The following is a 56328-nucleotide window of genomic DNA, read 5'->3' as shown; positions in this document are numbered from 1 at the left end:
GCAGGATGACAGGTGGCCGTCAGGCGGCGCCGGAGAGATGCGTCAGGTTGCGAACGCCAGTAATCACCGAGGCAACCATGGTTTCACGTCGGGTAATCACCTCAACCTGATAAAACCGGCTGCGGTAGGCGATGGAATAGATAACGGGATGGTACTTATTACCTTCTCCGTAGCGGGAGTAGTGCGCTTCAAGCGCACGGGTCGCTGCGAGAATATGGGAGGGTTCTTTATCACCGCGGATGATTTGCTTCATTCAGTTCCTCAAATGCTGTCCCTGGAGTCACGTCGCACGCATGGCGCGTAGCGCTGGCCTAAACACTGAACATCTGACTGCTAAACATTTAATCACTGACTGGGTAATGACTGACTCTGCCGCGGGAAGATGACAGAAAGATGATCCCCCGGGGCTGTTAATTATTTAGCAGCCGCCGGGTGATCCAGCAAGGCAGGAAATCGCAAATTCATCCAAATCGCAGAGGCGGTCAGATCAGCTCCGGCCAGGCTACGGCCGCAACGCCATTGAGTACAGGTTTTGAGAACAGAAAGCCCTGAAACTGGGTCACGCCTGCCGCTTCAAGCCACATCCACTCTTCCGGCTGTTCAATGCCCTCGGCGATAACACCGATCTCCAGCGAGGAGCAGCATTTCAGAATGGCATGAATGATCGCCTGCTTCGGCCCACTTTTATGCACATCAGCGATGATGGTTCGGTCGATTTTAATCTTGTCAGGCTGAATGCGCGTCAGCAGCGACAGGCCGGCAAAACCGGCACCGAAATCATCCAGCGCCAGGCTGATGCCGGCCGCCTTCAGCTGCCTGATGGCGGCTTCAAAGGCCTCAGGCTGCGAGATAATTTCATTCTCGGTGAATTCAACCATGATCTGCTCTGGCACCAGTCCCTGCGCAGCTATCTCATCCAGCAAAAACGGGACGGCGTCGGGCACTTCCACCAGCGTCATCGGCAGCAGATTGATCGACAGAGTCATGCCCTCAATCCCCAGCTGCTTCGCCTGGGCGAAGGCGATCTTTTTCGACCTCAGATCGAGCTGATAGAGCTGCTCACGTGACAGTCGGGCAAAATAGTCGAGCGGCGGTTCACCCTGCGGGCCGCGCAGCAGCGCTTCCAGCGAGACGATTTCGCAGGCGAAGGGGTCAACGATCGGCTGAAAAGCAAAGCTGACCTCATCCGCAGCCACCAGCGATGCGTTGCCTTCACGCTGTTCTGACTCGTCACGGATAAACGTCCAGCCGCTGGCGGCCGGGATCTCAAAATAGTTCTCTTTTTCCCGCGCTTCGACAAAAGTGCGCAGGAACTGCAGTGCGCGATCGGCATAGGTCAGCTGATACTTTGTGGTGCATTTTGCCAGCACCGCCTCCAGTACCGTCTCTTTATCATGCAGCCGCAGATCGAACAGCTCCATACCGACGTGGCCAAAACGGCGTGCCGGGGCGTAATCGCGCAGCAGTTCGACCAGATTATGGTGGCGTGGATCCTGGCAAATCCGGCTGTAAACTGCATTGACCGCCGCCTCCGGACCTTCCAGCAGCTGGAAAAAATGCGTGCCATTGAATAATAAAATTCCGGTGACGCTGGAGGATTTATTGATTTTATTCGCTTTCCGCGCCAAACCATTCAGGATCTCAAGCGGCACATGTTCAGTAATGTGGCTGCGATAGATGATTGTCGACAACATAAAGGTTTCCGGAATTTTTTATTTTTTGTTATGGCACCTTACCAGAAGCTTCTTCCGGGGAAAACGAGGGCCAGTACGTCTTTCTCACTCTGACTCTGTTTTAATCAACCGGCAGCGTGGTATCGCCCGTTCCCAGAGAGCGCTGCATAAAAACAGTATCCAGCCAGCGACCCTGTTTGAAATCCACCGAGCGCAGGATACCTGTCATCTCAAAGCCTGCGGCGCGATGTACGGCAATCGAGCCCTGGTTCTCGCTGTCGCCGACGTTGGCGATCAGCTGGCGGAACCCTGCCTGCTCAGCCCAGCGGATTGCATGGTTTAACAGGCGCGAACCGGCTCCGCGCTTCTGAAATCCGGGATCGATATAAATTGAGTCCTCCAGCGTATGCCGGTAGGCATGGCGCGGGCGATAAGGCGTCAGATAGCAGAACCCACGTACTTCTCCGTCGCTGACAGCGATAAACCACGGCAGGCCCGCCTGCTGAATCTTCCGCATCCGCTCGCCAATCTCTGCCGCGTCGGGCGGCACTGTCTCAAATGAGCCTGTGCCGTTAAGGACATGCCAGGCGTAGATCTGCTGAATCGCCATGATGTGGCGTTCATCTGCCTCAAAAATTTCCATTATGCGGTTTTGCCCCGAAAGTCTGCACCTGGTGGAAAAACAACGGTATAGCGGGCGATGTGAGGGCGCAATATAAATATTACGCGCTCATGAAATTTTATGAGTGCGTCATTCGCCAGGATTATTCCTGGCAGGAAACGGATAAAAATCATCCCTGTTTAGTGCCACTACTGAATGGTAATTAAGCCTATTCTGAAAACAGCGTCAGCCGGATGATCCGGGCCGGCATTAAGGCTATTATCTTCGCGGTTCTGATGGGGTTGATTTATTAACTGGAGGCGCAGCGTGATGCGATTTGTTGATTTTCTGAATAGTAAGCAGGGGCTGCGTGCAGCAAGAAATCACTGCTTTGAATTAAATGGTGTGGTACTGGGCCATTTTACTGCGTTATTCCTGCATGATAACCAGATTATTTTTACCAAAGATGGTAAGCAGTGTGCTGTGCCTTATTATCTGGGTCCCGAAGAAGATTTGCTTCAGCAGAAAATAAATCCACGCATTAAAAATATCCGCGCGATCTGAATGGCATCCGCGATGAGCTTATCGCTTCAGCCATAACACCTGCGTAATATTTCCTCATTCCCCGGGCGATAATATTGGCACTGTCTGGTAAATAGCATCGACGCTATTTTACCTTCCCTGTTTTCTGCCAACCCATTCGTTTACGCCTGCTTATTTACCCGACTCGCTGCTGTTCTGCGCGGGCGCAATAAACAGCAACAGCAGGGCGCTGACCGCAAACAGCGTCAATGCCGTACTGGCTCCCAAAGAGGCGTAGAGCTGACCAAACAGCAGCGATCCCGCTACCTGGCCCACCGCCAGCATAAAAAACAGGATGCCGACGCCGGTCGCCGGATCTTCAGCAGTGGCGCGTGCGCCCCACACCAGCAGCACGCCCGATAGCGTGACGTAACCTGCGCCACAGCAGGCAACCGCGATCGCTAAGCCGGTGGATTCGCCCCGACTCCAGGCCAGCACCAGCAGTGGCACTGCCATCCCGCACAGTGAGAGCCGGTATACACCCTTCAGCCCGATACGGGCAGCGACCGGCCCGGTTGCCGCACCCACGATGCCTGCGCCTCCGGCAATCAGCCAGAGTAAGCGGGCGGTCTCCTCATCAACACCGACATGCTGTCGCAGCAGCGCTGACCCAAAGCTCCACCAGGCTGCACTGACCAGACCCGAAATCAAGGCAATACTCATCAGCCGATGCATGGAGCGGCGATACAGCCGCTGGTGCCAGTGACGCACTCTGGTGGGGCGACTGGCGGCGTGACCCGATAACACGCGCATCACCGGCAGCACACAGGCCAGCGACAGCAGAGCGAACAGCAGACAGGCGGCACGCCAGCCGCCGGGCAGAACGCTCAGGATGACCACCGTCAGGATAATGCCCGCGCTGGTGCCGGCATTGATCAGGGTATTGATGCGCGGCTGACCCGCAGCAGGGATTCGATCGCTGACCGCCGCCGCCAGGGCAGGTGAAGCCAGACCGGCACTCAATCCGGCAATAAAGAGTCCGGCCGCCAGCAGCAGCGTTGATGAGGCACAGGCGAGCAGCAGCAGACCCGCCGTCGCACTGAGTGAGGCCAGCAGCGCCGTCAGCCGGGTGCCATAGCGATCCGCCAGCGCGGCTGCGGTAAGAATGGTGAGGCAATATGCCACAAAGCTGCAGGCTGACAGCATACCCGCCTGCTGCGGGTTGAAGGGGATCTCCGCTGAGATAGCGGGCAGCATCAATCCCCATGAGAAGCGCGCCATGCCATAGGTCACGGCGATCAGGCTGAAGCCGGTCAGCGCCAGCGCGATGGGCGATCTCATCCTGTCGCCCTGTTCTGAAGCAACTGACTGACGACCTGCGCCGCCTGTTGAGCAGCGGCGGGACCGGTAATCAGTGCCGTGGTAATGGCACCCTCAAAGAGTATCCAGATAGCATCGCTCAGCGACTTGTCTTCAGCACCGCGCAGATGCGTCACACAATGGGTGATATAAGCCCGCATCGTGGTCCGGAAGGCCAGCGCCTGAGCGGCCAGTTCGCTGTCCCGCTCGGCATACTCTCCCCAGGCTTTAAGAAAGAAGCAGCCACGGGCACCGTTCGCTGCCGTCCACTCGCCCAGCACCCTGAACAGATGCGCTATCGCATCAGGCTGTTGCGGTGGCAGCAGATCGGCCATAAAGCGCTGCTCGCGCGCGTCGAGTACCGCTGCGGTCAGCGCTTCGCGTGAGGCGAAGTGATGATAAAGCGTGCGGGTAGAGACGCCCGCTTCGCGACAGATATTGTCGGTGCTGGTGGCGTGGAAACCGTGGGTGTAGAAGAGCCGCTCGGCGGCCTGGATGATATCGTTTCTCTTTTTCATGCTTTAAAAGTAAACCGATCGTTTTACTTTTTCAAGCCGGTCGCTGTTAATTACGCCCGCTGGTATTGATAAATCCCTGATGCCAGGGGAGCTGGCGTTCCGCTTAAAGGCACGCTGTGCACCGCTTTCACTCTTATTCAGGTTCAGTTTATCAATACTCATAAATACCCCTGCGGGGGTGATATTTTTCAGCTTCTGCTCTAATCATATCTGAGTAGCGCGTCACCCCTGGTGCGCGGGTTTATTTTATAATCTGTTGTTTTTTAAGTTTTATTTTGTTTTTTGCTTTTTTAATGATGCATTAGCAGTATAAATGTAAGCGGGGCGACAGAGAGGGTGAGGGCGTTACAGCGCGTGGAATGCCTGAAGCGACATAAGCAATGAAAAAGGGCATATTCTCAAAGTCAGCCAGACTCACGCAATAAAGTGGTTTTAGGGATAATTCTCAGTTAGTTTAATAAAGCTTCAGATTACAAAAAAAACCTCTTACGAATTTTGGTTCGTTTTTTAAGATACATACAGCAACTATCAGGATGACTACCATGCTCAAAGCCAGCTACTATTATCTGTGCCCGCGTCCCATGGGTGGATGGATTTTACACAAAGAAGGTTGCGTTAATCTGTCAAAGAACGATAAACGCGTTTTTATTGGTTCGCTTTATACCCGCCAGCAGGCGCTGGCCGTGGCGAAAGTCCATCACGCTAATGCCATACTCTGTAATGCCTGCCTCAGCACTTTTATTTGCCCGACCAGCAGCAGCACGGCAATTAAACCGGCACGCGCGGCAACGCCAACCCGCCATACGCCAAAACATTAATTTGTATGCAGGCAGTTATTGTTCTGCTGTGGCAGAAGGATAATAAAGGGAATTAATGCTGCGGGCCGGTTAGAATAAAAAAAGGCAGCGTAAAGACGCTGCCCTGTTCTTTATTTAAGCCTGTTTAGGCTGGCCATTTGAAGCGGTAATTCCGCCATCGACCGGCAGATTAACGCCGGTAATATAACTGGCTTCATCGCTGGCAATAAAGAGAATGGCACGGGCGATATCATCCGCTTCACCGGCCCGGCGCAGTGGAATACGGTCGTAAAAGCGATCCAGCAGCGCCTGATCCTGTTTGGCATCTTCGGTCAGATCGGTAAAGGTAAAGCCGGGACAGATTGCATTGACCCGTACGCCATCTGCGCCGTAGTCCATCGCCAGCGCACGGGTGAAGTTGGTAATCGCCCCTTTAGCCGCGTTGTAGATGCTCATACCCCAGTCGCCGCCTAAGCCGGAAACGGAAGAGATGTTAACCACGTTGCCTTTGCTCTTTAACAGGGCAGGCATGAAATAGTGTACGCCGTGGAAGACCCCATCAAGGTCAGTTTTCATCAGGGTTTTCCATGCGTCGAGATCGACTTCATGAATGCGGCCCTGCACGATGACGCCGGCATTATTTACCAGCACGTCAACACGGCCATACTTCTTCAGCACGGTTTCTGACAGCTGTTTAACCTGTGCGGCTTCTGAGACGTCGCAGGCAGCCACCAGGTGATCGCCTGGCGTCATGTCGGCCAGCGTCTCTTCCAGTTTCTGCGCGGTACGGCCCACCAGCACCACTGATGCACCCTCTTCAGCGAAGCGTTTTGCGCTGGCTTCGCCAATGCCGGATCCGGCACCTGTCACAACCACAACTTTCTGCGTAAATCTGGACATTATGCCTCCTTTTCAGCATCAATTCTCACTGTTAACAACCGGTTAAGCCTGGCAGCGATCGCCAGAAACACAAGCGCAGCGCGAAATGCGCTGCGCCAGATGACTGCTTTTTAACCGGGTGAGCGGCTATGGACGTCTGAACAGGGCGAAGCTGCGTCCTTCCAGTTCAAAATCCTTCTCTTTGGTGATCACCAGACCGCGCTTCGCGGTGTCGCTGGTGGTCAGTTCCAGCACCCAGCCGCCTTCACCAAACTGCGGGATCTGGAACGGTACATTGCCTTCAAACGGATTGAACAGCATCAGGACGTCGTGCCAGATGCCTTCCTCGGTCTGGAGGTCCGGTCGGCCGATATAAACCCCCAGCGTTGAGCCTTCGTCCCACTGCTCAGCCTGCTGGAAGCCGCCACCGGCGTTAAACCATTTGATATCCATGCCATCACGCCAGTTTTCACGACGCAGCAACGGCTGCTGAGCACGTAACGTCAGGATCTGGCGGGTGAACTCGCGCAGCGCCTCGGCAGATTCCGGCAGGTTATCCCAATGTACCCAGGAGATTTCGCTGTCCTGGCAGTAGCCATTGTTGTTGCCCATCTGGCTGCGGCCAAACTCGTCGCCCGCCAGCAGCATTGGCGTACCGTGTGAGAAGATCAGCGTGGCGAGGAAGTTGCGCTTCTGACGCTCACGCACCGCGTTGATGCCTTCATCATCGGTCGGGCCTTCAACCCCGTAGTTGTAAGAGCGGTTGTCGTTGTGGCCGTCGTTGTTGTCTTCGCCATTCTCCTCGTTATGTTTGTCGTTGTACGACACCAGATCGTTGAGGGTGAAGCCATCGTGCGCGGTGATAAAGTTGACGCTGGCCCATGGACGACGACCGTGCTGATCGTAGAGATCGCCGGAACCCAGCAGGCGGGCAGCAAAGTCTGTGGAGACGTTGTTGCCTTTCCAGTAGTCACGCACCGTATCGCGATACTGATCGTTCCATTCTGCCCAGCCTGGCGGGAAGCTGCCCACCTGATAGCCGCCCGGACCGATATCCCAGGGTTCACCAATCAGCTTTTTCTGCGACAGGACCGGGTCCTGCATGATGGCATCGAAGAAGCCGCCGCGCGGGTCAAAACCATCAGGCTCGCGACCGAGAATGGTACCCAGATCGAAACGGAAGCCGTCGATATGCATTGATTCTGACCAGTAACGCAGCGAATCGAGCACCATCTGCAGCACACGCGGATGCGAGGTGTTGACGGTATTACCGGTACCAGTGTCGTTGATGTAATAGCGATGCTGGTCTGGCAACGTACGGTAATAGGAGAAGTTATCGATGCCTTTAAACGACAGCGTTGGCCCCAGCTCATTCCCCTCGGCAGTGTGGTTGTAGACCACGTCGAGGATCACCTCAATACCGGCATCATGGAAGGCTCGCACCATGTCACGGAAGCCCTGAATGCCGCGCGGCCCGAAGTAGCGGGTGGCGGGGGCAAAGAAGTTCAGCGTGTTATATCCCCAGAAGTTTTTCAGCCCTTTATCCAGCAGGTGCTGGTCATCCGGGAACCAGTGTACCGGCAGCAGTTCGACCGAGGTAATGCCCAGGCTTTTGATGTAGTCGACAGTCGATTTGTGGCTCATGCCGTCAAAGGTGCCACGCATTTCAGGTGGCAGGGCGGTGTTGAGCTGCGTGAAGCCCTTAACGTGGGTTTCATAGATGACGGTTTTCGGCCACGGCACATTCGGGCGGTTTTTATCCTGCCAGTCGAATTCGTTGGGATCGATCACCCGGCACTTTGGCGTAAACGGCGCGCTGTCGCGGCTGTCGAAGGTCAGATCTTTATCGTCATGATAGAGATCGTAAGCGAAGTGCGCCTCGTTCCACGCGATGTCTCCCGCCAGTTCACGGGCGTAGGGATCGAGCAGCAGCTTGTTCGGGTTAAAGCGATGACCATTTTCCGGGTCATAAGGGCCATAAACGCGATAGCCATAAAGCGCGCCGGGCTGCAGGCCCGGAATATAGCCGTGCCATACTTCATGGGTATATTCCGGTAGCTCGAGACGGGCAATTTCCGTTTTACCGCTGGGATCGTACAGACAGAGTTCAACCCGCTCGGCGTGGGCGCTGAACAGAGCGAAGTTCACGCCCTGACCATCAAAGTTGGCCCCCAGTAAATGGCTGTATCCCGCCGTAATTTCAAAACGCTGACTGTTTGACATTTATGCCTCGTTATTCAATGAACAGATTGACGCGTAATAAAAAAAGTTCTTTCCGGAATTCACTCTGCCACCAGCACGGCACACCACTGCGATGCCAGCCCGGTAAGCGGCAGATGGTCGCCCGCAGCCACCGTTTTACCGGTCAGCACATCCTGGTAGCGGCGCTGGCCCAGTGCGGTGGGCAGCGCAATGACCGTGTCAGCCCAGCGTGCAGCGGGCGGCTGGTCGAGATTCTCCGGCAGCTGGTTAAAGACCCGGCGTGACACAACCACTATCACCGCCTGATCCTGTCCGGTGCGGGCAAAGGCCAGCACATTATTCTGCTGCTCGCCCTCTGCCGACAGTGCCAGATAGTCACCGTGGCGGAACAGGGCAGGCTGCTGCTGACGCAGTGTCAGCAGCTTCACAATCGCCTGCTGATTGACCTGACCGCGCAGCCAGTGCGCCTCACTGCCGTCGTGCTGTGGCGCGTTAAGCATCGCCGCCAGCGCGTCGAAATCGGGTTCGCGGCGGTTATCCGGATCGACCAGGCTGAAGTCCAGCGCCTCGCTGCCCTGATAAATATCGGGTACGCCAGGCGCCGTAAGCTTCACCACAGTCTGGGTCAGACTGTTGACCAGACCGGCACGCATAAAGGGTTGCAGCGACTGGCAGAAGTCACTGAGGAAGGTGCTGCTGGCGGGCGCAAGCAGGTGACGGGCATAGCCCAGCACTGCCTCCTCATAGGCGTCGTTATTGTCGGCCCAGTCGGTACGCAGCTTGGCTTCACGCAGCGCTTTTTCCACATAAACCACAAAGCGTGCTTCCAGCGCCGCCAGACCTTCCGCATCCTGCGGCTGCAGGGTGGTTGGCCAGACGCCCGCCAGCGCTTCATACAGCATCCACTCCACGGCCGGTTCGGGTGCCGGACCATCTTTCAGACGTACGACCTGATCGTGGTTCATCTCCCGCCAGCGGTTGACGCATTCCGCCCAGCGTTGCGGCGCTTCGGTAAGGGTATAGAGTCGCGCACGCGCATCTTCACCGCGCTTGGTGTCGTGCGTAGAGGTGCCCGACAGCGCATCGGGCTGATGTTCGCGCCGCGCCTGCATTTCAGCGTGAAACTGATCCAGCGAGAAGTGGCGCGCCAGCGGTTCAGCGCCGACTTCATTCAGCGCCAGCGCCATGTGCTGACGGAAGAAGAGGGTATCTTCCACCGATTTCGCCATCAGCGGTCCGGTCAGCTGCTGGAAGCGGGTGCGGAATTGCGTGGCATCGTCGCGAGCGGAGTCGGCAACCTCTGCGCGCAGAATATGGGTCAGGAAATCAAGCGCCTGACTGTCGGGCGCATGGGCACTGGCTTTCACCTCGCTGACCACCTGTTGCAACAGCGCGGTGTCGGCTGGGGTCAGGCCCTGCGGCGTACCGTAGGTGCGATAGACCGGGAACGCCACCAGCAGTTCACGCAGCGCATTCTTCAGTTCCGCTTCCGGCTGTGGCGTGCCTTCTGCGTCGGCAATCTTCAGTGCCAGCTGCAGTAACCGGTTAAATTCACCGGCAAAATTGCGGTTTGCCATCAGCAGTTTGGCGGCGCGCAGCTCCGCTTTCATATCAACGGTTTTACCGATGACGGCCTGATACGCTTTGCGCAGTCCGCTCAGCTGATCGCTGTCGACCAGCAGATTGGCGAGTGCGGCCATAAATTCATATCCGGTGGTGCCGGAAACCGGCCATGCATCAGGCAGCTGTTCATTGTCACCCAGGATTTTCTCCACGGTGAGATAGCAGTCGGGACCGGCAGCCTGGCGTAACTGTTCCAGATAGCCGTGCGGATCGGCCAGGCCATCCACGTGGTCGACGCGTAAGCCCTGCACCGCACCGCTGTGAACCAGTTCCAGGATCAGCTGATGCGCGGCATCAAAGACCGTTTTGTCTTCCACGCGCACGCCTACCAGACCGGTCACTTCAAAGAAGCGGCGGTAGGAGAGATCGTTGGGCGCATCGCGCCACGACATCAGCCGCCACGGCTGCTGGTCATGCAGTTCAGCAATCTCTGCCGCGTCGCGCAAGGCGAGCACCGCTTCTTCCCGATCCTGCCAGGTATCAGGTGCCAGCGGATAGACATTGTCGAAGTAGGCCAGCGCCGGTTTGCCGGTCTGCGGATCGCGCTTCACGCTGATCTCGCCGTTGGCCAGCACCGCCTCAAAGGTGTCACCGAGGAACGGCAGCGTCAGGCGGCGTGACCAGTCGATATCGAAGTAATGCGCATAGCGGCTCTGTTCGCCATGCTCAATGACGTCGCGCCACCACGGGTTCTCCAGCGAGGCGGCCATATGGTTAGGCACGATGTCGAGGATCAGCCCCAGCCCGGCCGCTTTCAGCGCGGCAGCCATACGATCAAATCCTTCACGGCCGCCAATCGACGGCTCGATCTGGTTAACGTCGGTCACGTCGTAGCCGTGGGTCGATTCAGCGGTAGCGCTGAAGATCGGCGACGCGTAAAGATGGCTGATACCCAGCTGTTTCAGGTAGGGCACCAGCGCCGCCGCACGGTCAAACGTCATGCCATTGCGGAACTGGATGCGGTACGTTGCGGTTGGAATATTCATTCTGCTTCTCTCTTAGCCAGGCGCACCACGATAGCGTTGGGAATCAGTTCGCTGGCGGCCTGCGGCCAGGCAAACAGCGTTTCGCCTGGCAGATCGGGGATCGGCTGTGTGCTGTCACCGACGTTCAGCGCCAGTGACAGCGTGCCCTGCGGGAAGTCCCAGCGCACCGCGAGGAAACCTTCCGCCGTTTTCACCACCTGACCGGCATCGCCACCGGCAGTCTGCAGCAGCGGCACGATATGTTGCTGACGCAGGGCCAGCAGCTGACGCGTCAGCGCCAGCCACTGCTGACCTTCCGGCGTTTCTGTTCGCTGCCAGTTAAGCTTCGACTGTTCAAAGGTGGTGACATCGTTGGGATCCGGCACAGTTTCGCCGTGACCGGCATGGCCTTCAAACTCTCTGGCGCGACCTTCACGCACCGCTTTAGCCAGATCGCCGTGGAAATCGGTGAAGAACAGGAACGGCCGGGTTTCGCCATACTCTTCACCCATAAACAGCAGCGGAATATGAGGCGAGACCAGTAACATCGCCAGCAGCACCTGGGTGCGCTCTGCGCCGGCCAGGCTGATGAGCCTTTCGCCCTGCGCACGGTTGCCCGTCTGGTCATGGTTCTGGATGAAGTCGACAAAGGCGACCGGCGGCTGGCTGCTGCTTTTCACGCCGCGTGGCTCACCCGACTGCGGCGAGACTTCACCCTGATAGACAAAGCCTTCTGCCAGCGCCCGCGCTACCCGCTGTTCCGGCTGGTCGGCGAAATCCTGGTAATAGGCGTGGCTTTCACCGGTTGCCAGCACATGCACGGCGTTGTGGAAGTCATCGTTCCATTCGCCGGTAAACAGCGGAGCGTCCCCGTTTTCGTCACGCGGATGCAGGAAGGTAACGTTACGGCAATCTTCGGTGGTCAGATGAATAGGGCGGTCGGTAATCGAGGCGCGGATGCGCTCAGCAATGTCAATCAGCACATGCTTGTCGCTGGGATCGTCAATCTGATCGATGGCGTCAAAGCGCAGGCCATCCAGATTAAACTCCTGCAGCCAGTAGAGCGGCGCTTCCACGATATAGCGGCGCACCGCATCAACGTCATAGGCGATACCGGCGCCCCACGGCGTCTGGCGCGCTTTGTGGAAGAAGTCTGGTGAGAGCAGCGGCAGATAGTTGCCCTCCGGGCCGAAGTGGTTCAGCACGATATCCAGCACTACCGACAGACCGTGGCCGTGTGCTGCGTCAATAAAGGCTTTAAAATCATCGGGTGTACCGTAGGCGGCATGCGGTGCATAGAGCAGCACGCCATCGTAGCCCCAGCCGCGATTCCCGCCGAATTGCGACACCGGCAGCACTTCAATCATGGTAATGCCGGTTTCAGCCAGCGTTGGCAGCTTCTCAATCGCCGCCCGGAAGGTGCCCTCAGGCGTAAAGGTGCCGATGTGCAGTTCATAGACCACCGACTCCTGCCATGGACGACCCTTCCAGCTCGTGTTCTGCCACTGATAAGCGTCAGGATCGATCACCAGCGACGGGCCATTGACCTCTGCTTTCTGAGCGCGGGCGGCGGGATCGGGCACCGCTGTACCATCGGCCAGCACATAATCATATTCGGCATTGGCTGCCACACCAGCGACCTGAGTTTCAAACCAGCCGTCAGCCTGCGGCGTCATCTCAATGTCTTTACCGGAGAGCCGCAGCGTCACGCGTTGCTGACCGGTTGCCCAGAGGCGGAAACGCACCTCGTCGCTGGCAACCCGTTCAGCGCCCCAACTTTTAAAAAAAGATTTGGATTCCATTCAGTTGCCTCATTTAGCCTGGAAATGCGCGATGGTGGCCACCGCACGAAAAGGATGTCGATGACGCAAGCGTCAAAAAATCTTAAAGCTATCAGCGAGACCAGGAGGCCAGGTGGGCTGGCGCGTCTCTTCAGTCAGAAAGCCGGACTGGTATTCAGCGTGGTGTGGCGGAAAACGGGCCGTGAGACCGCTTCCACGCGGCATACAGAGAGTAATCATAGACTAAGATGTTGCAATCGCAGGGCGGCGGGAGGTGGAGAGGCATTAATTTGCGTTAATTGCTGTGAATCTGCATCCGGCGGGGCGAAAGCAGGAACCAGGCGCAGAAAAGCCTGCCGGATGGCGCCGATTCGCTATAAGCTTATGCGCGATGGCGCAGGTCGCTCCGGATGACCTGCGGCGCTGAACACTTCAGAAGGATGTTACGTGAGGAAAAGAGTTCTGTTAGCCGCGTTGTTGTTGCTGGTCTCCGCCTGTTCTAACCGGGTCGGACACAGGCTGGACAGCAGTAATCTGCAGCAAATTCATGCCGGTCAGACGACCAAAGCCCAGTTGATCGCGCTGTTTGGTCAGCCTGACAGTGAAACGCCTTACCCGGACGGGCAACGGTTGCTGAAGTGGACCTACAGCGAGGCGCGCACCCTGAATACCACCGAAGGGCAGACGCTGACCGTGCAGATGAAAAATGACAAAGTGCTGAACTATGCGCTGAGTAAAAGTTAATGCGCTGAGCAAACGTGAATCACGGCGGCGGCAGATCGCCACCGCGTATTCTGGTTACTGCCCGCCGCTCTGCTGTGCATCCCGGCTGTCGGGGCGCGGCTGAGCCAGACGGGCAAAATCGGATCCTGCCGGATGCTGATAAATCTGCAGCTCAAAGTGGCGGGCCATCGCGTAGATATACTCAAAGATCGCTGCCTGAGTATTTTCATAATCGGCCCAGAAAATAGAGGAGGTGAAGCAGTAGATCTCCACCGGCAATCCATCCGGCGACGGTTTCAGCGGTCGCACCACGATATACATCTCTTTCTGAATGTCGTCACGCTGCGCCAGCCAGGCGGTCAGGTATTTACGGAACACCATCAGATTGGTGATGCCGTTCTCCATAAACCAGCGGTCGCCCACGGCATTGATATCACGCCCATCCAGCAGCTCAGTGATCGATTCGCCAGCGAGGCGGATCTGGCTCATCGCCTGCAGCATCTCCTGATTCACAAAGGTGATCGACTTCTGGTCAAGATAAAAGCTGCGCATGATGCGGCGTGCGCCCGAGGAGAACATCGCCTGCCAGTTGGTGTAGGTCTCGGTCAGGAAGTTCTTGGTCGGGATGCGCGAAATGGTGTTGTCCCAGTTGCGGATGGTGATGGTATGCAGAGCAATATCGATCACTTCACCACTGATATTTCTGTCCGGCATCTCAATCCAGTCGCCCAGTTGCAGCACATCGTTAGAGGAGAGCTGAATATTCGCCACCAGCGACAGCAGCGTATGCTGGAAGATCAGCATCAGCACCGCGGCGACCGCACCCAGCGAGGAGATGATAATCGCCGGCGACTTGTTGGACATAATCGCCAGAATCATGATCGCGGCAATAATATGCACCAGAATTTTGCCGATCTGGATATAGCCTTTGATCGAGTGATTCTTGCGTTTTGATTTGCGCGAATAGGAGTTGTTAACAATCTCCAGCACTTCGTTGAAGAAGATCGACAGATAGACAAAAAACAGGATGCCGCAGATGGTCTGAATCGCCACTTTCAGATTTTCAGGCAGGCCCGGCATAAACTGCAGGAAATTGTAGACCACAATCACCGGCACAAAATTTGACAGCTTCTGAGAGAGGCGGACATCTTTATCCAGCGGCACGCCCTTTTTGTGGCTGCTGAAAAAGACCTTCCTGATCACTTTGACGATGAAAAATTTGCAGATCAGGTGAGTGACCATCCCGGCCATAATCAGCAGCAACAGGCTGAAGCTGATCGACAGTATCCTGTTTCCCTCAATAAAACTCATCAGACTCTGAATGTAATGCATGATAACCACGTGCAAAAAAGATAAGGGGCGAATTCAACCACAGCACGGGGACGGTTGTTAAGCGCCGAATGCGTTCAGGCTGAGCCGCACCGCTTTTTTTGCGTAATAGCGCGCTGACAGCACCCTCCATCCTGCGGATTGTTACCTTCTCTGGTGCAACACTCAGATAAACGCCGCGCTGGCCGATAACAGCTTTATCTCCTCTGATATGAGCCTGCGGACATGCTTAAAAATCTTAAAATCACTCACGGTATCGCTGCTGTTCTGGTGGTCTTTGTGGCGTTACTGACCCTGACCGGATTTCTGTTCTATAACGGCGTCTCAAAAGCCGACAAAAACTTCGTGGCGGCAGAGCAGCTTACGCTGCAGCAGCAGCACCTGAGTGACGCGGTAAAAACCCTGATCAAAACCCGCGTCACCATCAACCGAGTGGCAATCCGTTTCCTGAAAAATCAGCAGGATCCAAAATCACTGGCAGCCATGGCTGCGCTGCTGGAGCAGGCTGGAAAGTCTGCTGCTGCTGCCGATGCGGACTTCAAAGCCTGGCAGGCGCTGCCGCGCAAAGAGGGCCAGGGTGAAGCCCAGGCGACGCAGGTGCAGACCGCCTACCAGCAGATGCGTGACACCATGCTGGCCTCGATTACCTTTCTGAAGCAGGGCAACTATGCGGGCTATGGCAACCTTGAAGCGCAGGCGGCGCAGGACCAGCTCGACAGTGCTTATGAGGCCTGGCGGGCGGTGAATATCCAGCTGATGAAAGCGTCCTCGGAGCATAACCAGCGTAGCCTGACGGATGCGCTCTGGGCGCTGCTGACTATTGGCCTGATTACCGGTGTGATTGGGGTCGCGGTCTGGATTGGGCTGCAGAAATTGCTGATTGGCCCACTGGGCAGGCTGACCGGCCATATGCGCGCCATTTCGGGCGGTGATCTGACCTCCGATATTCAGCATGAAGGCCACAATGAGATGGGCCTGCTGATTCAGGAGCTGCAACAGATGCGCGATGCGCTGGTGGTGACCATTACCTCGGTCGATGACGCCACCCGCTCTATCTTTACCGGTGCAGCGGAAATCTCAGCGGGCAGCACCGATCTCTCTTCCCGTACCGAACAGCAGGCTGCCGCGCTGGAACAGACCGCAGCCAGTATGGAGCAGCTCACCTCAACGGTGAAACTCAATGCAGACAATGCGCAGCAGGCGACCACGGTAGCGAAAGAGGCTTCAGCCACGGCCATGCAGGGCGGTGAGACTGTCGCCCGGGTCATCGCCAATATGGATCAGATCAGCGAAAGCTCGAATCAGATCGCCGGTATCATCGCCATTATCGACAGTATTGCCTTCCAGACCAATATTCTGGCGCTGAACGCCGCCGTTGAAGCCGCGCGTGCCGGTGAACAGGGTCGTGGATTTGCAGTGGTAGCGGGTGAAGTGCGCTCGCTGGCCGGACGCAGCGCCAGCGCCGCGCAGGAGATCCGGGGACTGATCGACCGCTCAGTTGAGCGAATTAAAACCGGTGCCGGTCATGCTTCTCAGGCGGGCGTCGCGATGGAGAGCATCGTGACGTCGGTGAGTCGTGTCACCCAACTGATCGAAGAGATTGCGGCCTCCTCCACTGAACAGACCCGCGGCATTGAGCAGGTCTGCAAAGCGGTCTCGGAAATGGATGGTGTGACGCAGCAGAACGCCGCGCTGGTGGAGGAGTCCGCGACTGCCGCCGCCTCACTGGAAGAGCAGGCGAGCTACCTGCGTAAAACGGTATCGGTATTCAAAACCGGTACTCTGAAGGCGGCGTTCTCTGCTGCGCCGGTGGCGAAAGCCCTTGCCGTGCCAAAACTTCAGCCTGCCCGCCTGGCGGACAATGATAACTGGCAGACCTTCTGATAAAAAAAACCGCCCCGAAGGGCGGTTTTTTATTTTGTGACGCGGCATCATGCCGCTGACATCAGGCCGGGACGGACTGTGCCTTCTGGCTGCGTGACCAGACGCGGTGCGCTTTCATCGCCTGAGTGAACTCAGACATCAGCGCGCTTTCCGCCGAGTCGCCCTGCACAATACCTTCTTCCTGATCCGCATCTTCCAGACCAAACTGCGCTTTAAAGCGGCGCGCTTCGCCCACCAGACCAATCACCTTGAGGTGCTTGTAGGCTTCCAGCAGGAAGTAACGGGCATCGCCGCTCAGCAGCAGGGCATCGATATTGCCATCCGGCACCATCACCGCATCAAAGGTCAGAGAGGGCAGACCGGCGAACGTCGCATCGACCAGCAGCACTGAACCATCATCGGCGCGCACCTGGCCCATATGCGGAGCCAGCAGTTTGGCGTGAACACCCACCGCTTTCAGCGCCTGCAAAATCGCCAGCACATCAGCCGCCTTCACACCATCGCTGAGCAGCAGTGCGACCTGGCGACCTTTGATCTCGCCATCCGGAATGGCGTAGAGGCTCAGGCTGTCATCTTTAGTCAGGCCATTCACCGGCGCAGGCGGCTGAATGTTGAGCTGCTCATCCGTCAGAGCGAGTCCCAGGTTATCCGCCACGCCCTGCGCCAGTTTAGTATCGATGCGTGCCAGATGATCCACCACACGCTCACGGATATAAGCACGCGCCACTTTACTCAGTTCAAACGAGTAGGCGCCAATGATGTGCTGCTGCTCGACTTCAGTCTGGCTCAGCCAGAACAGGCGCGGCTGCGCATAGTACTCACCAAATGAGGGGCTGCGCTCGCGCACTTTATGGCCCTCAATCCGCTCCTGATAGCTCTCGAAGCCGCCGCCTTCTGCAGCAGGTGGGGTTTCACGCGGCCAGTTATCGTTGATCGAGTTCGGCTCGTAGTTCGCCGGATTGGTGTCGATATCCTGACGATGCATGCCCTGACGCTGGAAGTTATGGTACGGGCAGGTCGGACGGTTGATCGGGATCTCATGGAAGTTCGGTCCGCCCAGACGACTGATCTGCGTATCGGTATAGGAGAACAGACGACCCTGTAGCAGCGGATCGTTGGAGAAATCGAGGCCCGGCACGATATGGCCTGGGTGGAACGCCACCTGCTCGGTTTCAGCAAAGAAGTTGTCCGGGTTACGGTTAAGTACCATCTTGCCGACAATCTCAACCGGCACCAGCGCTTCCGGGATCAGCTTGGTGGCATCCAGAATATCGAAGTCAAATTTGAACTCATCCTCTTCCGGGATCAGCTGCAGGCCCAGTTCATATTCCGGGAAATCACCCGCTTCAATGGCTTCCCACAGATCGCGGCGATGGAAATCGGGATCGCGACCGGTCAGTTTCTGTGACTCGTCCCACAGCAGCGACGCTTTACCGGCCACCGGCTTCCAGTGGAAACGGACAAAGGTCGCTTTACCTTCTGCGTTAATCAGGCGGAAGGTGTGAATACCAAAGCCTTCCATGGTGCGATAGCTGCGCGGAATACCCCGGTCAGACATCGCCCAGATGACGTTGTGCATGGTTTCCGGCTGCAGAGAGACGTAATCCCAGAAGGTGTCATGGGCGCTCTGGCCCTGCGGGATTTCGTTATGCGGTTCCGGCTTAACGGCATGCACAAAGTCAGGGAATTTATGCGCATCCTGAATAAAGAACACCGGCGTGTTGTTGCCCACCAGGTCAAAGACACCCTCTTCGGTGTAGAACTTGGCGGCGAAACCGCGAATGTCACGCACGGTATCAGCCGATCCGGCACCGCCCTGAACTGTAGAGAAACGCACGAAAACCGGCGTGGTCTGCTCGGGATCGCTGAGGAACTGCGCTTTGGTCAGATCTTTCAGGGAGCGGTAAGGCTGAAAATAGCCGTGTGCGGCTGAGCCACGGGCATGAACAATACGTTCCGGGATACGCTCATGGTCAAAGTGCGTGATTTTCTCACGCATAATAAAGTCTTCCAGCAGCGTCGGACCGCGCGAACCGGCACGCAGTGAGTTTTGATCGTTGGCGATGCGTGTGCCCTGGTTGGTGGTGAGGGCGCGGTCGGTGCCGTTTTTGCGGCTGGCTTCAAGCTGGTCAAGTTTGGCGTTGTGCGTCTGAGGCGCTTTCAGGCTGCCTGGGGCGGTGGGCTGCTTGCCTGGCGGAGTCGGTTCGGCTGGGGGCTGATGCGAACCATCTTTTGGTGCCAGTGAACCCAGACCCGGCTCTGAGGATTCCGGACCGGTGGTGGGGGCGCGCTCGCTCAGGGGTTTCTTCTCTGTTTCTTTCGACATTAATTCATGCTCCAGCTGTTATTTTACTTTCGACGACACTAAATATAGAACAACCTGAACAATACTGAGGTTAAATCGGGCATTTAACTGTGACGACTGTGCCTTTTTTGTCCGCCAGAAAAGCGCACTTATCTCTCAATCCGGATTATCGCTTCGCTTATTCATGCCTTGTGCCGTCTGGCTTAACGGCGTTCCAGCCCGCGCCTGCTATACGGAAAGTGAGCTTTCAGAGGATGCAGAATCTGCCGCCGCAGGAGGCGCTCATTGCCTGATGCAGGGCATTAACCGATTAATAAAATTAATGCTGGCGTTTGCTGCTTTTGGTTGAAGTTAGAAATGTTATATCATAACATTTCATTTTGTAACGTTGACCGGGGTATCAGACTTTGATGAATCATGCAGGTAAATGGATTGGGCTACTGGGCGCACTGTTAGTCAGCCAGCCGTCGCTGGCACACGGCACGCATGCACATGGAAAACCGCTGTCAGCCCTGGAGCAGAAAGCGGCAGAAGGGGTTTTTGCTGACAGCGATGTGAAAGATCGTCCGCTCGCTGACTGGGATGGCCTGTGGCAGTCGGTTTATCCGCTGCTGCAAAACGGCGAACTGGACCCGGTCTGGCAGAAGAAAGCGCAGCAGGATCACAGCAAAACGGCAGAGGAGTATAAAGCGTATTACCGCAAAGGCTATGCCACCGACGTCGATACCATCGGTATTGAAAATGGCGTGATGGAGTTTCACATCGGCGACCAGGTCAGCGCCTGCCACTACCGGTATGCGGGCCACAAAATCCTGACCTATGCCTCAGGTAAAAAAGGGGTGCGCTACCTGTTTGAATGCCAGGACGCGGGCAGCAAAGCGCCGAAATATGTGCAGTTCAGCGACCACACCATCGGGCCGCGTAAATCTGCCCATTTCCATATCTTTATGGGCAACGATTCTCAGCAAGCCCTGCTGGCAGAGATGGATAACTGGCCGACCTATTATCCTTACCAGATGATGAACTCACAGGTCGTGGATGAGATGCTGCACCACTGAGTGCCGGGCCGGTGTCAGATGCCCCGCAGATCAGAGCTGTTTCGCAAGGATAGCGACTGGATTCATTTCCCCCGTTTGAGGAAATATAGATCCTTGAGTTAAGTTAACTCATGAGTTAACTTAACTCCAACGGAGGATCTATGTTTGAGATAACGATACACAAGGACGCGCTCACTGAAATTAAGGCAATGCCAGAGATGCTCCGGGCTAAGCTGGCCCGGCAAATAGATAAACTGGCTGCCCGTGGAACTGATTTGAGAGAGCCGGATACCAAACCGTTAGGGTCGGGTTTTTTTGAGCTCAGGGCGAAGGCCAATGAGATTGGGCGAGCGGTGTATGTTTACCAGAAAGGCAGACGTATTTTTATCCTGAAAGCTTTTGTGAAAGAGACAAAGAAAACGCCAGCAGCAGTCATGACGGCAGCGGCGCACCGTTTAGAGGAGATGTTAAACGATGAGTAAGAAATCAGTTGCGTGGACGACGGCCCGCAAAGAAATTTTATCTGATCCGGCTGTTCGCGAACATTACGAGGCAGAAGTTCGGGCAGAGCACCTGCGCGAGCAGTTAGCCAAATGGCGGGAAAGCGCCGGAATGACCAGCGCTCAGGTCGCGGAGGCGCTCGGTGTCAGCCCGTCGGCAGTGTCACGCACCGAGCGTCGCGCAGATAAAGCCACAGTTGAAACACTCGCCCGCTATGCCCGTGCCTGTGGCGTTGAAAATCCCCAGATCTCTCTTTGATTGAGAGATGACGGCAGGTGCCAGAATAATGCTGGCCCTGCTATTTATCTTGCCTGCTATCAAGCAAACTTTCTTTCCGATGCACACGTATCCCCTCCACGGGTTTTATCCCACCCAGGCCGGGCGGCGCGAGGCGGGTATACCCTTAACCACACGCTGATAGGAATCCTCTACCAGCTGCTGAATCAAGCCAGGCGAGAGGTCGTCACCGGGATAGACCGTGATCCAGTGACGTTTATTCATATGATAACCGGCGGTGATCGAGGGATAGATCACCCGGTGCAGCTCCGCCTGCTGCGGTTCGCATTTCAGGGTGATAATCGGCACACCCCGCAGTTCGGTCAGCAGTAAAAACACTTTTCCACACACTTTATAGACCTGATGTTCCGGCCCGAATGGATAGCTGCATTCAGCGGCGGGCAGCCGCTCAGCCGCTTCAATGGCGATGCGCTGGATCTCATGGCCCTGCATAGTGAGTCTCCCTGTAATTATTCAGCCTGAGTCTGCGGCCCGCGACTGGCTGGTCGCCAGGGGCCTGTTACACTTCTGATAAGCATAAATCAGGAGCAGACATGAAATTAGGCTTTGCATGTAAGTATCTCAACAGCGATGGCAAACAGTTTTTCCCGTTTCGCGCCACCACCCGTAAACGGTTTCTGAGTTTATCGCACGATGAACGCAATCAGCTGATCTATGAGATTACCGTCACCAACCTCAACAATCTCTACCTGACGCTTGAGCATCTGGCCACCTTACCTGAGCCACTCAGGATGATGCGTATTGGCAGCGATCTGTTACCGCTCTATACGGTTCCCGAGGCCACGCCACTGTTCACCGAATTTCTGCCCGAACTCTATCCGCTCTTTGCCCGCTGTGGCGAGCTGGCGCGGGCGCATCACATCCGTCTCTCATTCCATCCAGGACAATATACCGTGCTCGCCTCCGATAATCCCGATGTGGTGGTGCGCGCGCTGGAGGATGTGGAGTATCACACGCTCTGCGCCTGTCTGATGGGATATGGCAAGACCTTCCAGGATTTTAAAATCAACATTCATATGAACGGCAAGGCGGGATTCGACGGCTTCAAACGGTCGTTTAATCAGCTCAGCCCGGAAGCGCGGCGGATGCTGACGGTGGAGAATGATGAGATCTCCTGCTCGCTGGATGACGTGCTGCAGGCAGCACCGCTCTGTCCGGTGGTGCTGGATATTCACCATCACTGGGTAAAAGAGAGTGAGTTTATTCAGCCGGATGACGCGCGTGTTGCCAGAGTGATCGATTCGTGGCGCGGCGTGCGGCCGGTGCTGCACTATTCGATTTCGCAGGAGGGGATGATTCCGCAGGAGGGCTGGCCCGATCAGCAGCAGCTGGGCGTGAGCAAAAGCAAGCTGCGGGCGCACTCTGACTACTTCTTTAACCCGACGCTGAATGCATGGGCACTGTCGTTTCAGGATTTCGATATCATGTGCGAAGTGAAAATGAAGAATCTGGCGCGGGAACAACTCTACCAGTGGGGGATAACACAGAAGCTAATAGCTAATCCCCTGGCCGAAGCGACCAGGGAATCGGCGAACGTTAAATAATGGCCACACCGCCCGTCACGGCGATGGTCGCACCTGAAATGTAGCTGGCTTCGTCACTGGCCAGCATCACATAGGTTGGTGCCAGTTCAGCAGGCTGACCGGCACGCTGCAGCGGCACTTCGCTGCCAAAGTTCTTCACCTGTTCAACCGGCATGGTCGACGGGATCAGTGGCGTCCAGATAGGGCCGGGCGCGACCGCATTGGCACGGATACCTTTTTCAGCCAGTAAGGCTGCCAGGCCGCCAGAGAAATTAATAATGGCGGCTTTGGTGGCGGAGTAGGCGAGCAGCTTCGGTTTCGGCTGGTCAGCATTGATCGAGGCCGTATTAATGATCGATCCACCAGCAGGCATATGCCGTGTTGCCGCTTTAGTGATGTAAAACATCGCGTAAAGGTTGGTCTTCATGGTCCGGTCAAACTCTTCGTCGCTGATCTCATCCAGCGATTCGCGCGTCATCTGATACGCCGCGTTGTTCACCAGAATATTAATCTCACCAAAGGCTTCGACGGCTTTATCGACCAGGGCGTTGCAGTGTGACGCCTCAGTAATATCGCCAGGCACCAGAACCGCTTTCTGTCCCGCTTCTTCAACCAGCCGGGCGGTATCCTGCGCATCCTCATGTTCATCAAGATAGGAGATCAGGACATCGGCCCCTTCCCGGGCAAAGGCAATGGCGACAGCCCGGCCAATGCCGGAATCGCCACCGGTAATAATGGCTTTTTTCCCCGTGAGGCGGCCGGAGCCCTGATAACTCTGCTCGCCGTGATCGGGCTGAGGCTGCATCGCCGCGGTTTTACCCGGTGGCGTTTGTTGCTGTTCGGCAAAAGGGGGTTGCGGGCGTTGAGTCGATGACATGAATATTCCTCCATAAAAATCCGTTAGCGTAAAACAACCGGTCCGGGTCACACCGCGCGGTGTGGCCCGGACCGGCACGCCTGTGTCAGTTAAGGCTTCGGTAACGTAATGCCGTCAATCTGCTCTGACTGCGCACCAGAACCGGGACGCGCATTGCCGAGCAGCGGCTCATCACCCAGAATCTCTGGCTGCTGTTTCGCGCTGAACTGACCATGGCCATCGTAAGCCGGGCCACTGCTCCAGCGACCTTCCGGCAGCGGTTTATCCAGCGAAGTATTCAGACAGTAGTAAGAGTGCTCCTGCGCCTCATGCTCCTGCGGGAAGCTGTTCGGGATCGGCAGCGACGCGTTCAGTCCGCCCATCTCTTCGATCACCGCCAGCCACTGCTGCTGGTGCATAGTGTCACGGGCGATCAGGAAGGAGAGGAAGTCCTTCATGCCCTTGTCTTCCGTCATGTTATAGAGGCGGGTAGCCAGTACGCGGCCCGTGGCTTCTGCGGTGACGTTAGCCAGCATATCGGCCGCCACGTTGCCGGACGCATAGATATGACTCATATCAAAAGGCATGCCGTTGGCGTTAACCGGCATCGCTGCCAGACCGGAAGAGAGGATATGGCGCGGGTTCATTCCACCCAGAATTGCATTAACTACCGGATCTTTCGCTGACGCTTCCTGGTAAGAGAGCGGGGCGCCTTCAAGGTTAAGCGCCACGGCGTAGCCCAGCATTTCGATATGGCTCAGCTCTTCGGTAGCGGTCGAGATCAGCAGATCACGAATCCGCACATCACCGCGCGCGCCCATCGCCTGGAAAAAGTATTGCATCGCTACACGAATCTCACCTTCGACGCCGCCGATGGCCTGCTGGAGCAGCATGGCAAATTCTGGATCGGGTTTCTCTACACGAACCGGGAATTGAAGTTTTGATGAATGATGAAACATGATTATTTTCCTCGTCTGTGTTTGCAGTGGATGCAGAAAAAGCCTGGACACAGATATCGGATAAATAAAGCGAAACGACAGCAATTAACCGGAATTTCAGGTTGAATAAATGGCGAAAACGGTGTTTTCCGGAGCTATATCTGGTCCGGCGGGGCAGGCAATCTTAGCGGTGAGAAGGGGACAAGTGATTCAGAGCAGAAGAAATAAAAAAAGCCCCATAACAGGGGCTGATTCCGGACGGGAAAAGCATCCATGCTAATTCGCGTTCCCTCATAACAGACACAGGTTTTTAGCTGTCGCTGGTCGCCGAAGCGCGCTGCAGAACATGTTCAAGCGCCTGACGGTAAATATCCTGCTTAACCACGTCACGCTCACTCTCCAGGCGGTGAATCAGGCCCAGCACAATGTCTTTATCGGAGACATGGGTTTTCGCATGGGCAAGTTCGGCATGGACTGCGGCGATAACCTGTTTTTCAGTGGTCAGCGCTGTGCCAGAGTTCATGAAGTAATCAGAAATCTGAGACTCTGTATTCATCGTTGTTTGCATGTCAGGCCTCATAAGAAATGGGGGGAAGAACGCGTCGATTCAGATCCGGTCACCGGCTGACGCAAAAAAAAATGCATCTGAAGGTGGAAATCCACAACACCTTCAGATGCGGTGCAAAGCACCTTTCGTTACAAGTGATTTAACATCACGAGACAAAGTTATACAAGAATCGCAAAGTTGTACAATGAAATTTGACAAAATTTAACTGGTCGGTGGTGTATGTAAAAAGCATGTTTAAAGTGAAAAAAGAGGCTTTCGATGGTTAATTGAATAAATACAGTGAGTTGGTGAGGTTTTCAGAGGGGTGGCGATTTTCAGACCAGGAGGCTGGGGATTGTGCTGACGACACATCAATGCGTTAAAACCGCTTTTTTCCGCCGATTTCAGCCAAAGTTGTACAGGTTTCAGCGCTGGAAAAGTGGCGGGTGCGATTGTGCTGCTGCAATCCTGGCCGTCTGACAGGCCATGCCGCATAATTCACTTCCCACGCCTGATGCAGAAGGCTAAGGTTGACCCCTTATTTATCACAAGGAAATGATCATGGTTCACGACTATTTCGCAATTCCGCCTGCGGGCATGACTCAGGAACAACATAAACGTTCGGTCGCCGTGGCTGCTGCTCTGTCAGTGGCAAAGGAGTCCGTCAGCGCCTCCACCTCTGCAACCGGCTCAAAAACCGCCTGGGATCTGCAGGCCGTGGCGAATGAAGTTGCTAATCTGGCCGACGCGATTCAGGATGCGCTGGAGAGTGACAGCGAGGTGTAAATACTAACCGGTATCGTCTGAGGCTGCTGCGGAGGCGGTGCAGGACAGGGCGGTGGCAGCGTTCAGGAGCCGGTAAAGTCCGGCAATCGGACGCTGCCGGAAAATCCGCTTATTCCATTGCGGGTGGCTCATATTTAATATACTGACGCAGGGCATCATGGATAGCCTGATTATTGCCCTCTTCCAGACCGCGTTCGGCATACTCTTTCGCCAGCGCCGCCAGTACATCGTCAAACTTCCCTTTGTAATTGAGATTATTCAGCGCAATTTGCTGACCGAGTATCGCTTTTAATACCGTAGTCTCAACCCTTAACTGCGCAACTGCCTCTTCAAGATGTTTGATTCGATCGTCGTCTGCCATAATCCCTCCATGCTTAAAAAAGCAGAATAACCAGCCCGCCCGTAATATTCAAACCTCTCCGAATGCCAGAGAAGCGTTGTCAGATTTTCCTTAAGTAAAAATAATCAGCCGGTGAATTTATAAGATTCTTTACTGTAAGAAGAAATCGACGCTATTCCGGCGGTGCGGCGAAAGTAACCCGTTTCTGCTTACTCTGACGGCAATGCGAAAAAACGTTTAAAAAAAAGTGCATTACCATCAACCCTTTCGCTTAAAGATGTTCCATGTCACTTGATTAAAAGGGGGATTAGCTATTACTGTGTTTATATACAGTAATCTGAAAAAGGAGCGAAATTATGGAATTCATTAAACCTGCGGACATTCGTGCCGTTATGCCTTTACCGCTATATATCGAACGTGTGCCGTGCGGGTTTCCATCCCCGGCGCAGGATTATGTCGAACAACGTATTGATCTCAATGCGCTGATGGTTCAGCACCCCAGCGCCACCTATTTTGTCCGTGTCAGCGGCGAGTCAATGATTGAGGCGGGCATCAATGATGGTGACATGCTGGTGGTCGACAGTTCACTCACCGCCTCACACGGCGATATTGTGGTCGCCGCGGTGGAAGGTGAATTCACCGTTAAACGTCTCCAGCTTCATCCCTGCCTGCAACTGATGCCGATGAATACCAAATTTAAACCGATCGCTATCCAGACCGAAGATGCGCTGGAAGTGTTTGGCGTTGTGACCTTTGTTATTAAAGCGACCCACTGACCATGTTCGCGCTGGTCGATGTGAACTGCTTTTACGCGTCGTGTGAAACCGTTTTCCGGCCTGACCTTAAAGGTAAACCGGTAGTAGTGCTGTCGAACAACGACGGCTGCGTGATTGCGCGCAGCGCCGAGGCAAAGAAAGCCGGCATCAAAATGGGCGCGCCCTATTTTAAAATGCGTGAAGAACTAACGCGTCACGCGGTGCAGGTTTTCAGCTCAAATTATGCGCTCTACGCTGACATGAGCCATCGGGTGATGACCATACTGGAAGAGATGGCGCCGTCGGTGGAGATCTACTCGATCGACGAGGCCTTTATGGATCTCACCGGCGTGCAGAACTGTATGGCGCTGGAGACCTTTGGTCGCCAGGTCAGAGAACGAATAGGCAAAGAGACCCATCTGACCGTGGGCGTCGGCATTGCACAGACCAAAACGCTGGCCAAGCTGGCGAATTTTGCGGCCAAAAAGTGGAGCAAAACCGGCGGCATTGTCGACCTGTCGGACCCTGAACGACAAAAAAAGCTGCTGGCGCTGATTGATGTGGCGGAAGTCTGGGGCGTGGGTCATCGGATCGGCAAACGGCTCAACGCCATGGGCGTTATGACGGCAAAAGATCTGGCCGATCAAAGCACCGAGGCCATCCGCAAACAGTTCAGCGTCGTGCTGGAGCGCACTGTCAGAGAGCTGCGTGGCGAATCCTGTCTGGAGCTGGAGTCAGTGACGCCGGTAAAACAGCAAATCATGTGTTCGCGTTCGTTTGGCAGCCGTATCTCCGACTACGATCAGATGCGCGAGGCTGTCTGCGCGTATGCCGAGCGCGCGGCGGAGAAGCTGCGCCGTGAGAATCAATATTGCCGTCAGGTAGGGGTATTTGTGCGCACCAGTCCGCATGCGACTGACGAACCCTTTTATGGCAATCAGTCGATGGAGCAACTGCTGATTCCGACGCAGGACACACGCGACATCATCAGAGTTGCAATGGCGTGCCTGGATAACATCTGGATTGAGGGACATCGCTATATGAAGGCCGGCATCGTGCTGGGGGATTTTTTCAGCCAGGGCGTGGCTCAGTTTGATCTGTTTGACGAACATCAGCCACGCCGCAATAGCGAAGAGCTGATGAAGCTGATCGACACAGTCAACAAGCTCGGCAGCGGGAAGTTGTGGTTTGCCGGGCAGGGGATCAACAAAGCCTGGTCGATGAAACGCGAGATGCTGTCGCCTGCCTATACCACCCGGATAACCGATCTGCCTGTGGTTGCGCTTAAGTGAAGGCTGACCCGATGTTCCTCTGCTGCTGAAGCCGCGGCCTCTGCTAAAAGCTTTTTTTATCACGCGATTAAAGTGGCAGGAAGTTATGCTTTGCCTGACCCGGTGAGTAGTTTTTCATCGGGTAATTTAAGCAAATTACCAGGTAAATATAATGGATTTCAGGCAGTTTGAAGCCAGAGTGATGCTCTGGCCCGCAATACATTTCACAGCAATCATAAAATCCCGCCATCATGACGAATATGAGATTTATGCGATCGACGATAACAGCAATATAAAAAACCGACTCTTTGTATGTTTTGCTGACAATGAAAACCACGCCAGCCTGCTTATTAAGCAATTTACGTTATGGCTGATAAAAATAAACGCGCTGAAGCGCAGCCAGCAGCGGGAAAAAGGCCGCACAGAGACAACATCCTTATCTGAATGAACCGCGTCCGGCTTGCACCGCAGACCAGACGGCGGCTGGTCAGACAGCGGCGAATCATATTAATGCGTCCGGGAAATAACGGGCCGTCTGCGCGTGACGGGTGACGGGCGGCCTGGCTTGTTACCCGCGCCTGGGATAGAATCGCCATTGATTTTGACAGCAACACACCCCCAGGCCGGTAACAATGACCACGACAGCCACAACGTATAAAAACAAAGAGCGGGGACGCCCCAGAGAGTTCGGGATCGAACAGGCTCTGGATCACGCCATGATCGTTTTCCGGCAGAAAGGGTATCACGCGGCCTCAATGAACGATCTGGGTGAGGCGATGCATCTCTCCGCAGGCAGCATCTATAAGGCGTTTAAAGATAAGCGCTCGCTCTTCCTGCTGGTATTCGAACGCTATCTGTTGCTAAGAAATAGTGAGTTGCACCGTCGTCTGGCACCCTGTGCCAGCGGGCGGGGGAAAATAACCGAGCTACTGCAATTCTACCTGGATTCGGCGCGTGCCACAGAGGGGCGTTGCGGCTGTCTGGTCGTCTCCAGCGCGATTGCGCTGCAGACGATGGATCAGCCACTCGCGCAGCGCATTGATGAGGTCGTTCAGCGTAATCAGCGCTTCCTGGTCTCGCTGCTGGAGCTGGGGCAACAGGATGGATCTATTGATAACACGCTGGACAGCGAGGCGGCAGCCGGTTTAATTCTCTGTATTGCTTTTGGATTGCGGGTGGCAGGTAAGGTCAGCGATGTGACTAACGAAGAAAAGACGCTGGCGCTGGCATTGAAAGTACTGGGGTAACCAGGCAAGGCCGCTCAATCAGTAAACAGACTTCCCGGACCGACGCTTCCAGACAGAGAAATTCTGCACTTTCCTTTCCCCTCATCTGATTATGTGCCAGGCTTTCACGCTTTATCCTGTAGCGAAGAAAATTAAGGCGCGTTTCGTGAAAACCTCAATCTTACTGACACTTGTGGCAGCCATTGGCTGTTCTGTTTTTGCTGCCCGTGGTGGGTTTGAAACCCCTACAGCGAAACATCCAAAAACGCTGCAGGTGACTGAAAACGGGGAGCCGCTGACGCGCTGAGCGTGACGGCAGGTGGGGAGAAGCCGACGAAGGCCGGTTAACGACCAGATGGCCGGCCGATGAGTGCAGAGCAATAGCACTCATCAATCTGCGTGGAAGCCGTTTCAGGCCGACACGGGAGCCGGGTGCAGAGCGTTGCAATTCACGTTCTGGTCACGTTCTGGCCGACATGCACTATTCCACTGCCACGCTGTCCCTGCTTCTATGGCTGAGAGGCCAGGCGCGCGCCCGGCACCCAAAATAAACAGTAATGACCCGCACATGACTAACGATAATCTTTAAGATTAACCGGCGCCTGTCCGGTCTCGACCAGCCAGTTTAATTCGGCACGGTCGCGCGTTGAAGATTCGATAAAACCTTTGAGCCAGTTGCGCGCATCGGCAATCTGCGTGACCCGCTCATCGTTGCGCTCCTGTTCGGCCATTTCGCTCAGCTGGCGAATCAGTGCTACCAGCGTAATCTCCTGTTCGTCAAAAGCCAGATTAATTGCAGCTTCACCAAGAATCATATGACCCGTTGTTTTGTCGTGATAAACCATCTGCACCCTCCTGATTAAGTAGCGATATAAAGAGTCTAGTTAAAGGCGCTCTGGACTAAAAGGTGGGAAACAGCAGGGCGCTATGATTAAAATTTACCGAAAATAAAGTGAACCTTTAATCGAGGCGGTAAACCACTCATATCAAAGCATAAAAACAGGCTGAGGTTTTTTGTGAGAAATAAGCTGAGCTATTATGCTGGTTAAAAAAGCTGGGAGTTGCCGGAAATTCAGATAAGGGCGGAACGGCGCATTTCGTTATCAGATTATTATCTGCACCACTATCCGCACGGTTGCCTGCCATATTATGGCCACGCCGCAGCGGATATTTCTGATTTATAAACCACCGGGGAATAAAACCAGGACTGTGCACCACTTCGTGCCAGGCGCAGGCAAAAATAAAGCCGCCCATGGGCGGCTTTATTCATCGGGCAACAGCGATCGGATTATTTCTTCGGTACTTCAGAGACCGCTTTAACGTCCGCTTTATTAATCTGCTGCTTCACGCCATTTGCATCGGTATAAGCCAGCAGGCCGGCATCCGATTCAGAAGGCTTGCCATCACTAATAATGGTGCGTCCATCGTTAGTCTGAATCGCATAACTGGTACGGGTGCAGCCGGTTAATACGGTCATACCAATCAATGCGGCGAGAGGTAAAATCAGCGCTTTTTTCATCTTATTCACCTTATATTAGTTGTCGAGTTCACTCATATTACTGATCTCATTACGATTGATCTGCTCAGTTTTTCCTGTCTGAGCATCGCGGTAAGAAACCAGACCAGTATCTGAATCAATCTGCGGTTTGCCATCGGTGACAATCGTGCGGCCATCGGTGGTCTTAATCGACTGGTTTGAGGCACAACCTGCCAGCGTACCTAAAGAGAGAGCCAGCAACGCAATGGCTGACAGGGATTTCATTTTCATTTTTTCTGCTCCATGAAGTATATCCGAACGTTTACAGCATAGTCGGCTTTATCAGGTTTGCTGGCCCTGTCGCGTCTCGCTGCCTGTTTTTTAAACAAAACCGGAGTGTGTGGTGCTGATTAGGGGGTATGACGACGTGAAATAGCATTTATTGCAAATGTACCCAGCCGTTCTGTGCCATTTCAGCAGAGGATGCGCTGTACCGAAATAAGATCGATGCTGATGCGGGAAATAAGCACGGCAGCCAGAGCGGATATTTCCGTAAAAGCCAGAATAGCGGTGCGGAAATAGTGAGCATGTGGGGGAATGTCTGGCGGGATTCACGGGTCCGATACCCTGAAGGCTATCGGACCCGTGGAGAAGGGGATCAGAGGATGGAGTCTTCGCCCGCTTTGGCGGCCGCTTTTTCTGCTTTCATGGCGCTGACCGGGTCTGATGCGCTCAGCCAGCGGTCAAATTTCTGGTAGGTGTCGATAAAGGTTTTAAAGTAGCTGCTGGCGATGGTGGCATTCTCTTTGTGGTTCATAAACGCCACTGCCAGCTTAAATGCATCTTCGTTATCAAATTTCATGTTTGTCTTCCTCGCTTAAGATCTATAGAGCGTAGCCTGAGAACGCGGCCTGTGCATTCAGACAACCGTCTGAAAAGGCGCAATAATTCAGCCTGACTGACAGCATCTGCCAGATTGGCGTGGATTCCCACTTACTTCGCGCGCAATCCTTCTTATAATGCCAGCTTCACTCGTGAAGGAGACCCGCTTATGTTGAAAGGATTAACCGTTGCCGCCGTGCTACTGCTATCAGGCTGTAGCCTGATGCATAAACAGCCGCCGTCGCCGCAGACCCTGCACTATCGCTGCGGAACCATGCCCCTGACCGTGACGCTGGACGAGGCGCAGCAGCAGGTCAGTTTCATCATGGATGGGCAGCCTCTGACGCTGAAGCAGACGGTATCCGCGTCCGGCGCACGCTACAGCGATAACACCTATGTGTTCTGGTCCAAAGGAAACGGCGCATTTATCGAACGTAACGATAAAATTGTCGTGAATGATTGTGAGCTGCAACCTGCCAGCTGACTTGTTATCTGAATAGGCGAGCATTATGAGCGACAGCGAAACGCTACACACCATTGCCCATCTGCGGCGTGAATATACCCGCGGTGGATTGCGTCGTAAGGATCTGCCGGACGATCCGATCGCGCTATTTGAACAGTGGCTAAGCCAGGCCTGTGAGGCAAAACTGCCCGATCCTACCGCCATGACCGTGGCAACCGTGGATGAGCAGGGCCAGCCATGGCAGCGTATCGTGCTGCTGAAGCACTACGATGCGCAGGGCATGGTGTTTTACACCAACCTCGGCAGCCGTAAGGCGCTGCAGCTGGCGCACAATCCGCGCATCTCTCTGCACTTCCCGTGGCACTATCTGGAGCGTCAGGTGATGGTGCTGGGTGAAGTGGAAAAACTGTCGCCCCTCGAGGTGCTGAAATATTTCCACAGTCGTCCGCGCGACAGTCAGATTGGTGCCTGGGTGTCGAAGCAGTCAAGCCGTATTTCGGCACGCGGTATTCTGGAAGGAAAGTTCCTGGAGCTTAAACAGAAGTTCCAGCAGGGCGAAGTGCCGCTGCCCAGCTTCTGGGGTGGCTACCGGGTGAAATTTCACACGATGGAGTTCTGGCAGGGTGGCGAACATCGTCTGCACGATCGTTTCATCTATCAGCGCGATCACGACGGCTGGAAAATCGACCGTCTGGCACCCTGAATCTGCGCGATTCGCCCCTATCAGCGCTGGCACAGAAAGCGTCAGCGCTTTATGCTATAGCCCTGATTTTTTTCGATTCCGCAACTCAGCGGAAAGCTGTGTACCAGCATAGGTGCAGTCTGATCAATTTGGAGTCAGTAATGACCAGCAGTAACCTGATACAACAATTGCAGGAGAGGGGCCTAATCGCCCAGGTGACGGATGAAGACGCGTTAACAGAGAAACTGGCGCAGGGGCCAATTTCGCTCTATTGCGGCTTTGACCCCACTGCTGACAGCTTGCATTTGGGCCATCTGGTACCGCTGCTCTGCCTGAAGCGTTTTCAGGATGCCGGCCACAAGCCGGTGGCGCTGGTCGGTGGTGCAACCGGCCTGATTGGTGACCCGAGCTTCAAAGCCGCAGAGCGTAAACTTAATACCAGTGAAACCGTCAACGAATGGGTTGAAAAGATCCGCCAGCAGGTGGCGCCATTCCTCGACTTCGATTGCGGCAGCAACAGCGCCATCGCCGCCAACAACTACGACTGGTTTGGCGGCATGAACGTGCTGACCTTCCTGCGTGATATCGGCAAGCACTTCTCCGTTAACCAGATGATCAACAAAGAAGCGGTGAAGCAGCGTCTGAACCGTGACGATCAGGGCATCTCCTTTACCGAGTTCTCCTATAATCTGCTGCAGGGCTATGACTTCGCCTGTCTGAACGAGCTGCATGGTGTGTCCCTGCAGATTGGTGGTTCTGATCAGTGGGGCAACATCACCTCCGGTATCGATCTGACCCGTCGTCTGCATCAGAACCAGGTCTTTGGCCTGACCGTTCCGCTGATCACCAAGTCTGACGGCACCAAATTCGGTAAAACCGAAGGCGGCGCAGTCTGGCTGGATGCGAAGAAAACCAGCCCGTACAAGTTCTATCAGTTCTGGATCAACACCGCGGATGCTGACGTCTATCGCTTCCTGAAGTTCTTCACCTTCCTGAGCATGGAAGAGATCAACGCGCTGGAAGAAGAAGATAAAAACAGCGGCACCGCGCCACGTGCGCAGTACGTGCTGGCTGAGCAGGTGACGCGTCTGGTGCATGGCGAAGCCGGTCTGTCGGCGGCGAAACGCATTACTGCCAGCCTCTTCTCCGGATCCGTCAGCGAAATGACCGAAGCCGATTTTGAACAGCTGGCGCAGGATGGTATGCCAACTATCGTGCTGGGCGCTGACGATGATCTGCAGCAGGCGCTGGTGAAAGCAGAGCTGGTGCCGTCCCGTGGCCAGGCGCGCACTATGATCGGCTCCAATGCCGTTTCACTGAACGGTGAAAAGCAGTCCGATGCGGAGTACCGCTTCAGCGACAGTGACAAACTGTTTAACCGCTATACGCTGCTGCGTCGCGGCAAGAAACATTACTGCCTGATTAACTGGCAGTAAGATTTCAGGGCCGGTTTCCGGCCCTTTTTTATGGCAAGGCAGGACAGGGTAAACAAGTGAAAAATATTTTAGCGATTCAGTCGCACGTTGTTTTTGGTCACGCCGGTAACGCGGCGGCTGAGTTTCCGATGCGCCGTATGGGCGCAAACGTCTGGCCGCTGAATACCGTGCAGTTTTCCAACCATACACAATATGGCCACTGGACCGGCACGGTGATGCCTGCAACGCATTTAACCGACATTGTTAAAGGCATTGCTGACATCGACCGCCTGAAGACCTGTGACGCGGTCCTGAGCGGTTATCTGGGCTCGGCAGAGCAGGGCGAGCAGATTCTGCAGATTGTCCGTCAGGTCAAAGCGGCCAACCCGAATGCCTGGTACTTCTGCGATCCGGTCATGGGCCATCCGGAGAAAGGCTGCATCGTGGCGCCGGGTGTGGCGGAGTTTCACTGTAAAATGGCGATGCCTGCCAGCGACATTATCGCTCCGAACCTGCTTGAACTGGAGATGCTGAGCGAGCGCACCGTCACAGACGTCGACGCGGCGGTAGACGCTGCGCGGGCACTGATTGCCCAGGGACCACGCGTGGTGCTGGTGAAGCATCTGGCGCGTGCGGGTCGTCGCAGCGATCGCTTTGAAATGCTGCTGGTGACGGCTGAAGATGCCTGGCACATCAGCCGTCCGCTGGTCGATTTCGGTGTCCGTCAGCCGGTCGGCGTGGGCGATCTCACCAGCGGTCTGCTGCTGGTGAATCTGCTACACGGCAAATCATTGCAGGATGCGCTGGAGCATGTCACCGCAGCGGTATACGAGGTGATGCTGAAAACCCATCAGATGGGCGAATATGAACTGCAGCTGGTGGCGGCACAGGATGCCATCGCCACGCCGACGCAGCACTTCGCGGCAGAAAAACTGTAACGCATCAGGGCCGGATAACCGGCCCTGTTGACTCAGGCTAAGCCTTCCGCTTTAAGCGCCGCCTGCACCGCAGGACGTTCCGCGACACGATCAAACCACGCGCCCAGCGCCGTAAAGCCGGATAAATCCAGTCCCAGCGCTTTTGCCCAGCGCGTCACCACAAACAGATAGGCATCCGCCACGCTGAAATGCAGCCCCATCAGCCACTGTTTGTCGCGCAGTGACTCATCGACATAGCGGAATTTTGCTTCCAGCTGGCTGCGGGTCTGCGCTTTCACCTCATCGGAGTAACCGGGGCGAAACAGTGGCCCAAAGCTTTTATGCAGCTCACTGCCGATGTAGCTGAGCCACTCCACGGTGTGATAACGCGTCAGGCTGCCAACCGGTGCCAGCAGATGGCGATCGGGCTTCAGATCCGCCAGATACTGCACAATGGCGACGCCTTCCGTCAGCACAGAACCGTCGCTGAGCTGCAGCGCGGGCACCTGGCCTTTAGGATTGATTTGGCGGAAATCATCGCCCCGTTCAGTGATTTTTGTGGCCAGATCAACACTCACCTGAGTGAAGTCGAGTCCGCATTCACGCATAACAATATGGGGTGAGAGAGAGCAGGCACCCGCTTTGCAAAACAGTTTCATGACCAGGTACTCCTTGTTGCAATGGGATCCTTGCATAGTAAAGAGTCAAAGCGGGATTACCAGTGACAAAGATCAGGGATCTGCGAAGGGCGTTGCGGCAAGCCATAAAAAAAGCCGGGCAGAGCCCGGCTTAGCTGAAGTGCAGCGTGAATTACGCCTGCACGTTATTTTTTTTCGCGTCAGGATCCTGCGCCATGCGGTTCAGCATCGGCGCCGTAATCAGCATCAGCAGGGCGATCACCGCCGTCACGATACCAATCTGCTGGAATACGCGGCTGTAGGTCGCCAGCGAAATCAGTGGGTCGGTGACGTTTTCCGGCACGGCCATCAGGTTTGCCACTTTACCGGCAATCACCGCCGCGCCAGCGGTAGTCAGGAACCAGGAACCCATGATAAAGCCCATCAGACGCTGAGGCACCAGCTGTGCCACCATCGCCAGGCCGAGGCCAGAGATCATCAGCTCACCGATACTCTGCAGCGCATAGCTCAGGATCAGCCAGTTAACGGAAACGATACCGGCATCGCTGGCGAACTTCGCACCCACCGGCAGCACCAGGAACGCAGCGGAGCAGAGCACCATACCAAAGGCAAACTTGTGCGGCATCGGCAGTTTATCGCCCAGCTTGTTATAGAGCGCCGCCAGCAGCGGACTGGCCAGCATAATCCAGAACGGGTTCAGCGCCTGGAACTGCTCGGGGGCAAAAGTAATGCCGAGAATGGTGTGCTCAACGTTGCGGATAGCAAAGAAGTTGAGTGACGTTGGCATCTGCATATAAAGCACGAAGAACAGAATCGCTTCGACCATCAGCAGGAAGGCAACAATCATCTTACGACGTGCCGCTCCCTGCAGTGCAAAGGCCTCTTTGGCAAACACCAGCACGATACCCAGGGCAATCACGGCCAGCACCAGTCGTGCGATAGACTGGTGATGCAGCATCCAGTTGGCCAGTGCGATCAGTACGACGATGCCGACCAGCGTCATCAGCAGTTTTCCGATCTGCAACGGAGCGAAATCGGGTTTAGAACCGTAATCCTTAACCATGCGTTTGCAGAACAGGAAGTTAAACAGGGTGATGATCAGACCGATAACGCACAGTGAGAAGGCTACGCTATAACCATATTTCGCCGCTAACCACGGTGTCAGCATCATTGAGAAGAGTGAACCGATGTTGATCGACATATAGAACATGGTGAAAGCGCCGTCGAGACGCGGATCATCTTTGTCATAGCAGGTAGAGAGCAGCGAAGAGGGGTTTGCCTTAAACAGGCCGCTACCCACCGCGATGGTCGCCATACCGATGTAGACAATGCTGACGTTATGACCGGAGAACGCCACCAGCGCATAGCCCAGCGCCAGCACCAGGACACCCAGCACGATGACGCGTTTGGTACCCAGCACCTTATCACCGAGCCAGCCGCCAATCGCGACCAGACCATACACCAGCGCACTGAATGAAGAGAACAGGGTAATGGAGTCTGATTCAGACAACCCCAGTTGCTTCACCAGGTAAACCGCCATAATGGCCTGCAGGCCATAGAAGCCAAAACGTTCCCATAACTCAATCGAGAAGATTAAGTAGAACGCCTTCGGCTGTTTAAACGCATTGAGACTGACAGCCTCATCAGTGTGTTTGTTTGCAGTTGACACATGTACCTCAGTTTTTTCATACCCTGTTTCGGGACAGGAATTAAGTCCGCGTCATGTGAGTTTTCCATGCGCAAGATTGTTATTAGAAGGGAAAAGCGGCGACTAATTTGGCTGATTACGGGCGGCAGGGCAAGAATTTTCTGACAACCCGCCCGACCCTGGAATGTTGGGTTAAAAAACTTATAGCAAACTGTTAATTGGTTTTTAATTTTGAGTGTAGTGAAAATAGCAGCGCATAAACGCTGGATAAGCGCCTCGCACTGGAGAGTATTAACATTAACTGCTAATGCGCGGTTAACCAGATAAATAGTTTGCTGAATGATAATCAGGCAGCACTAACGGCAGGTTGCTGATTAATTCACAGTCAATCTGCCGAATTATCGGACATTACACGCCTGGCATTGCCGCAAAAACCGTCAAATGATGATCCTGTGCACAAACAGATGATTTATTTCAGAAAGGAAAAAAAGAAACCGGTTGCGTCGTCTCGTCTGACGCGGGAGCTGAGGGGGCTCGCAGGCGCAGGCAAGATAAAAATCAGCTCAGCCTGCCGGTGAAAAGCCGCCCGTGCGTGTTAAAAAACGTATCGCGATAATCCGCTTTCAGCTCGCCCTCGACAGAAAATTAACATTACTGTAACCTCTCAATTTCCCCGAGAAGGATCTGTTTATGTCGTCCCCCCTGCGTTTATCTCTGGTTGGTGACTACCGCGCCGATGCGGTTGCCCATCAGGCTATCCCCCTTGCTATTGAACGTGCTGCCCGCTGGCTGAATATCACCGCTGAAGCGGAGTGGATCGCCACTGACCGACTGGATGAGTCAGAACTGCAACTCAGCGACGCCGTCTGGGTGGTGCCCGGTAGCCCCTATCGAAATGATGCCGGCGTGTTTGAAACACTCCGCTGGGTGCGTGAAACCGGAAAGCCTTTTCTTGGCTCCTGCGGTGGATTTCAGTATGCGCTGATCGAGTATGCGCGCAACGTACTGGGCTGGCAGGATGCCAGTCATGCCGAGACAGACACCGAGGGGAGGATGGTGATTGCCCCGCTGAGCTGTTCGCTGGTGGAACAGCGCGGCGCGGTGAGGTTCGGACCCGGGTCACGCATTGCCAGAGCCTATGGCGCGCTGGAGAGTGATGAAGGTTATCACTGTAACTTTGGTGTTAACCCGGAATTCAGTGCAGCGCTGGGCGATAATACGCTGCGCATTACTGCCTGGGACAACGCGGGCGATGTGCGTGGCGTGGAGCTTCCGGATCACCCATTCTATGTCGCGACGCTGTTTCAGTCGGAACGCGCCGCACTGCAGGACAAAGATTCTCCGCTGGTGATTGCCTGGATGCAGGCGGCGCTGGCGCAACGCTAAACGCGATCGCCCTGTGACACTGTCACAGGGCGATGCTCGTCAGCGCAGCATGGCCGGGCGTTTTGCGTTAAAGGACCAGTTATCGATCAGAAACTGCATGCCCAGCGCATCGTTTCGGTTTTTATCCGGTAGCGAGTTGTAGAGTGCATGTGCCGCTTCAACCCGTTCCATATTCAGGGTAATCCCCAGCCCTGACCCCTCTGGCAGTTCCAGATAGCCATCCCGAATCTGCGGCGCATGCTGCGTCAGCTGCTGCCCATCCTGCCAGATCCAGTGGGTATCAAAGGCGGTCAGGCGATCACCGGGTGCGGCTGCCCCCAGATGCGCCACCATCGCCAGCGACACGTCAAAGTGGTTGTTTGAGTGGCAGCCGGTGGTCAGGCCCCACTCATGGCAGAGCTGCGCCACGGTGTGTGCGTTACGCATCGTCCAGAAGTGTGGGTCGGCCAGGGGAATGTCGATGGCATTGAGCTGCAGCGCATGCTGCAACTGTCGCCAGTCATTGGCGATCATATTCGTGGCAACCGGAATGCCGGTGGCCCGCCTGAATTCTGCCAGCGTTTCCCGACCGGAATAGCCATGCTCCGCGCCGCAGGGATCTTCCAGATAGGGAATGCGGCCCGCCAGCTGTTTGCCATAATAAATGGCCTCATCCAGCGACCAGCTGGCGTTAGGATCAACCGTTACCCGCGCCTGCGGGAAGCGCGCCAGCAGGGCATTGACCGTCTCCACTTCCACTTCGCCGTGATGGACTCCGCCCTTGAGTTTGAAATCGCGGAAACCATAGCGATCCGCTGCCGCCTCCGCCAGCCGCACCACGCCTTCCGCGTCCATCGCTTTCTCATGACGCAGTTGCAGCCAGGCATCACCACCCGCGTGGCCCGCCTGATAGTTCATGCTGGTCAGGTTACGGTCGGCGATATAGAACAGATAGCCGAGGACCGGCACCCGATCGCGCTGCTTGCCGCTGGCAAGTAACTCGGCCACCGGCAGATTCAGGTGCTGACCCAGCAGATCAAGCAGCGCCGCTTCAATCGCCGCGGTGGCGTTGTAAAACTTCTCCGGGTTCATCTGCGGAATATGAATGTCGTCGGTATGCGCGGTCTGCTGGTGTCGTGCGTCGCTGGCAAACAGCGTGGCGATAGTGGCATTCAGCCGCAGGAGTTCGCTGCCCTCAATCTGCGGACGAAAGCGCTCAAGCAGCGCCAGCGTTGAAGCGTGACAGGGACTTTCGCCGACGCCGGTACGGCCAGCCGAGTCAGTCAGGATCACCAGGATACGGGTAAAGTAGCAGTTGTGTGCGCCGCCAATGTTCAGCAGCATGCTGTCATATCCGGCGACCGGCACTACCCGCATTGTTTTAATGACTGGACTGTCTGACATGTTGATTCTCCATAGGATCAAGGGAAGGCGGGGATGGCTTGCGGCGCAGCAGCAGCCACAGCCCGGTCAGCAGCGAGACGCTGGTCAGGGCATAGAGACCGCCGGTAGTGGAGCCGGTCTTCATCTCCAGATAGCCAAACACCGTCGGTGCGAAGAAGCCGCCAAGGTTGCCAACGGAATTCACGAGCGCAATGCCCGGCGCGACAATCGAGGCGGGCAGCTCTCCCTGTGGCATCGGCCAGAAAAAGGTCGCGCTGACTTTCGAGCCGATACAGGCCACGATCATCGCCAGGAAGCCAAACCACGGGGAACCCAGCGTGGCCATAAAGGTACCGCAGGCCGCGACCAGCATGGCGACACCCAGCGCTTTATCGAGCTTGTCGCGGTGGCGGTCTGAAAAACGGCTCAGCAGATTAATGGCAATAATGGCGCACAGCCAGGGCACGGCGGTGAGAATGCCGATGCCAAAACTGCTGAAGCCCTGAATGCGCTGAATAATCTGCGGCAGCCAGAACACCAGCGTATAGCCGGTCATGGTCATAGTGAAAAAGATCGCGCAGAAGAACAGCAGGCTGCGATTACGTAGCAGCGACATTTTGCCTGGCTCGCGGTTAAGCTCGTCACGCTGCGCCTCTTCATTCTGCAGCTGCTGCACCAGCGCCTGTTTCTCCGCAGCACTCAGCCAGCGCGCCTCGCCAGGTCGTGACACCAGCACCCAGGCGGCGAGAATGCCGACCAGCACCGACGCACCGCCTTCGAGAAACATCACCCACTTCCAGCCTGCAATCCCCATGAAATTGTGCATCATCAGGATCGCGCCGGTGATGGGGCCGGAGAAGAGAAAGGCGCCAGCGGTGGCACTCAGCACCATCGCGGTGGCGCGGCCGCGCCAGGCATTGGGCACCCACTGACGAAAATAGAACAGCACGCCAGGAAAGAAGCCTGCTTCCGCTACGCCAAGTAAAAAACGCAGCAGGTAAAACTGGATCGGTGAGGTGACGAAACCGGTCAGGACCACCACCAGTCCCCAGGTTATCATGATGCGCGTCAGCCAGACGCGGGCGCCGAAGCGCTTCATCATCAGGTTGCTCGGCACCTCAAACAGCGCATAGCCGATAAAAAAGAGGCCCGCGCCCAGCCCAAAGGCCGCCGCGCTGATCCCGGCATCGGTTCGCAACTCCGCTTTGATAAAGCCAATATTGGCGCGGTCTATCTGGTTAATAATCAGCATCACCACCAGCATCGGGATGATATGGGTGAAGAACTTTTTGATGGCGGAGGCGATCAGCTCATCGTGCTGCGGGGACAAGGCGCTATCCATCGGTCTTCCTCGTGAGAAACGTAAAGAAGAGCAAAGTGTAGGGCGCTGAAAAGGCCAGCTCTATGGGCATCCGCCCAGGAGCCGATGGGCGTACGGCCTGGACGGTTGTGTTATCAGTATGTTACGGAGTGGCGTGGGCGAAGCGGCAGAGTAAAACTGTGGCAGCGATCAACTTCTCAGGACCAGGGTTCAGGGGAGACCTGAATGCCAGAAGTCGCGCCGACAGTGAAAGATGTAACAGTGCGGGCAGACAGGTTTCAGCCACTGAACTGACGGCGCTGGGCAATCTCTTCAGCACGCAGCAGCAGCGCCTGCAAATCATCCTCGTCAATATCCAGCAGTTCACCGTCCTGCAAAGCCTGATGCAGATCGGCGCGCGTCAGCGGCACCGGCATGGCTACCGGATCGGGTTTAACTTCTTCCGGGGCCAGCGGATGCGGATAGCGACGACCGGCCAGATTATTAAACAGCAGAGCCAGCAGGGCGAGGGTCAGTGAATTGAGCAGGATCGGCGTCAGGACAAAGTGATATCCAAGCTGCTGCACCGAAGGGCCGCCCAGAATAGCGGTCAGCGCAACGGCACCGCCGGGCGGATGCAGACAGCGCAGCTGGAACATTAACAGGATCGCCACACAGGCTGCGACGCCGCAGGCAAGGGCAGGATCAGGGATTAGCTGGCTGACGGTAACGCCCGCCAGCGCTGACAGGCTGTTGCCGCCGACGATTGCCCACGGCTGAGCCAGCGGACTGGCGGGCAGACCAAAGAGTAAAACCGCCGAGGCACCGACCGGCGCGACAAACCACAGGTTCAGCTCGCCCAGCACCCAGTGGCTCAGCAGGCTGGTCAGGATTAAACCGATACCGGCACCCAGTCCGGCGATCACCACATGCTTTTTACTCACTGCCAGCGGATGTGGCCAGAGGCGCGCCAGAAACAGGCGCAGAGGATGGCTTCCGGCAGAAGCGCTTTTGTTCATTACTTTACTCACTGTGTCATAACATTTTCTTATCGTCAGGGGCGGCGATTCTCCATCATCAACATCAATGTAACAACCCGACAAACTGTACCGTTATTCGTAGGAACAGGGAGAGCAGCAAAAGGGGGATCGGGCAGGAGACGCGTTAGCAGAGGTGATCGCCGGATAATAAAAAACCCGCCGCAGCGGGTCTTTCATCAGTGCAATCACTCGACTTTGTCGGGATACTCACAGAGATCTTCAATCAGGCAGGAGCCACAGCGGGGTTTACGCGCCACGCAGGTGTAGCGGCCGTGCAGAATCAGCCAGTGATGGCAATCAACCTTATACGCCGCCGGAACCACCTTCAGCAGCTTCTGCTCCACCTCTTCCACATTCTTACCCGGCGCAAATTTCGTCCGGTTGCTGACGCGAAAGATATGGGTATCGACGGCTATCGTCGGCCAGCCAAAGGCGGTGTTGAGCACCACATTGGCGGTTTTACGGCCGACACCGGGCAGGGCTTCCAGTGCCGCACGATCTTCCGGCACTTCGCCGTTGTGCTGCTCAAGCAGAATGCGGCAGGTTTTAATCACATTTTCCGCTTTGCTGTTAAACAGGCCGATGGTTTTAATGTACTCCTTCACGCCATCCACACCCAGCGCCAGCATCGCGGCAGGCGTGTTGGCCACCGGATAGAGCTTTGCGGTGGCTTTGTTCACGCTGACATCGGTCGCCTGCGCCGAGAGCAGCACCGCAATCAGCAACTCAAATGGCGTGCTGAAGTTGAGTTCGGTGGTCGGATGCGGATTATTCTGCTGCAGCCGACGGAGAATTTCGGTGCGTTTGGTCTGATTCACACCGGTTTCCCGACAGCGTCCTGAGGCGGCGCGGTTTCAGCCGCCTGAGCACGCAGTGCTGCCCGCTGTTTCATCTTCTGATCGATCAGATATTTACCCGCCAGCATCATGCCCAGGCCGATAAAGGCGCCTGGCGGCAGCATCGCCAGCAGCATTGGCGAGTCGAAATGGACCACTTCGATACGCAGCGACTTCGCCCAGGGACCGAGCAGCTGGTCGGCACCGTTAAACAGCGTGCCGCTGCCGATAATTTCGCGCAGCGATCCCAGCACCACCATAGCGCAGGTCGCGCCCATGCCGATGGCGAAGCCATCCAGCGCGGCAAGCGGAATGCTGCTTTTAGAGGCGACGGCTTCAGCACGACCGACCACGATGCAGTTGGTCACGATCAGCGGGATAAAAATCCCCAGCGACTGATAAAGACCATAGGCATAGGCGTTGATCAGCATCTGTACACAGCTCACTACCGAGGCGATGATCATCACATATATCGGGATACGAATTTCCGATGGCACCCAGCGGCGCGAGGCGGAAATAAAACTGTTAGTCAGGGTCAGCACCAGCGTGGTCGCCAGACCTAAACCCAGCGCGTTGGTGGCGGTTGCCGTGACCGCCAGCAGCGGACAGAGGCCCAGCAGCTGCACCAGCGCTGAGTTGTTCTTCCATAATCCACCGACCAGCAGGCTTTTAGCTTCACTCATTTGCGTCTCCACATACCGGTAACGAAGAGAGTCTCTCCGGAAGCGTTTTCATTAACAGCGCGGTGCGTTTGGTTGCATTGACCACCGCGCGTGGGGTAATGGTGGCACCGGTGAACTGATCGAATTCACCGCCATCTTTCTTAACCGCAAAAGCTTTATCCGCCGGACCATGAACCACTTTGCCATTAAAGCTGTTGATCCAGTCAGAGATACGCAGTTCGATCTTATCCCCCAGACCGGGCGTTTCGTGGTGTTCAATCACCCGCACGCCCAATACTTTACCCTGGAAATCGGCACCGACCAGCATCTGTATCGCACCAGAATAGCCGTCAGGTGCAGTCGTCTCCAGCGCAGCCGCGACCGGCTGGCCGCCTTTACGCGCCAGGAAGAGATGATGCGGCGCACTGTTGCCCAGCGCTGCATCCGTGACAACGTAACAGTCCTGCTGGATGTTGTTGTCATAAAGCTCAACAGGCACCACCTGGTCCAGCAGGTTTTTCTGCTGCAACAGGGTCTGATGTTCCACCGTCGGCTTGGTTACCGTATTTACCACTGCCGTGGCGGCGGTAGTGATCGCAGCAAAAATCGCCAGCGTAACCCCGTTTTTGCGAATCGTCTCCAGCATCGCTTAATCCTTCTGATGGCCGTAAACGCGCGGCTGGGTGTAGTAATCGATGAGCGGCACACAGATGTTCGCCAGCAGCACAGCAAACGCTACGCCATCGGGATAACCGCCAAAACTGCGGATCAGCCAGACCAGCAGTCCAATCAGCGCGCCATACACCAGGCGGCCACGGTTGGTGGTTGAAGCGGTCACCGGATCGGTGGCAATGAAGAACGCACCCAGCATGGTGGCACCGGAGAAAAGATGAATCAGCGGGCTGTTCAGCGATTCTGGTGAGAAGAACCAGCCCAGCGTCGCGCAGAAGGCCAGTGACAGCAGCATGGCGGCAGGGACATGCCAGCGGATAGCATTTTTCCAAAGCAGGAACAGGCCGCCGGCCAGATAACCCACGTTAACCCACTGCCAGCCGAGGCCCGCCAGCACGCCGCTGTAAATCGGCTGCGCCAGCAGATGTTCAGCACTGTGCCCCGCGCGTAAACCGGTTTTAAACGTATCAAGCGGCGTCGCCTGGCTGATGCCATCAACACCCATCTGTAACTGCTGCATGGTTTCACCCGCCAGCGTGTGGCCCTGGAACACCATGCTCAGGCTGTCCATCAGCCCGGGTTTGATCGCCTGAAGCGTATCGGGCGGCAACCAGCTGGTCATCTGCACCGGGAAGGAGATGAGCAGGACCACATAGCCGACCATCGCCGGGTTAAACGGATTCTGGCCCAGTCCGCCATAGAGCTGCTTCGCAATGACGACAGCAAACAGGGTACCGATCACCACCAGCCACCACGGCGCCAGCGGCGGCAGGCTGATACCGATCAGGACGGCGGTCAGCAGCGCCGAGTTATCTGCCAGCGTGCTGGCAACGGGCGCTTTGCGCAGTCGCAGAATCGCTGCCTCTGTCAGCCAGGCGGTCAGCGTCGCCAGTAAGACCTGTAAAAAGGTGCCGTAGCCAAAGAAATAACACTGTGCAGCAAAACCTGGCACCGCGGCCAGCACCACCAGCAGCATGATATTGCCGGTGCTGCGGCGATTATGGGTGTAAGGAGAACTTGCGATACGAAAAGCCATTTAATCCTCAAGCGTCGTAGACGACTGCGCTTTACGCGCTTTGGCACGGGCGATGGCGGCAGCAATAGCGGCCTTGCGCGCATCATCGGGTTGATTCAGTTCAGGTGCCTGTTCAGGTTCTGCATTGGCGTTGTTTGCCTGCTCCTGGGCCTGCTCCGCTTTATCCACCGCAAAATGCGCGGCGGTAGCCAGTGCTGCGGCATCACGTGAAGCGGCATCCGCCTCACTTTCCGCCTGAGCGGCTTTCTTCGCTTTGGCGCGGGCGATGGCGGCCTGAACTGCGGCTTTACGCGGATCGCTTTCAGCGGCGGCGTCTGCAGCGCTGTCGGTTGCGGCCTGCGGTGCCTCGGCAGCTTCAGCCTGTGCGGCTTTCTTCGCTTTGGCGCGGGCGATAGCGGCCTGAACCGCGGCTTTACGCGGATCGGTATCAGCGGCGGCGTCCGGCGCGGCGCCTGCAGCGCTGTCGGTTGCGGCCTGCGGTGCCTCGGCATTTTCAGCCTGTGCGGCTTTCTTCGCTTTGGCACGGGCGATGGCGGCCTGAACCGCGGCTTTACGCGGATCGCTTTCAGCGGCGGCGTCATGTGCGGCGTCTGCAGCGCTGTCGGTTGCGGCCTGTGGTGCCTCGGCGTTTTCCGCCTGAGCGGCTTTCTTCGCTTTGGCGCGGGCGATGGCGGCTTCTACTGCCGATTTACGCGGATCGACACTGGCCTCAGCCTGGTTATCCGCCGCCTCAACCGGCACTGTTTTCTTCGCTTTCGCCCGGGCAATAGCCGCTTCAACTGCCGCTTTACGCGGATCGACGGTCTGACGCGTCACCGGCTGGGTTTCAGCCTGCGCCTCGGCCTGACGCAGACGCGCCTGCGCATGGCGGGCTTCACGCTGGGCTTCAAGCGTTGCCTCATCCGGTTCGGCCGCCTGGCGGGCTTTCACCCGCGCTTTGGCCGCAGCCAGTTCGCTGGTATCGGTGCGGGCAACGCGTTGCTTCGCCTCTTCATGACGCGCTTCACGAGCCTGCTTTTCACGCTCCAGTCGCGCCTGACGGGCTTCGAAGCGTGCTTTGGCTTCCAGCGTGCGTTTCGCTTCCAGATCGATGGCGCGCAGTTCCGCTTTTTCCTGACGGTAATATTGCACCAGCGGAATGTTGCTCGGGCAGACATAGGCGCAGGCACCACATTCGATGCAGTCATCAATATGGTGAGCGCGCGCTTTATCGTGATCGCCGCCCTGGCTGTACCAGTAAAGCTGTTGCGGCAGCAGTTTGGCCGGACAGGCATCGGCACAGGCTGAACAGCGAATGCAGGACTGCTCTTCGTCGTTGTTGCCCATTTCACTGGCAGATGGAGCCAGAATACAGTTGGTGATCTTCACCACTGGCACATCCAGCGATGGCAGAGTAAAGCCCATCAGCGGACCGCCCATGATCACCATCTGACGCGGCGCAGGCGTGAACCCGACCTGGTGTAACAGATGGCTGATCGGGGTGCCGAGACGACTCCAGACGTTACGCGGCTGGGCAATCGCCTCGCCGGTCAGCGTCACAACGCGTTCGGTGATCGGTTCACCATTGATAATGGCCCGCTTAACCGCCCAGGCGGTGCCGACGTTCTGCATCAGCACGCCGATATCGGAGGAACGCCCGCCGTGCGGCACTTCCTTCCCGGTCAGGATGCGGGTCAACTGCTTGGCACCGCCGGAGGGATATTTGGTCGGGATGACCCGGATGTGCAGATCACGCTCGCTACCCAGCGCCTGCTTCAGTGCGGCAATGGCTTCAGGCTTGTTATCTTCAATGCCAATCAGCAGCTGTTCAGCCTGTAACACCCAGGCGAGAATACGGCTGCCTTCCAGGACTTCGGCAGCGTAGTCCTGCATCAGACGATCGTCAGCGGTGATATAAGGTTCACACTCCGCCGCGTTAATAATCAGGGTTTTAACCCCGCGCAGGCCGCCCTTCAGTTTGGTGGCGGTGGGGAAACCCGCGCCGCCGAGACCGGCGATGCCGGCGTCGTGAATGCGCTGAACAATGTCGGCGCGCGGATGCTGACGGTAGTCAGGCAGCGGATCCAGCGGCATCCAGCGGTCGTCGCCATCTGGCGTCAGGAAAATGCAAAGCTCAGAGAGACCTGAAGGGTGCGCGGTCATATGCTGACCGATATCTTCAATCACGCCGGAGGTGGGCGCGTGGACTGGCAGCATGCGGCCAGTGCCAAATGTCAGAGGCTGACCGCGCAGCACTTTGTCGCCAGGCGCAACGCAGATCTCACCTTCATGTCCGATATGCTGTTTCAGCGGGATAATAAAACGGTGCGGCAACGGCAGTTCGCTGAGCGGCGTGCCGTTGGACTGGGTTTTCATTTCAGGCGGATGAATACCGCCCTGAAAATCCCAGACCTTCTCTTTTTTCAGGAAGTTAAACAGATTAAGCATGAGTTTCTACCGGGATCACCCGTACAGGAATGGTATTTAAATCCCACTTCCAGTTAGCTGGCGTGGTGGCAACCGGACGCATTTCAATACAGTCAGTCGGGCAGGGCGCGACACAGAGATCGCAGCCGGTGCAGACATCGCTCAGCACGGTGTGCATGGCGCGGGTTGCCCCGACAATCGCATCCACCGGACAGGCCTGAATACATTTGGTGCAGCCAATGCAGTTGGCTTCATCAATAAACGCCACGGTGCGCACCGGCTCTTTCGCCGTTTCATCGCCATCAATTGGCTGCGGTTCAACGTTAAGCAGGGCTGCCAGCTTGAGCATGGTCTGCTCACCACCTGGCGCGCATTTATTGATCGCTTCACCATTGTTACCGACCGCATCCGCATAGGGACGACAACCCGGATAGCCACACTGACCGCACTGGCTCTGCGGCAGGATGGCATCAATCTGCTCAACGATAGGATCTTCTTCGACCTCAAAGCGGCGCGAGGCGTAACCCAGCAGCGCGCCGAACACCAGGCTCAGCGCACTTAATACGGCAACAGCAATCCAGATCGCGGTCATCAGAATTTCACCAGACCGCTGAAGCCCATAAACGCCAGCGCCATCAGGCCCGCGGTAATCAGGGCGATGGAGTTGCCTTTAAACGGGGCAGGAACATTAGCCAGCACCAGCCGCTCGCGCATACCGGCGAACAGCACCATCACCAGCGAGAAGCCGATAGAGGCACTGAAACCATACAGCGCGGCCTGCATAAAGGTGTGGTTAAGGTTGACGCTCAGCAGAGGTACGCCCAGCACCGCACAGTTGGTGGTGATCAGCGGCAGAAAGATACCCAGCAGACGATAGAGCGACGGGCTGGTTTTACGCACCACCATTTCGGTGAACTGCACCACGACGGCGATCACCAGGATATAGGCCATGGTACGCAGATAGACCAGATCCAGCGGCAGCAGGATCAGATGGTTGACCAGCCATGCGCAGATCGAGGCCAGGGTAATGACGAATGTCGTGGCGAGGCCCATGCCAATCGCCGTTTCCAGTTTTTTGGAAACGCCCATAAAAGGACACAGGCCGAGAAACTTCACTAATACGAAGTTATTCACCAGCACGGTGCCAACAAAGAGAAGCAGATAATCGGTCATTTTTTCGCCTGGGAGCCAGAAAGCGGCTTATTATCATTGATAGCGCGGCGTATCTCAACACCTGCGCCATCTGCTGAGCGGCAGACCGCACTCAGAATTAAATTCCTGACATAACTCACAGCGTTATGGCGCGATAAAGGTCGTTTTTACCCGTTTTGAGCGTTTGAAGTAGGGCGCAAACACCGCAGCGGCCAGCAGCGACAGCAGTAATGTCTGGAGGGCACGGCTATCGGTAACCGGCGTAAAGGCAAAGGTTTTCAGCGCCAGCAGCACGGTAATCAGCAGCCAGAGCAGGTAGTGACGCGGCAGGCGGCGGGAGCGCTTAAAGAACAGCCAGCTGATCCAGAGACTATAGGCCCAGACCGCCACGGCGGTGAGCAGGGAAATAGCCCAGTAAGAGAAGAGTGTGCTGCCGTGAGAAAACAGCGCCACACGCCATTCCGGATTAAACAGTGGTGTCAGATACATCGCCAGCACCAGAACGGTGGTTAACAGGGTCATTATCAGCCAGGCCAGCGGCAGCAAAAGCCAGCCACCAATACGCGGCGCAGCAACCTGTTCATTCATCGTGGTTATTCCTGTCTCGGGGAGTCGAAGCGCAGCAGAATAACATGTCCAGAGGGGCACGCCCATCCGGACAAGATCAGCGGGATAAACAGCGATAAATCAGCCGGAAATCAGACCACGTAGCGCCACACCGTTTTAGGGACACAGCCGAGATCATATAACCGTCCGCCAGAGACCAGTTCAGCACGTCGGTGATCGGCAGCCCGGTACATATTGATGATTTCCAGATCATTCGTCAGGGAGTAATTAAGATGATCGAAAAGCTTTTCCAGACTGTCTGAATTATTTACTTTGCGGAATTTAAGCAGGTAATCGTGCGCAGTCATCATTGCCATAACAGATAGAAGTAACAAAGGAGTGCTCAGTATAGGGGGCAAGCTTATGCTGTCCAGATCATGCGGCTTAAAAAAGGCGAAAATCAGATAAAAGCACCTTATTAGTCACTAAAACTCCATATCTGGCTTTTTTACTATTGTCTGAGCCAGCAACTCAGCGTCTCTATCTTAAACACCTCACTAACTTATTACGGACAGAGCCGGCATAAAGCGTTTAAAAGCAGAGGTTAAATATTATTTTTTTTCTTATTCAGCGCTGACAATGCATTAGTGGCTTCTTTCTCACCCTTTTAGCTCAGGAAAATTAACCATTCTGCACTTAGTGCCAGAGAAACGTTTCGCGCCTGACTCAGGCCAGCGATCTACTGTGCGGACTATCACAAATCCCATTTTTTGTTCATCGCAGGCCGGATAACCCGTTTTGTACGCCTGGCTGTAATCGTTTCCAGTGGAAGTAAGCATAAGCGATTCTGTTTATTACAATTATTTAACGAGCAGATTTTTTCTACTCAGCCGTTTTATCCATAACTCCCTCGTCAGCCAAACCGTGTGACTACACGTAACCCCTTTAAATTGCTCTGTTTTGTGAAGTGTGTCGCCATTATGCACGCTTTTTTAGTCCAGTCTAAGCAGGCTCTCTACCCTAAACAGCAAACGCCTTTCAGAGGATTAAAAACTATGTGGAAACGTTTACTTCTGACCACGCTGGTCAGCGCCGCGTTAACCGGCCCGGTACTCGCTGCAGATATGACGGTCGGCTTCTCGCAGGTAGGTTCGGAATCTGGCTGGCGTTCGGCGGAAACCAACGTAGCGAAAAGCGAAGCCAAAAAACGCGGAATCACCCTGAAAATCGCCGACGGACAGCAGAAACAAGAGAATCAGATCAAGGCAGTACGTTCGTTTATCGCTCAGGGCGTTGATGCCATCTTCATCGCACCGGTGGTGCAGACCGGCTGGGAGCCGGTACTGGAAGAAGCCAAAGATGCCAAAATCCCGGTTTACCTGCTGGACCGCGCCATTGTGGTAAAAGACAAATCGCTCTATCAGGCGGTGGTGACGGCTGACAACGTGCTGGAAGGCAAGCTGATTGGCGACTGGCTGGTGAAAACCGTGGGCGACAAGCAGTGTAACGTGGTGGAACTGCAGGGCACGGTGGGTGCCAGCGTGGCAATCGATCGTAAGAAAGGCTTTGCTGAAGCGATCAGCAACCATCCAAACATTAAAGTGATCCGCTCGCAGTCGGGTGACTTTACCCGCAGTAAGGGTAAAGAGGTGATGGAGAGCTTTATCAAGGCAGAGAACAACGGCAAAAACATCTGCATGGTTTACGCGCATAACGATGATATGGCGATCGGTGCCATTCAGGCGATTAAAGAAGCTGGCCTGAAACCGGGCAAAGATATTCTGTCCGGCTCGATTGATGGTGTACCGGATATCTATAAAGCGATGCTGGCGGGTGAGGCTAACGCCAACGTGGAGCTGACGCCAAACATGGCTGGCCCGGCGTTTGATGCGCTGGAAAAATTCAAGAAAGATGGCACGCTGCCGCCAAAAGTGATCAAGACCGAATCTAAGCTGTTCCTGCCTGCCGACGCGCAGAAGGAGCTGGATACCAAAAAAGGCATGGGTTACTGATTCACCGATCAGCCGCAGACCAGCCGCAGACCGCCCTACGGGGCGGTTTTTCATGACGTGAGGCGGAGTGAGCAGAATGACCACGCAAAATGAAACACCGCTGTTATCCATCAGCGGCGTCAGCAAAGGTTTTCCCGGCGTCAAAGCGCTGAATAATGTTTCCTTTGATATCCGTAAAGGGGAGATCATGGCGCTGCTGGGAGAGAACGGTGCCGGCAAGTCCACCCTGATTAAAGTGCTGACCGGTGTTTACAGCCGTGATGCAGGGACCATCACCCTGAATGGTGAGCCGATTACGCCGCATAATACGGCGCAGGCGCAGGAGATGGGCATCGGCACCGTTTATCAGGAAGTGAATATGCTGCCGAACATGTCGGTGGCAGATAACCTCTATATTGGCCGTGAACCGCGCCGCTTTGGCATGATCGACCGTCGCCGGATGGTGCGGGAGGCCGATGCGCTGATGCGGAATTATGGTTTTTCCCTCGATGTGACACGTCCGCTGGGCCACTACTCGGTGGCGATGCAGCAGATTATCGCCATCTGCCGCGCGGTCGATCTTTCCGCCCAGGTTTTGATCCTGGATGAGCCGACAGCCAGTCTGGATGCCAGCGAGGTTGAGATGCTGTTTACCCTGATGGCGCAGTTAAAAGCCAAAGGGATGAGCCTGATTTTTGTGACGCACTTTCTCGACCAGGTGTACCGCATTACTGACCGGATTACCGTGCTGCGTAACGGGCAGTTTATCGCCACCCGCGATACCGCCACGCTGCCGCAGATTGAGCTGATTAAGCTGATGCTGGGTCGCGAACTGCTGGAGACGGCGCTGCAGCGGCAGGGCAGCACGCTGCGCAGCAATCAGCCGGTGGTGTCGTTTGAGGATTACGGCAGGAAAGGCACCATCGAGCCCTTTAACCTGGAAGTTCGTCCAGGCGAAGTCGTGGGACTGGCGGGGCTGCTGGGTTCGGGCCGCACCGAAACCGCCGAGGTGTTGTTTGGTATTCGTCGTGCCGACCGAGGAACAGCGAAGATCAAAGGCAAGGTGCAGCGCATTACTAATCCGGCGAAAGCCTCGCAGCTGGGCATGGGTTTTTGCCCGGAAGACCGTAAGACAGACGGGATTATCGGCGCGGCCTCGGTGCGTGAAAATATTATTCTGGCGTTGCAGGCGCAGCGCGGCTGGCTACGGCCGATTAAGAAGCGCGAGCAGCAGGCGATTGCCGATCGTTTTATCAAGAGTCTGGGTATTCGTACGCCGCATGCAGAGCAGCCTGTGGAGCTGTTATCGGGCGGCAACCAGCAGAAGGTGCTGCTGTCGCGCTGGCTGGTGACCAAACCGCAGTTTTTAATCCTCGACGAACCGACGCGCGGCATTGATGTGGGCGCGCACGCCGAGATTATCCGTTTAATTGAATCCCTGTGCGCCGACGGTCTGGCGCTGCTGGTGATCTCCTCTGAACTCGAAGAGCTGGTCGGTTATGCCGATCGGGTGTTGATTATGCGCGATCTGAAGCAGGTGGCAGAAATTCCGCTGGAGCAGCTTTCGGTAGCGTCGATCGTCAATGCTATCGCGGACGGAGGGGTAAAACATGCTTGAGTCCCCTATGACATCTGAAAAAACGCCACGTCGTAAGCTGAAACTCCCGCCAGGGATGCCGCAAATCGCCGCGCTGCTGTTGGTGCTGTTGATTGACAGTCTGGTGGCCAATAACTTTTTTGCCGTGCATCTGCAGGATGGGCGTCTGTTCGGCAGTCCGATCGATATTCTTAACCGTGCGGCACCGGTTGCCCTGCTGGCGATCGGGATGACGCTGGTGATCGCCACCGGCGGCATCGATCTTTCCGTGGGTGCGGTGATGGCGATCGCAGGCGCGACGGCTGCGACATTGACCGTAGCCGGACACGGTATGCCATTTATTATTCTCTGCACGCTGGGAACCGGTTTAGCCTGTGGCGTATGGAATGGCGTGCTGGTGGCGTTGCTGCGTATTCAGCCATTTGTTGCCACGCTGATTCTGATGGTCGCCGGGCGCGGAATCGCTCAGCTGATTACGCAGGGGCAGATTGTGACGTTCGACAGTGACAGTCTTGGCTGGTTTGGTAACGGCTCGCTGTGGATGTTGCCGGTCCCGGTCTGGATCACACTGGTGGTAGCGCTGGCGGTCTGGTTGCTGACGCGCAAAACCGCGCTGGGTCTGTTTATCGAAGCCGTGGGGATTAACCTGCGCGCGGCCCGTAATGCGGGGGTGACAGGCTGGCTGGTGGTAATGTCAACCTACGCCATAAGTGGCGTTTGTGCCGCTGTTGCGGGACTGATCGTCGCGGCGGATATTCGCGGTGCGGATGCTAATAACGCCGGATTATGGCTGGAGCTGGATGCGATTCTCGCCGTGGTGATTGGCGGTGCGTCGCTGATGGGTGGCCGCTTTAATCTGGTGTTGTCGCTGATCGGCGCGCTGATTATTCAGTCGATGAATACCGGGATTTTGCTCTCCGGCTTCCCGCCTGAGCTGAATCAGGTGGTGAAAGCGGTGGTGGTGATGTGCGTGCTGTTGCTGCAGTCACCACGGTTTATTGCGATGTTGAAACGGAGACGCCCGACATGATTAAACGTCATCTTCCGCTGATGATCACCTTGCTGGTGTTTGTGGCGGGTTACCTGTTTTGTCTGAGTCAGTTTCCGGGCTTTGCCTCCACCCGTGTAATCTGCAATATCCTGACCGATAATGCTTTCCTCGGGATTATCGCCGTCGGCATGACCTTCGTGATTTTATCGGGCGGTATCGATCTGTCGGTGGGTGCGGTGATCGCCTTTACCGGCGTGTTTCTTGCCCGGGCGATCGGTGATTTTCATATCGATCCGTTGCTGGCATTTGCGCTGATTCTGTCGCTGGGCGCGCTGTTCGGGGCCATGATGGGCTGGCTGATCGATGCGCTGAAGATTCCGGCATTTATCATTACGCTGGCGGGGATGTTTTTCCTGCGCGGATGCAGTTATCTGGTGTCGGAGAACTCAATTCCTATCGATCATCCGTTCTACAGCATGCTTTCCAGTCTGGCGTGGAAAGTGCCGGGCGGTGGGCGTCTCAGCCTGCTGGCGGTGATTATGCTGGTGGTGGTGTTTGGCGGGATTATTCTGGCGCACCGCACGCGTTTTGGTAACCGGGTTTACGCCATCGGTGGCAATATGACATCCGCCCAGCTGATGGGCGTTTCGACCCGTGCGACCACCATTAAGATTTATATGCTTTCCACCACGCTGGCGACGCTGGCCGGGATCGTGTTCTCGATTTATACCTCGGCAGGTTATGCGCTGGCAGGGCTGGGTGTGGAGCTGGATGCGATCGCGTCAGTGGTGATTGGCGGCACGCTGCTGTCGGGTGGTGTCGGTACAGTTTTGGGCACGCTGTTCGGTGTGTTGATTCAGGGGCTGATTCAGACCTGGATTAACTTCGACGGTACGCTGAGTTCCTGGTGGACCAAGATCGCCATCGGAATTCTGCTGTTTGCGTTTATCGCCCTGCAGCGGTTACTGACGGTCATCTGGGATCGTCAGCAGAACGCGCCCGTTAAGCGATTACCTTCCTGAGTTCTTCAGTACTCCGATCAATGGCGGCTCGCAGGAGCCGCCTTTTACTGCGCCAGAGGCAGCACCATTACCGTGACCTCTTCACCCGCGATTTGCCGCTGTTCCACCGCCTGCCATCCTGAACGCTGATAGTACGCCTGTTGATCGGGTGTATAGAGCCACAGTTCACCCATCTGCTGTTGTCTGGCTCGCGCAATCGCCTGCTGTATTAACGCTTTTGCCACGCCCTGACCCCGGAATGCCTTGTCCGTCACCACCTCACCAATCCAGAATTCTCGTGCCGGAATGTCATCCAGTTCATAGCGAATGACGCTACAGGTCGCGACCACCGTTTCGCCATCCGGTGTGGCAATAAGAGTAAATTCTGCCGAAGGTTTCTGATTGCGCTGTTTTAAACGCTCAAGGATGGCAGGCGGGTGAGACCATGCAGGAAGGTGTGACCATTCAGTGTGCAACAGTTGTGCGGTTTGTCCGGCGAAGCCGGGATGTTGGTTTAGCTCGGCAATTTGCATGGCGCTGGCGACCTTTGTTTTGTCAGGCTACAAGCAATACAGGCTGGTGGGGGAAAGTGCAAGTTCATGAAAGGGTTAATTTATAGCAAAGACTTAGGTTCTCTTTTGTATGACAGGAAAAACAATCGCTTTAGATTAAGGAGCAGGGTCAGGAAAGGTATGCCTGATCGCAAAGGATTCCCGCATCCATGCGGATCGGCCGCGCCATCCCTGGCGCGGACGCTTTGCTCTTCAGGCATACCATTCCTTCCCGGTTGGGCTGATGCATCGCTTTAAGAAGCAGGACAGTGGATATTTCTATTGATGGTGGATTAATACAAATTGCTTTTGGCTGATGAGAAAGGTCAGGAAAGGTATGCCTGATCGCAAAGGATTCCCGCATCCATGCGGATCGGCCGCGCCATTCCTGGCACGGACGCTTTGCTCTTCAGGCATACCTTTCCTTCCCGGTTGGGCT

At 55.7% G+C, this 56328-nt stretch carries 57 protein-coding genes; 22 read left to right on the top strand and 35 right to left on the bottom strand.

Annotation, left to right across the window (positions count from 1 at the left end; genetic code table 11):
* Positions 1-19: 19 nt before the first annotated feature.
* From OK412_RS09290 to OK412_RS09280, 3 genes are all read right to left on the bottom strand, one after another.
* The gene (locus OK412_RS09290; RefSeq protein ID WP_010245542.1) at positions 20-253 is read right to left on the bottom strand and encodes a DUF4060 family protein; all 234 of its coding nucleotides are present in this window, start codon (positions 251-253) and stop codon (positions 20-22) included.
* A 229-nt stretch (positions 254-482) separates the two neighbouring features.
* Positions 483-1694, bottom strand: a complete 1212-nt coding sequence (locus OK412_RS09285; RefSeq protein WP_022625735.1) for a diguanylate phosphodiesterase — start codon at positions 1692-1694, stop codon at positions 483-485.
* A gap of 100 nt (positions 1695-1794) precedes the next feature.
* Positions 1795-2316: a GNAT family N-acetyltransferase gene (locus OK412_RS09280; RefSeq protein ID WP_264353105.1), complete on the bottom strand. Its 522-nt coding sequence runs from the start codon at positions 2314-2316 to the stop codon at positions 1795-1797.
* A 288-nt stretch (positions 2317-2604) separates the two neighbouring features.
* On the opposite strand from OK412_RS09280, the gene OK412_RS09275 reads away from it, so the two are divergent.
* Positions 2605-2838 (top strand): hypothetical protein, encoded by a 234-nt coding sequence (locus tag OK412_RS09275; protein ID WP_010670048.1) that lies wholly within the window; start codon positions 2605-2607, stop codon positions 2836-2838.
* A 150-nt stretch (positions 2839-2988) separates the two neighbouring features.
* On the opposite strand, the gene OK412_RS09270 is transcribed toward OK412_RS09275, so the two are convergent.
* A complete protein-coding gene (locus OK412_RS09270) occupies positions 2989-4137 on the bottom strand; it encodes an MFS transporter (RefSeq protein ID WP_191921227.1) in 1149 nt (382 codons plus the stop codon).
* The gene (locus OK412_RS09265; RefSeq protein WP_122458583.1) at positions 4134-4673 is read right to left on the bottom strand and encodes a TetR/AcrR family transcriptional regulator; all 540 of its coding nucleotides are present in this window, start codon (positions 4671-4673) and stop codon (positions 4134-4136) included. The genes OK412_RS09270 and OK412_RS09265 overlap by 4 nt, the downstream gene beginning before the upstream one ends.
* A 542-nt stretch (positions 4674-5215) precedes the next feature.
* Here OK412_RS09265 and OK412_RS09260 point away from each other — a divergent pair.
* The gene (locus tag OK412_RS09260; RefSeq protein ID WP_010670051.1) at positions 5216-5491 is read left to right on the top strand and encodes a hypothetical protein; all 276 of its coding nucleotides are present in this window, start codon (positions 5216-5218) and stop codon (positions 5489-5491) included.
* A 114-nt stretch (positions 5492-5605) separates the two neighbouring features.
* On the opposite strand, the gene OK412_RS09255 is transcribed toward OK412_RS09260, so the two are convergent.
* The 4 genes from OK412_RS09255 to treZ form a co-directional block, all read right to left on the bottom strand.
* Positions 5606-6370, bottom strand: coding sequence for an SDR family NAD(P)-dependent oxidoreductase (locus tag OK412_RS09255; protein ID WP_264353104.1), 765 nt, complete (start codon positions 6368-6370; stop codon positions 5606-5608).
* Positions 6371-6496: 126 nt separating this feature from the next.
* Entirely contained in the window at positions 6497-8572 is a 2076-nt protein-coding gene (gene glgX / locus OK412_RS09250; RefSeq protein ID WP_163637116.1) for a glycogen debranching protein GlgX, read from the bottom strand.
* 59 nt (positions 8573-8631) lie between these two features.
* The gene (gene treY / locus OK412_RS09245) at positions 8632-11160 is read right to left on the bottom strand and encodes a malto-oligosyltrehalose synthase (RefSeq protein WP_264353103.1); all 2529 of its coding nucleotides are present in this window, start codon (positions 11158-11160) and stop codon (positions 8632-8634) included.
* Positions 11157-12941, bottom strand: coding sequence for a malto-oligosyltrehalose trehalohydrolase (treZ, locus tag OK412_RS09240; RefSeq protein WP_264353102.1), 1785 nt, complete (start codon positions 12939-12941; stop codon positions 11157-11159). The genes treY and treZ overlap by 4 nt, the downstream gene beginning before the upstream one ends.
* 426 nt (positions 12942-13367) lie before the next feature.
* Here treZ and OK412_RS09235 point away from each other — a divergent pair, with 426 nt between their 5' ends.
* The gene (locus OK412_RS09235; protein WP_033767119.1) at positions 13368-13664 is read left to right on the top strand and encodes a hypothetical protein; all 297 of its coding nucleotides are present in this window, start codon (positions 13368-13370) and stop codon (positions 13662-13664) included.
* Between the two features lie 54 nt (positions 13665-13718).
* Here OK412_RS09235 and OK412_RS09230 read toward each other — a convergent pair whose 3' ends face one another.
* Positions 13719-14975 carry a mechanosensitive ion channel family protein gene (locus tag OK412_RS09230; protein WP_045140400.1) on the bottom strand — a complete coding sequence of 419 codons (1257 nt, stop codon included), beginning with the start codon at positions 14973-14975 and terminating at the stop codon, positions 13719-13721.
* Positions 14976-15197: 222 nt separating this feature from the next.
* Here OK412_RS09230 and OK412_RS09225 point away from each other — a divergent pair, with 222 nt between their 5' ends.
* On the top strand, positions 15198-16856 hold the full coding sequence (locus tag OK412_RS09225; protein ID WP_264353101.1) for a methyl-accepting chemotaxis protein: 1659 nt from the start codon (positions 15198-15200) through the stop codon (positions 16854-16856).
* Between the two features lie 61 nt (positions 16857-16917).
* Here the strand turns inward: OK412_RS09225 and katE are convergent, their stop codons facing one another.
* Positions 16918-19182, bottom strand: coding sequence for a catalase HPII (katE, locus tag OK412_RS09220; RefSeq protein WP_033779262.1), 2265 nt, complete (start codon positions 19180-19182; stop codon positions 16918-16920).
* Positions 19183-19571: 389 nt separating this feature from the next.
* Here katE and zinT point away from each other — a divergent pair, with 389 nt between their 5' ends.
* The 3 genes from zinT (at position 19572) to OK412_RS09205 (ending at position 20957) form a co-directional block, all read left to right on the top strand.
* The gene (gene zinT, locus OK412_RS09215) at positions 19572-20219 is read left to right on the top strand and encodes a metal-binding protein ZinT (protein ID WP_157352883.1); all 648 of its coding nucleotides are present in this window, start codon (positions 19572-19574) and stop codon (positions 20217-20219) included.
* A 140-nt stretch (positions 20220-20359) separates the two neighbouring features.
* Entirely contained in the window at positions 20360-20680 is a 321-nt protein-coding gene (locus OK412_RS09210) for a type II toxin-antitoxin system RelE/ParE family toxin (RefSeq protein WP_010245489.1), read from the top strand.
* Positions 20673-20957 (top strand): helix-turn-helix domain-containing protein, encoded by a 285-nt coding sequence (locus OK412_RS09205; protein ID WP_010245485.1) that lies wholly within the window; start codon positions 20673-20675, stop codon positions 20955-20957. Before OK412_RS09210 ends, OK412_RS09205 begins: the two co-directional genes overlap by 8 nt.
* 105 nt (positions 20958-21062) lie before the next feature.
* Here the strand turns inward: OK412_RS09205 and OK412_RS09200 are convergent, their stop codons facing one another.
* Positions 21063-21428 carry an MmcQ/YjbR family DNA-binding protein gene (locus OK412_RS09200; RefSeq protein ID WP_031591491.1) on the bottom strand — a complete coding sequence of 122 codons (366 nt, stop codon included), beginning with the start codon at positions 21426-21428 and terminating at the stop codon, positions 21063-21065.
* Positions 21429-21529: 101 nt separating this feature from the next.
* Here OK412_RS09200 and OK412_RS09195 point away from each other — a divergent pair, with 101 nt between their 5' ends.
* The gene (locus OK412_RS09195) at positions 21530-22540 is read left to right on the top strand and encodes a UV damage repair endonuclease (protein WP_010245480.1); all 1011 of its coding nucleotides are present in this window, start codon (positions 21530-21532) and stop codon (positions 22538-22540) included.
* Here OK412_RS09195 and OK412_RS09190 read toward each other — a convergent pair.
* The 3 genes from OK412_RS09190 to OK412_RS09180 all read right to left on the bottom strand — a co-directional run bounded on the left by OK412_RS09190 (position 22533) and on the right by OK412_RS09180 (position 24881).
* Complete coding sequence (locus OK412_RS09190; RefSeq protein ID WP_264353100.1) at positions 22533-23396, bottom strand: glucose 1-dehydrogenase; 864 nt, start codon at positions 23394-23396, stop codon at positions 22533-22535. The two genes, OK412_RS09195 and OK412_RS09190, sit on opposite strands and share 8 nt — an antisense overlap.
* An 89-nt stretch (positions 23397-23485) precedes the next feature.
* Entirely contained in the window at positions 23486-24334 is an 849-nt protein-coding gene (locus tag OK412_RS09185; protein WP_264353099.1) for a manganese catalase family protein, read from the bottom strand.
* Between the two features lie 289 nt (positions 24335-24623).
* Positions 24624-24881 carry a biofilm development regulator YmgB/AriR family protein gene (locus OK412_RS09180; RefSeq protein WP_022625723.1) on the bottom strand — a complete coding sequence of 86 codons (258 nt, stop codon included), beginning with the start codon at positions 24879-24881 and terminating at the stop codon, positions 24624-24626.
* Positions 24882-25421: 540 nt separating this feature from the next.
* Here OK412_RS09180 and OK412_RS09175 point away from each other — a divergent pair.
* Positions 25422-25646 carry a hypothetical protein gene (locus tag OK412_RS09175; RefSeq protein ID WP_010245468.1) on the top strand — a complete coding sequence of 75 codons (225 nt, stop codon included), beginning with the start codon at positions 25422-25424 and terminating at the stop codon, positions 25644-25646.
* A 109-nt stretch (positions 25647-25755) separates the two neighbouring features.
* Here the strand turns inward: OK412_RS09175 and OK412_RS09170 are convergent, their stop codons facing one another.
* Entirely contained in the window at positions 25756-26007 is a 252-nt protein-coding gene (locus OK412_RS09170; protein WP_010670062.1) for a hypothetical protein, read from the bottom strand.
* 335 nt (positions 26008-26342) lie between these two features.
* On the opposite strand from OK412_RS09170, the gene umuD reads away from it, so the two are divergent.
* From umuD to OK412_RS09150, 4 genes are all read left to right on the top strand, one after another.
* Complete coding sequence (umuD, locus tag OK412_RS09165; RefSeq protein WP_010245460.1) at positions 26343-26762, top strand: translesion error-prone DNA polymerase V autoproteolytic subunit; 420 nt, start codon at positions 26343-26345, stop codon at positions 26760-26762.
* 2 nt (positions 26763-26764) lie between these two features.
* Positions 26765-28033 (top strand): translesion error-prone DNA polymerase V subunit UmuC, encoded by a 1269-nt coding sequence (gene umuC / locus OK412_RS09160; RefSeq protein WP_263056054.1) that lies wholly within the window; start codon positions 26765-26767, stop codon positions 28031-28033.
* 151 nt (positions 28034-28184) lie between these two features.
* Positions 28185-28460 carry a hypothetical protein gene (locus OK412_RS09155; RefSeq protein WP_022625721.1) on the top strand — a complete coding sequence of 92 codons (276 nt, stop codon included), beginning with the start codon at positions 28185-28187 and terminating at the stop codon, positions 28458-28460.
* 184 nt (positions 28461-28644) lie between these two features.
* Entirely contained in the window at positions 28645-29259 is a 615-nt protein-coding gene (locus tag OK412_RS09150; RefSeq protein WP_033771678.1) for a TetR/AcrR family transcriptional regulator, read from the top strand.
* Between the two features lie 551 nt (positions 29260-29810).
* On the opposite strand, the gene OK412_RS09145 is transcribed toward OK412_RS09150, so the two are convergent.
* The 4 genes from OK412_RS09145 to OK412_RS09130 all read right to left on the bottom strand — a co-directional run bounded on the left by OK412_RS09145 (position 29811) and on the right by OK412_RS09130 (position 31577).
* Positions 29811-30083, bottom strand: coding sequence for a hypothetical protein (locus OK412_RS09145; RefSeq protein WP_022625718.1), 273 nt, complete (start codon positions 30081-30083; stop codon positions 29811-29813).
* Between the two features lie 443 nt (positions 30084-30526).
* Entirely contained in the window at positions 30527-30757 is a 231-nt protein-coding gene (locus OK412_RS09140) for a YgdI/YgdR family lipoprotein (RefSeq protein ID WP_010245445.1), read from the bottom strand.
* Positions 30758-30772: 15 nt separating this feature from the next.
* Positions 30773-31006 (bottom strand): YgdI/YgdR family lipoprotein, encoded by a 234-nt coding sequence (locus OK412_RS09135; protein ID WP_010245442.1) that lies wholly within the window; start codon positions 31004-31006, stop codon positions 30773-30775.
* A 367-nt stretch (positions 31007-31373) separates the two neighbouring features.
* On the bottom strand, positions 31374-31577 hold the full coding sequence (locus OK412_RS09130) for a hypothetical protein (protein WP_003848989.1): 204 nt from the start codon (positions 31575-31577) through the stop codon (positions 31374-31376).
* A gap of 189 nt (positions 31578-31766) precedes the next feature.
* Between OK412_RS09130 and OK412_RS09125 the strand changes: the two genes are divergently transcribed.
* From OK412_RS09125 to pdxY, 4 genes are all read left to right on the top strand, one after another.
* A complete protein-coding gene (locus OK412_RS09125; RefSeq protein ID WP_010245432.1) occupies positions 31767-32081 on the top strand; it encodes an MliC family protein in 315 nt (104 codons plus the stop codon).
* 25 nt (positions 32082-32106) lie between these two features.
* Entirely contained in the window at positions 32107-32763 is a 657-nt protein-coding gene (gene pdxH / locus OK412_RS09120) for a pyridoxamine 5'-phosphate oxidase (RefSeq protein WP_010245431.1), read from the top strand.
* Between the two features lie 140 nt (positions 32764-32903).
* Positions 32904-34178, top strand: coding sequence for a tyrosine--tRNA ligase (gene tyrS / locus OK412_RS09115; protein WP_010245429.1), 1275 nt, complete (start codon positions 32904-32906; stop codon positions 34176-34178).
* A 56-nt stretch (positions 34179-34234) separates the two neighbouring features.
* Positions 34235-35095, top strand: a complete 861-nt coding sequence (gene pdxY, locus OK412_RS09110) for a pyridoxal kinase PdxY (RefSeq protein WP_010245428.1) — start codon at positions 34235-34237, stop codon at positions 35093-35095.
* Positions 35096-35127: 32 nt separating this feature from the next.
* Here pdxY and gstA read toward each other — a convergent pair whose 3' ends face one another.
* Together gstA and dtpA are read right to left on the bottom strand one after the other, a co-directional pair.
* Positions 35128-35733 carry a glutathione transferase GstA gene (gene gstA, locus OK412_RS09105; protein WP_033757533.1) on the bottom strand — a complete coding sequence of 202 codons (606 nt, stop codon included), beginning with the start codon at positions 35731-35733 and terminating at the stop codon, positions 35128-35130.
* 151 nt (positions 35734-35884) lie between these two features.
* On the bottom strand, positions 35885-37381 hold the full coding sequence (gene dtpA / locus OK412_RS09100; protein WP_010245419.1) for a dipeptide/tripeptide permease DtpA: 1497 nt from the start codon (positions 37379-37381) through the stop codon (positions 35885-35887).
* Between the two features lie 669 nt (positions 37382-38050).
* Here dtpA and OK412_RS09095 point away from each other — a divergent pair.
* Positions 38051-38746: a CTP synthase gene (locus tag OK412_RS09095; RefSeq protein WP_033757534.1), complete on the top strand. Its 696-nt coding sequence runs from the start codon at positions 38051-38053 to the stop codon at positions 38744-38746.
* A gap of 39 nt (positions 38747-38785) precedes the next feature.
* On the opposite strand, the gene OK412_RS09090 is transcribed toward OK412_RS09095, so the two are convergent.
* From OK412_RS09090 to ydgT, 12 genes are all read right to left on the bottom strand, one after another.
* Positions 38786-40129, bottom strand: a complete 1344-nt coding sequence (locus OK412_RS09090; protein ID WP_033757537.1) for an enolase C-terminal domain-like protein — start codon at positions 40127-40129, stop codon at positions 38786-38788.
* Positions 40107-41450 carry an MFS transporter gene (locus OK412_RS09085; protein ID WP_010245410.1) on the bottom strand — a complete coding sequence of 448 codons (1344 nt, stop codon included), beginning with the start codon at positions 41448-41450 and terminating at the stop codon, positions 40107-40109. The genes OK412_RS09090 and OK412_RS09085 overlap by 23 nt, the downstream gene beginning before the upstream one ends.
* A gap of 257 nt (positions 41451-41707) precedes the next feature.
* Positions 41708-42427, bottom strand: a complete 720-nt coding sequence (locus OK412_RS09080; protein WP_010670074.1) for an HPP family protein — start codon at positions 42425-42427, stop codon at positions 41708-41710.
* A gap of 206 nt (positions 42428-42633) precedes the next feature.
* Entirely contained in the window at positions 42634-43266 is a 633-nt protein-coding gene (nth, locus tag OK412_RS09075) for an endonuclease III (protein ID WP_010245402.1), read from the bottom strand.
* Positions 43263-43967: an electron transport complex subunit E gene (locus OK412_RS09070; RefSeq protein ID WP_010245400.1), complete on the bottom strand. Its 705-nt coding sequence runs from the start codon at positions 43965-43967 to the stop codon at positions 43263-43265. Before OK412_RS09070 ends, nth begins: the two co-directional genes overlap by 4 nt.
* Positions 43960-44592, bottom strand: a complete 633-nt coding sequence (gene rsxG / locus OK412_RS09065) for an electron transport complex subunit RsxG (RefSeq protein ID WP_010245397.1) — start codon at positions 44590-44592, stop codon at positions 43960-43962. The genes OK412_RS09070 and rsxG overlap by 8 nt, the downstream gene beginning before the upstream one ends.
* A 3-nt stretch (positions 44593-44595) precedes the next feature.
* The gene (gene rsxD / locus OK412_RS09060) at positions 44596-45654 is read right to left on the bottom strand and encodes an electron transport complex subunit RsxD (protein WP_010670076.1); all 1059 of its coding nucleotides are present in this window, start codon (positions 45652-45654) and stop codon (positions 44596-44598) included.
* A complete protein-coding gene (gene rsxC, locus OK412_RS09055; RefSeq protein WP_264353098.1) occupies positions 45655-48081 on the bottom strand; it encodes an electron transport complex subunit RsxC in 2427 nt (808 codons plus the stop codon). It abuts the gene before it with no gap.
* Positions 48074-48652, bottom strand: a complete 579-nt coding sequence (rsxB, locus tag OK412_RS09050) for an electron transport complex subunit RsxB (RefSeq protein WP_010245386.1) — start codon at positions 48650-48652, stop codon at positions 48074-48076. Before rsxB ends, rsxC begins: the two co-directional genes overlap by 8 nt.
* Positions 48652-49233, bottom strand: coding sequence for an electron transport complex subunit RsxA (rsxA, locus tag OK412_RS09045; protein WP_003853423.1), 582 nt, complete (start codon positions 49231-49233; stop codon positions 48652-48654). Before rsxA ends, rsxB begins: the two co-directional genes overlap by 1 nt.
* Before the next feature lie 123 nt (positions 49234-49356).
* Positions 49357-49800 carry a DUF2569 domain-containing protein gene (locus OK412_RS09040; protein WP_010245382.1) on the bottom strand — a complete coding sequence of 148 codons (444 nt, stop codon included), beginning with the start codon at positions 49798-49800 and terminating at the stop codon, positions 49357-49359.
* Positions 49801-49910: 110 nt separating this feature from the next.
* Positions 49911-50126, bottom strand: coding sequence for a transcription modulator YdgT (gene ydgT, locus OK412_RS09035; protein ID WP_003853427.1), 216 nt, complete (start codon positions 50124-50126; stop codon positions 49911-49913).
* Between the two features lie 687 nt (positions 50127-50813).
* Between ydgT and ytfQ the strand changes: the two genes are divergently transcribed.
* The 4 genes from ytfQ to yjfF all read left to right on the top strand — a co-directional run bounded on the left by ytfQ (position 50814) and on the right by yjfF (position 55359).
* Positions 50814-51770: a galactofuranose ABC transporter, galactofuranose-binding protein YtfQ gene (gene ytfQ, locus OK412_RS09030; RefSeq protein ID WP_264353097.1), complete on the top strand. Its 957-nt coding sequence runs from the start codon at positions 50814-50816 to the stop codon at positions 51768-51770.
* A 76-nt stretch (positions 51771-51846) separates the two neighbouring features.
* Positions 51847-53367: a sugar ABC transporter ATP-binding protein gene (locus OK412_RS09025; RefSeq protein ID WP_010245377.1), complete on the top strand. Its 1521-nt coding sequence runs from the start codon at positions 51847-51849 to the stop codon at positions 53365-53367.
* The gene (gene ytfT / locus OK412_RS09020; RefSeq protein ID WP_264353096.1) at positions 53360-54376 is read left to right on the top strand and encodes a galactofuranose ABC transporter, ATP-binding protein YtfT; all 1017 of its coding nucleotides are present in this window, start codon (positions 53360-53362) and stop codon (positions 54374-54376) included. Before OK412_RS09025 ends, ytfT begins: the two co-directional genes overlap by 8 nt.
* Positions 54373-55359 (top strand): galactofuranose ABC transporter, permease protein YjfF, encoded by a 987-nt coding sequence (yjfF, locus tag OK412_RS09015; RefSeq protein WP_010670080.1) that lies wholly within the window; start codon positions 54373-54375, stop codon positions 55357-55359. The genes ytfT and yjfF overlap by 4 nt, the downstream gene beginning before the upstream one ends.
* A 44-nt stretch (positions 55360-55403) precedes the next feature.
* Here yjfF and OK412_RS09010 read toward each other — a convergent pair whose 3' ends face one another.
* Positions 55404-55871: a GNAT family N-acetyltransferase gene (locus OK412_RS09010; protein WP_033779243.1), complete on the bottom strand. Its 468-nt coding sequence runs from the start codon at positions 55869-55871 to the stop codon at positions 55404-55406.
* Between the last annotated feature and the right edge of the window lie 457 nt (positions 55872-56328).

It is taken from the genome of Pantoea sp. JV6, assembly GCF_025910055.1.
Classification (GTDB): Bacteria; Pseudomonadota; Gammaproteobacteria; order Enterobacterales; family Enterobacteriaceae; genus Pantoea; species Pantoea agglomerans.
The sequence above is the reverse complement of the archived record's forward strand: the minus strand, read 5'-3'. Positions and strand labels throughout refer to the sequence as shown.

Excerpts from the sequence above, each read along its gene's own strand:
- OK412_RS09130 (WP_003848989.1), bottom strand. The coding sequence starts at position 31,577 with ATGAAATTTGATAACGAAGATGCATTTAAGCTGGCAGTGGCGTTTATG.
- OK412_RS09175 (WP_010245468.1), top strand. The coding sequence starts at position 25,422 with ATGGTTCACGACTATTTCGCAATTCCGCCTGCGGGCATGACTCAGGAA.
- OK412_RS09185 (WP_264353099.1), bottom strand. The coding sequence starts at position 24,334 with ATGTTTCATCATTCATCAAAACTTCAATTCCCGGTTCGTGTAGAGAAA.
- OK412_RS09230 (WP_045140400.1), bottom strand. The coding sequence starts at position 14,975 with ATGCATTACATTCAGAGTCTGATGAGTTTTATTGAGGGAAACAGGATA.
- OK412_RS09085 (WP_010245410.1), bottom strand. The coding sequence starts at position 41,450 with ATGGATAGCGCCTTGTCCCCGCAGCACGATGAGCTGATCGCCTCCGCC.
- OK412_RS09200 (WP_031591491.1), bottom strand. The coding sequence starts at position 21,428 with ATGCAGGGCCATGAGATCCAGCGCATCGCCATTGAAGCGGCTGAGCGG.
- OK412_RS09145 (WP_022625718.1), bottom strand. The coding sequence starts at position 30,083 with ATGGTTTATCACGACAAAACAACGGGTCATATGATTCTTGGTGAAGCT.
- tyrS (WP_010245429.1), top strand. The coding sequence starts at position 32,904 with ATGACCAGCAGTAACCTGATACAACAATTGCAGGAGAGGGGCCTAATC.
- ytfT (WP_264353096.1), top strand. The coding sequence starts at position 53,360 with ATGCTTGAGTCCCCTATGACATCTGAAAAAACGCCACGTCGTAAGCTG.
- OK412_RS09225 (WP_264353101.1), top strand. The coding sequence starts at position 15,198 with ATGCTTAAAAATCTTAAAATCACTCACGGTATCGCTGCTGTTCTGGTG.
- OK412_RS09095 (WP_033757534.1), top strand. The coding sequence starts at position 38,051 with ATGTCGTCCCCCCTGCGTTTATCTCTGGTTGGTGACTACCGCGCCGAT.
- OK412_RS09255 (WP_264353104.1), bottom strand. The coding sequence starts at position 6,370 with ATGTCCAGATTTACGCAGAAAGTTGTGGTTGTGACAGGTGCCGGATCC.
- pdxH (WP_010245431.1), top strand. The coding sequence starts at position 32,107 with ATGAGCGACAGCGAAACGCTACACACCATTGCCCATCTGCGGCGTGAA.
- yjfF (WP_010670080.1), top strand. The coding sequence starts at position 54,373 with ATGATTAAACGTCATCTTCCGCTGATGATCACCTTGCTGGTGTTTGTG.
- umuC (WP_263056054.1), top strand. The coding sequence starts at position 26,765 with ATGTTCGCGCTGGTCGATGTGAACTGCTTTTACGCGTCGTGTGAAACC.
- OK412_RS09210 (WP_010245489.1), top strand. The coding sequence starts at position 20,360 with ATGTTTGAGATAACGATACACAAGGACGCGCTCACTGAAATTAAGGCA.
- OK412_RS09135 (WP_010245442.1), bottom strand. The coding sequence starts at position 31,006 with ATGAAAATGAAATCCCTGTCAGCCATTGCGTTGCTGGCTCTCTCTTTA.
- rsxB (WP_010245386.1), bottom strand. The coding sequence starts at position 48,652 with ATGACCGCGATCTGGATTGCTGTTGCCGTATTAAGTGCGCTGAGCCTG.
- OK412_RS09090 (WP_033757537.1), bottom strand. The coding sequence starts at position 40,129 with ATGTCAGACAGTCCAGTCATTAAAACAATGCGGGTAGTGCCGGTCGCC.
- OK412_RS09080 (WP_010670074.1), bottom strand. The coding sequence starts at position 42,427 with ATGAACAAAAGCGCTTCTGCCGGAAGCCATCCTCTGCGCCTGTTTCTG.
- OK412_RS09280 (WP_264353105.1), bottom strand. The coding sequence starts at position 2,316 with ATGGAAATTTTTGAGGCAGATGAACGCCACATCATGGCGATTCAGCAG.
- rsxD (WP_010670076.1), bottom strand. The coding sequence starts at position 45,654 with ATGGCTTTTCGTATCGCAAGTTCTCCTTACACCCATAATCGCCGCAGC.
- OK412_RS09010 (WP_033779243.1), bottom strand. The coding sequence starts at position 55,871 with ATGCAAATTGCCGAGCTAAACCAACATCCCGGCTTCGCCGGACAAACC.
- OK412_RS09070 (WP_010245400.1), bottom strand. The coding sequence starts at position 43,967 with ATGAGTGAAGCTAAAAGCCTGCTGGTCGGTGGATTATGGAAGAACAAC.
- OK412_RS09195 (WP_010245480.1), top strand. The coding sequence starts at position 21,530 with ATGAAATTAGGCTTTGCATGTAAGTATCTCAACAGCGATGGCAAACAG.
- treY (WP_264353103.1), bottom strand. The coding sequence starts at position 11,160 with ATGAATATTCCAACCGCAACGTACCGCATCCAGTTCCGCAATGGCATG.
- OK412_RS09205 (WP_010245485.1), top strand. The coding sequence starts at position 20,673 with ATGAGTAAGAAATCAGTTGCGTGGACGACGGCCCGCAAAGAAATTTTA.
- ydgT (WP_003853427.1), bottom strand. The coding sequence starts at position 50,126 with ATGACTGCGCACGATTACCTGCTTAAATTCCGCAAAGTAAATAATTCA.
- zinT (WP_157352883.1), top strand. The coding sequence starts at position 19,572 with ATGAATCATGCAGGTAAATGGATTGGGCTACTGGGCGCACTGTTAGTC.
- OK412_RS09285 (WP_022625735.1), bottom strand. The coding sequence starts at position 1,694 with ATGTTGTCGACAATCATCTATCGCAGCCACATTACTGAACATGTGCCG.
- umuD (WP_010245460.1), top strand. The coding sequence starts at position 26,343 with ATGGAATTCATTAAACCTGCGGACATTCGTGCCGTTATGCCTTTACCG.
- OK412_RS09270 (WP_191921227.1), bottom strand. The coding sequence starts at position 4,137 with ATGAGATCGCCCATCGCGCTGGCGCTGACCGGCTTCAGCCTGATCGCC.
- OK412_RS09265 (WP_122458583.1), bottom strand. The coding sequence starts at position 4,673 with ATGAAAAAGAGAAACGATATCATCCAGGCCGCCGAGCGGCTCTTCTAC.
- OK412_RS09180 (WP_022625723.1), bottom strand. The coding sequence starts at position 24,881 with ATGCAAACAACGATGAATACAGAGTCTCAGATTTCTGATTACTTCATG.
- OK412_RS09275 (WP_010670048.1), top strand. The coding sequence starts at position 2,605 with ATGCGATTTGTTGATTTTCTGAATAGTAAGCAGGGGCTGCGTGCAGCA.
- OK412_RS09125 (WP_010245432.1), top strand. The coding sequence starts at position 31,767 with ATGTTGAAAGGATTAACCGTTGCCGCCGTGCTACTGCTATCAGGCTGT.
- OK412_RS09040 (WP_010245382.1), bottom strand. The coding sequence starts at position 49,800 with ATGAATGAACAGGTTGCTGCGCCGCGTATTGGTGGCTGGCTTTTGCTG.
- treZ (WP_264353102.1), bottom strand. The coding sequence starts at position 12,941 with ATGGAATCCAAATCTTTTTTTAAAAGTTGGGGCGCTGAACGGGTTGCC.
- OK412_RS09190 (WP_264353100.1), bottom strand. The coding sequence starts at position 23,396 with ATGTCATCGACTCAACGCCCGCAACCCCCTTTTGCCGAACAGCAACAA.
- rsxC (WP_264353098.1), bottom strand. The coding sequence starts at position 48,081 with ATGCTTAATCTGTTTAACTTCCTGAAAAAAGAGAAGGTCTGGGATTTT.
- OK412_RS09150 (WP_033771678.1), top strand. The coding sequence starts at position 28,645 with ATGACCACGACAGCCACAACGTATAAAAACAAAGAGCGGGGACGCCCC.
- OK412_RS09025 (WP_010245377.1), top strand. The coding sequence starts at position 51,847 with ATGACCACGCAAAATGAAACACCGCTGTTATCCATCAGCGGCGTCAGC.
- katE (WP_033779262.1), bottom strand. The coding sequence starts at position 19,182 with ATGTCGAAAGAAACAGAGAAGAAACCCCTGAGCGAGCGCGCCCCCACC.
- rsxG (WP_010245397.1), bottom strand. The coding sequence starts at position 44,592 with ATGCTGGAGACGATTCGCAAAAACGGGGTTACGCTGGCGATTTTTGCT.
- OK412_RS09170 (WP_010670062.1), bottom strand. The coding sequence starts at position 26,007 with ATGGCAGACGACGATCGAATCAAACATCTTGAAGAGGCAGTTGCGCAG.
- glgX (WP_163637116.1), bottom strand. The coding sequence starts at position 8,572 with ATGTCAAACAGTCAGCGTTTTGAAATTACGGCGGGATACAGCCATTTA.
- OK412_RS09260 (WP_010670051.1), top strand. The coding sequence starts at position 5,216 with ATGCTCAAAGCCAGCTACTATTATCTGTGCCCGCGTCCCATGGGTGGA.
- OK412_RS09290 (WP_010245542.1), bottom strand. The coding sequence starts at position 253 with ATGAAGCAAATCATCCGCGGTGATAAAGAACCCTCCCATATTCTCGCA.
- rsxA (WP_003853423.1), bottom strand. The coding sequence starts at position 49,233 with ATGACCGATTATCTGCTTCTCTTTGTTGGCACCGTGCTGGTGAATAAC.
- gstA (WP_033757533.1), bottom strand. The coding sequence starts at position 35,733 with ATGAAACTGTTTTGCAAAGCGGGTGCCTGCTCTCTCTCACCCCATATT.
- OK412_RS09155 (WP_022625721.1), top strand. The coding sequence starts at position 28,185 with ATGGATTTCAGGCAGTTTGAAGCCAGAGTGATGCTCTGGCCCGCAATA.
- OK412_RS09140 (WP_010245445.1), bottom strand. The coding sequence starts at position 30,757 with ATGAAAAAAGCGCTGATTTTACCTCTCGCCGCATTGATTGGTATGACC.
- ytfQ (WP_264353097.1), top strand. The coding sequence starts at position 50,814 with ATGTGGAAACGTTTACTTCTGACCACGCTGGTCAGCGCCGCGTTAACC.